General features: G+C 50.2%; 46 protein-coding genes (1 of these 46 only partly in view). 22 read left to right on the forward strand and 24 right to left on the reverse strand.

Going from position 1 to position 57671, the window contains the following annotated elements; translation table 11 throughout:
• Window positions 1–83 precede the first annotated feature (83 nt).
• Genes V8247_RS00520 through recG form a run of 4 tightly spaced genes read left to right on the forward strand, consistent with a single transcriptional unit; the run spans window position 84 to window position 5987 of the window.
• Complete coding sequence (locus V8247_RS00520; RefSeq protein ID WP_338737686.1) at window positions 84–1715, forward strand: DAK2 domain-containing protein; 1632 nt, start codon at window positions 84–86, stop codon at window positions 1713–1715.
• Window positions 1716–1745: 30 nt separating this feature from the next.
• Window positions 1746–2594 carry a DegV family protein gene (locus V8247_RS00525; protein ID WP_338737688.1) on the forward strand — a complete coding sequence of 283 codons (849 nt, stop codon included), beginning with the start codon at window positions 1746–1748 and terminating at the stop codon, window positions 2592–2594.
• A gap of 26 nt (window positions 2595–2620) precedes the next feature.
• The gene (locus tag V8247_RS00530; protein ID WP_338737690.1) at window positions 2621–3472 is read left to right on the forward strand and encodes a DegV family protein; all 852 of its coding nucleotides are present in this window, start codon (window positions 2621–2623) and stop codon (window positions 3470–3472) included.
• Window positions 3473–3518: 46 nt separating this feature from the next.
• On the forward strand, window positions 3519–5987 hold the full coding sequence (gene recG / locus V8247_RS00535) for an ATP-dependent DNA helicase RecG (RefSeq protein ID WP_338739384.1): 2469 nt from the start codon (window positions 3519–3521) through the stop codon (window positions 5985–5987).
• Here the strand turns inward: recG and V8247_RS00540 are convergent.
• Window positions 5984–6190, reverse strand: coding sequence for a hypothetical protein (locus V8247_RS00540; RefSeq protein WP_338737692.1), 207 nt, complete (start codon window positions 6188–6190; stop codon window positions 5984–5986). The genes recG and V8247_RS00540 overlap by 4 nt on opposite strands.
• 149 nt (window positions 6191–6339) lie before the next feature.
• Here V8247_RS00540 and uvrC point away from each other — a divergent pair, with 149 nt between their 5' ends.
• Both uvrC and V8247_RS00550 read left to right on the forward strand, forming a co-directional pair.
• Entirely contained in the window at window positions 6340–8154 is a 1815-nt protein-coding gene (gene uvrC / locus V8247_RS00545) for an excinuclease ABC subunit UvrC (protein WP_338737694.1), read from the forward strand.
• 40 nt (window positions 8155–8194) lie between these two features.
• The gene (locus tag V8247_RS00550; RefSeq protein WP_338737696.1) at window positions 8195–9034 is read left to right on the forward strand and encodes a DUF6544 family protein; all 840 of its coding nucleotides are present in this window, start codon (window positions 8195–8197) and stop codon (window positions 9032–9034) included.
• On the opposite strand, the gene V8247_RS00555 is transcribed toward V8247_RS00550, so the two are convergent.
• Window positions 9031–9849, reverse strand: coding sequence for a Cof-type HAD-IIB family hydrolase (locus tag V8247_RS00555; RefSeq protein WP_338737698.1), 819 nt, complete (start codon window positions 9847–9849; stop codon window positions 9031–9033). The genes V8247_RS00550 and V8247_RS00555 overlap by 4 nt on opposite strands.
• Window positions 9850–9938: 89 nt before the next feature.
• Between V8247_RS00555 and mutS the strand changes: the two genes are divergently transcribed.
• Window positions 9939–12491 carry a DNA mismatch repair protein MutS gene (mutS, locus tag V8247_RS00560; protein WP_338737700.1) on the forward strand — a complete coding sequence of 851 codons (2553 nt, stop codon included), beginning with the start codon at window positions 9939–9941 and terminating at the stop codon, window positions 12489–12491.
• Between the two features lie 193 nt (window positions 12492–12684).
• On the opposite strand, the gene V8247_RS00565 is transcribed toward mutS, so the two are convergent.
• The 6 genes from V8247_RS00565 to pyk form a co-directional block, all read right to left on the reverse strand.
• Complete coding sequence (locus tag V8247_RS00565; RefSeq protein WP_338737702.1) at window positions 12685–13959, reverse strand: ABC transporter permease; 1275 nt, start codon at window positions 13957–13959, stop codon at window positions 12685–12687.
• Window positions 13949–14632, reverse strand: a complete 684-nt coding sequence (locus V8247_RS00570) for an ABC transporter ATP-binding protein (RefSeq protein WP_338737704.1) — start codon at window positions 14630–14632, stop codon at window positions 13949–13951. The genes V8247_RS00565 and V8247_RS00570 overlap by 11 nt, the downstream gene beginning before the upstream one ends.
• 11 nt (window positions 14633–14643) lie before the next feature.
• The gene (locus V8247_RS00575; protein ID WP_338737706.1) at window positions 14644–15438 is read right to left on the reverse strand and encodes an ABC transporter permease; all 795 of its coding nucleotides are present in this window, start codon (window positions 15436–15438) and stop codon (window positions 14644–14646) included.
• Window positions 15438–16433: an ATP-binding cassette domain-containing protein gene (locus V8247_RS00580; protein ID WP_338737708.1), complete on the reverse strand. Its 996-nt coding sequence runs from the start codon at window positions 16431–16433 to the stop codon at window positions 15438–15440. Before V8247_RS00580 ends, V8247_RS00575 begins: the two co-directional genes overlap by 1 nt.
• A gap of 17 nt (window positions 16434–16450) precedes the next feature.
• Window positions 16451–16999, reverse strand: coding sequence for a PadR family transcriptional regulator (locus V8247_RS00585; RefSeq protein ID WP_338737710.1), 549 nt, complete (start codon window positions 16997–16999; stop codon window positions 16451–16453).
• 106 nt (window positions 17000–17105) lie between these two features.
• Window positions 17106–18536 carry a pyruvate kinase gene (gene pyk / locus V8247_RS00590; RefSeq protein WP_338737712.1) on the reverse strand — a complete coding sequence of 477 codons (1431 nt, stop codon included), beginning with the start codon at window positions 18534–18536 and terminating at the stop codon, window positions 17106–17108.
• Window positions 18537–18722: 186 nt separating this feature from the next.
• On the opposite strand from pyk, the gene V8247_RS00595 reads away from it, so the two are divergent.
• Both V8247_RS00595 and dnaN read left to right on the forward strand, forming a co-directional pair.
• On the forward strand, window positions 18723–18953 hold the full coding sequence (locus V8247_RS00595) for a hypothetical protein (protein WP_338737714.1): 231 nt from the start codon (window positions 18723–18725) through the stop codon (window positions 18951–18953).
• A 138-nt stretch (window positions 18954–19091) separates the two neighbouring features.
• Window positions 19092–20222: a DNA polymerase III subunit beta gene (gene dnaN / locus V8247_RS00600; RefSeq protein ID WP_338737716.1), complete on the forward strand. Its 1131-nt coding sequence runs from the start codon at window positions 19092–19094 to the stop codon at window positions 20220–20222.
• On the opposite strand, the gene V8247_RS00605 is transcribed toward dnaN, so the two are convergent.
• A complete protein-coding gene (locus V8247_RS00605; RefSeq protein WP_338737718.1) occupies window positions 20134–21849 on the reverse strand; it encodes a recombinase family protein in 1716 nt (571 codons plus the stop codon). The two genes, dnaN and V8247_RS00605, sit on opposite strands and share 89 nt — an antisense overlap.
• 131 nt (window positions 21850–21980) lie before the next feature.
• On the opposite strand from V8247_RS00605, the gene V8247_RS00610 reads away from it, so the two are divergent.
• The 7 genes from V8247_RS00610 to V8247_RS00640 all read left to right on the forward strand — a co-directional run bounded on the left by V8247_RS00610 (window position 21981) and on the right by V8247_RS00640 (window position 29707).
• Entirely contained in the window at window positions 21981–22181 is a 201-nt protein-coding gene (locus V8247_RS00610; RefSeq protein WP_338737720.1) for a helix-turn-helix transcriptional regulator, read from the forward strand.
• A 722-nt stretch (window positions 22182–22903) separates the two neighbouring features.
• Window positions 22904–23647, forward strand: coding sequence for an ABC transporter ATP-binding protein (locus V8247_RS00615; RefSeq protein ID WP_338737723.1), 744 nt, complete (start codon window positions 22904–22906; stop codon window positions 23645–23647).
• Entirely contained in the window at window positions 23640–24374 is a 735-nt protein-coding gene (locus V8247_RS00620; protein ID WP_338737725.1) for an ABC transporter permease, read from the forward strand. The genes V8247_RS00615 and V8247_RS00620 overlap by 8 nt, the downstream gene beginning before the upstream one ends.
• Before the next feature lie 128 nt (window positions 24375–24502).
• Entirely contained in the window at window positions 24503–25255 is a 753-nt protein-coding gene (locus V8247_RS00625; protein ID WP_338737727.1) for an ABC transporter ATP-binding protein, read from the forward strand.
• Between the two features lie 4 nt (window positions 25256–25259).
• Window positions 25260–26438, forward strand: coding sequence for an ABC transporter permease (locus tag V8247_RS00630; RefSeq protein ID WP_338737729.1), 1179 nt, complete (start codon window positions 25260–25262; stop codon window positions 26436–26438).
• A gap of 6 nt (window positions 26439–26444) precedes the next feature.
• Window positions 26445–27692: an ABC transporter permease gene (locus V8247_RS00635; RefSeq protein ID WP_338737731.1), complete on the forward strand. Its 1248-nt coding sequence runs from the start codon at window positions 26445–26447 to the stop codon at window positions 27690–27692.
• Between the two features lie 407 nt (window positions 27693–28099).
• Window positions 28100–29707, forward strand: a complete 1608-nt coding sequence (locus V8247_RS00640) for a hypothetical protein (protein ID WP_338737733.1) — start codon at window positions 28100–28102, stop codon at window positions 29705–29707.
• Between the two features lie 267 nt (window positions 29708–29974).
• Here V8247_RS00640 and V8247_RS00645 read toward each other — a convergent pair whose 3' ends face one another.
• Window positions 29975–30709, reverse strand: coding sequence for a Crp/Fnr family transcriptional regulator (locus V8247_RS00645; RefSeq protein ID WP_338737735.1), 735 nt, complete (start codon window positions 30707–30709; stop codon window positions 29975–29977).
• Between the two features lie 118 nt (window positions 30710–30827).
• Between V8247_RS00645 and V8247_RS00650 the strand changes: the two genes are divergently transcribed.
• On the forward strand, window positions 30828–30995 hold the full coding sequence (locus V8247_RS00650; protein WP_338737737.1) for a hypothetical protein: 168 nt from the start codon (window positions 30828–30830) through the stop codon (window positions 30993–30995).
• Window positions 30996–31047: 52 nt separating this feature from the next.
• Entirely contained in the window at window positions 31048–31467 is a 420-nt protein-coding gene (locus V8247_RS00655) for a pyridoxamine 5'-phosphate oxidase family protein (protein ID WP_338737739.1), read from the forward strand.
• A 223-nt stretch (window positions 31468–31690) separates the two neighbouring features.
• Here the strand turns inward: V8247_RS00655 and V8247_RS00660 are convergent, their stop codons facing one another.
• The 12 genes from V8247_RS00660 to V8247_RS00715 all read right to left on the reverse strand — a co-directional run bounded on the left by V8247_RS00660 (window position 31691) and on the right by V8247_RS00715 (window position 51896).
• Window positions 31691–32314 carry a DUF6498-containing protein gene (locus V8247_RS00660; protein WP_338737741.1) on the reverse strand — a complete coding sequence of 208 codons (624 nt, stop codon included), beginning with the start codon at window positions 32312–32314 and terminating at the stop codon, window positions 31691–31693.
• A gap of 510 nt (window positions 32315–32824) precedes the next feature.
• A complete protein-coding gene (locus V8247_RS00665; RefSeq protein ID WP_338737743.1) occupies window positions 32825–34027 on the reverse strand; it encodes a DUF2130 domain-containing protein in 1203 nt (400 codons plus the stop codon).
• A gap of 464 nt (window positions 34028–34491) precedes the next feature.
• Window positions 34492–34860 (reverse strand): hypothetical protein, encoded by a 369-nt coding sequence (locus V8247_RS00670; protein ID WP_338737745.1) that lies wholly within the window; start codon window positions 34858–34860, stop codon window positions 34492–34494.
• 403 nt (window positions 34861–35263) lie between these two features.
• Window positions 35264–38203, reverse strand: coding sequence for a TrlF family AAA-like ATPase (locus V8247_RS00675; RefSeq protein ID WP_338737747.1), 2940 nt, complete (start codon window positions 38201–38203; stop codon window positions 35264–35266).
• Window positions 38204–38325: 122 nt separating this feature from the next.
• Window positions 38326–41406: a DEAD/DEAH box helicase family protein gene (locus V8247_RS00680; protein WP_338737749.1), complete on the reverse strand. Its 3081-nt coding sequence runs from the start codon at window positions 41404–41406 to the stop codon at window positions 38326–38328.
• A 12-nt stretch (window positions 41407–41418) separates the two neighbouring features.
• Window positions 41419–43275, reverse strand: a complete 1857-nt coding sequence (locus tag V8247_RS00685; RefSeq protein WP_338737751.1) for a site-specific DNA-methyltransferase — start codon at window positions 43273–43275, stop codon at window positions 41419–41421.
• The gene (locus V8247_RS00690; RefSeq protein ID WP_338737753.1) at window positions 43275–43988 is read right to left on the reverse strand and encodes a DUF4391 domain-containing protein; all 714 of its coding nucleotides are present in this window, start codon (window positions 43986–43988) and stop codon (window positions 43275–43277) included. The genes V8247_RS00685 and V8247_RS00690 overlap by 1 nt, the downstream gene beginning before the upstream one ends.
• Window positions 43985–47251 (reverse strand): helicase-related protein, encoded by a 3267-nt coding sequence (locus V8247_RS00695; RefSeq protein WP_338737755.1) that lies wholly within the window; start codon window positions 47249–47251, stop codon window positions 43985–43987. Before V8247_RS00695 ends, V8247_RS00690 begins: the two co-directional genes overlap by 4 nt.
• Window positions 47248–47457, reverse strand: a complete 210-nt coding sequence (locus tag V8247_RS00700; RefSeq protein ID WP_338737757.1) for a helix-turn-helix domain-containing protein — start codon at window positions 47455–47457, stop codon at window positions 47248–47250. The genes V8247_RS00695 and V8247_RS00700 overlap by 4 nt, the downstream gene beginning before the upstream one ends.
• 1044 nt (window positions 47458–48501) lie before the next feature.
• Window positions 48502–50373, reverse strand: a complete 1872-nt coding sequence (locus V8247_RS00705) for a hypothetical protein (RefSeq protein WP_338737759.1) — start codon at window positions 50371–50373, stop codon at window positions 48502–48504.
• 107 nt (window positions 50374–50480) lie between these two features.
• On the reverse strand, window positions 50481–51203 hold the full coding sequence (locus V8247_RS00710; protein WP_338737761.1) for a hypothetical protein: 723 nt from the start codon (window positions 51201–51203) through the stop codon (window positions 50481–50483).
• A gap of 12 nt (window positions 51204–51215) precedes the next feature.
• Window positions 51216–51896, reverse strand: a complete 681-nt coding sequence (locus V8247_RS00715; protein ID WP_338737763.1) for a response regulator transcription factor — start codon at window positions 51894–51896, stop codon at window positions 51216–51218.
• Between the two features lie 499 nt (window positions 51897–52395).
• Between V8247_RS00715 and V8247_RS00720 the strand changes: the two genes are divergently transcribed.
• The 3 genes from V8247_RS00720 (at window position 52396) to V8247_RS00730 (ending at window position 54650) form a co-directional block, all read left to right on the forward strand.
• Window positions 52396–52971 carry an archaellin/type IV pilin N-terminal domain-containing protein gene (locus V8247_RS00720; protein WP_338737765.1) on the forward strand — a complete coding sequence of 192 codons (576 nt, stop codon included), beginning with the start codon at window positions 52396–52398 and terminating at the stop codon, window positions 52969–52971.
• Between the two features lie 90 nt (window positions 52972–53061).
• Window positions 53062–53514, forward strand: coding sequence for a hypothetical protein (locus V8247_RS00725; RefSeq protein WP_338737768.1), 453 nt, complete (start codon window positions 53062–53064; stop codon window positions 53512–53514).
• 21 nt (window positions 53515–53535) lie between these two features.
• A protein-coding gene (locus V8247_RS00730; RefSeq protein ID WP_338737770.1) for an IS3 family transposase occupies window positions 53536–54650 on the forward strand; the annotation gives its coding sequence in 2 pieces (ribosomal slippage) (window positions 53536–53800 and window positions 53800–54650; 1116 coding nt in all).
• Between the two features lie 263 nt (window positions 54651–54913).
• On the opposite strand, the gene V8247_RS00735 is transcribed toward V8247_RS00730, so the two are convergent.
• Window positions 54914–55600: a M23 family metallopeptidase gene (locus V8247_RS00735; protein ID WP_338737772.1), complete on the reverse strand. Its 687-nt coding sequence runs from the start codon at window positions 55598–55600 to the stop codon at window positions 54914–54916.
• A gap of 337 nt (window positions 55601–55937) precedes the next feature.
• Entirely contained in the window at window positions 55938–57137 is a 1200-nt protein-coding gene (locus V8247_RS00740) for a M28 family peptidase (RefSeq protein ID WP_338737774.1), read from the reverse strand.
• A gap of 115 nt (window positions 57138–57252) precedes the next feature.
• Between V8247_RS00740 and V8247_RS00745 the strand changes: the two genes are divergently transcribed.
• Window positions 57253–57671, forward strand: the 5' portion of a protein-coding gene (locus V8247_RS00745) for a MerR family transcriptional regulator (RefSeq protein ID WP_338737776.1). The gene runs 358 nt beyond the window's last position; only the first 419 of its 777 coding nucleotides appear in the window; its start codon is at window positions 57253–57255; its stop codon lies beyond the right edge, outside the window.

The following is a 57671-nucleotide window of genomic DNA, read 5'->3' on the forward strand; positions in this document are numbered from 1 at the left end:
ACAGTAAATATAGCATAGACACCGATTGGTGACAAATCCGTAATGACACCACCGTTTCCCGGTGCTCTCTTGAGGTGTGATATATGTCAGTTCAAAATACTATGTCCGGTTACGAAATGCGCGATATGCTGGCCGCTGCCGCAGCCTGGCTGGAGAAAAGTTCGGCCGATATTGATGCTTTGAATGTTTTCCCGGTACCCGACGGAGATTGCGGCACCAACATGCTTCTCACGCTGCGGTCGGCCGTGGAAGAATCCGCCAAAGTCACCGCCGATAATATCGGTGCCATCTCCGCCGCCGTGTCCAAAGGCGCACTGATGGGCGCCCGGGGCAACAGCGGCGTCATCTCATCCCAGATATGGCGGGGCGTGGCTTCAGTATTCAAGGACAAGGAAACCGCAACCTCCGTTGACTGGGCCAACGCCTGGACTCAGGCCGTGGAGACCGCCTACAAGGGGCTTTCCAATCCTGTGGAAGGGACCATTCTAACTGTTCTCACCGATGTAGCCGCCGCTGCCCGGACTTCCGCGGCTGACGATGAGTCCATTCCCAAACTGATTGAAAACGCCATGGCGGCGGCATCTGATTCAGTCGCCAGAACGCCATCCCTGTTACCAACCCTCCGGGACGCGGGAGTGGTTGATGCCGGTGGGCAGGGACTCTTCACCATTCTTGAAGGCATGCTGCATTATCTCCGCGGAGAAACCGAGCAAATGCAGTTTAAAAAATCCCGCGTCATCGCCAGTTCCGGTCCGGTCGGCGCCCGAACTATTCAACTGTCTTCGGCAGACGAAGACCCTTTCGGTTACTGCACCGAATTTTTACTGAAAGGTGAAAATCTGGATACCGAAAAGATCCGCGCCCGCCTGAAACGCAAGGGGGAATCACTGATTGTGGTCGGAGATGACACCACCGTACGGGTTCATATCCACGCCGTGGCGCCTGGCCGGGTACTTAATTTTGCTACCAAGCTGGGTACAGTTCACAAAGTCAGCATCCGCAACATGGATGAACAATACGAAGACTTTCTAGCCCTCCAGAAAGACCGCCAGCCGACTATGGATATCGCCATCGTCGCTATCGTGGCCGGTGACGGCTTCGCTGACGTATTCTCTTCGCTGGGAGCCGCGGCCATCGTCCCTGGTGGTCAAACCATGAACCCGTCCACTAAGGATATTCTTCAGGCGGTGGAACGTGTCGGCTCCCATAAGGTGGTCATCCTGCCAAATAATAAAAATATCGTGCCCGCCGCCGAACAGGTCAGACACCTGACCGGTAAAACTATTTCGGTAATCGCCACTGAAACACTGCCCCAGGGCGTGGCGGCCTTGCTGGCTTTTGACTACGAAGCCGATTTTGAGACTAATGTACGGCGGATGACCGAGGCCTCAACCCACGCCCGGACCATAGAAATCACCCATGCGGTTCGTGATACCAAAATCAACGGTCTGGTCATCAAAAAAAACCAGGCCATCGGTTTGCTTGACGGTTGTCTGGCGGCCGTCAATGACACTTCCGATAAAGTTCTGGCTGACCTGCTGGCCAAGAGCGATCTGTCTCATGTAGAAGTGATGACTCTGTACTACGGCGGTGATGCCAGCGAAGAAGCCGCCAATGCTCTGGCGGCCGATTTGATGGCCCGGTATCCCGCTGTTCAGGTGGAAGTGGTCTCCGGCGGTCAACCGCACTACGATTATGTTGTCTCTCTGGAATAATCTCACCCGACACGGCTCAGGAGGTCCACTATGACGGTTCGCATTGTTACCGATTCCACCTCAGATCTTACGCCGGCTCTGGCCGGACAGTTCGGAATAGCTGTTGTACCGCTGACCGTATCTTTCGGCAAGGAATCATTCACTGACCGGGTGGATATTTCTACTGACGAGTTTTACCACCGTTTAGCTACTCAGGATACCTTTCCAACGACCACCCAACCGTCGCCTGCGGCTTTTCTCAACGCCTATAAAAAGCTGTCCAAAGAAACAGATGAGATTCTGGTCGTCACCATTTCCAGAAAACTGTCGGGTACCTTTGATTCGGCCAACGCGGCCATTCAACTACTGGAAAAGCCTGATTGCCGGGTCGCCGTGGTTAACTCCGGCGTCACTGCGGCGGCTCTGGGCATCCTGACCATCTGGGCGGCCAAGCAGGCTGCAGCCGGCATGGGACTGGCTGAATTGAAACAAGCTGTAGAACTGAAGTCAGCCGAAACCAAGCCGGTAATGGCCTTTGACACGCTCAAATACCTAGCCAAAGGCGGCCGGGTCGGCCGGGCACAGGGACTGGTCGGTTCACTACTGTCCATTAAACCGGTTTTGACTATGCGTGACGGTGAAGTCGCGCCTCTAACCCGGGTACGTTCCATGGCCGCCGGGATTGATGTGTTATACAACTTCGTCGCCGAACACCAAAATATTGATGAAATGGCCGTTGAATACGCCACTACTCCAGAGGTGGCTGAGACCTTAATTAATAAACTGGGTGCTCTTTATCCGATTGAAAATATTTATCGAACCACTGTCAGTCCGGTGCTTGGGGCGTACATGGGGCCGAACGTCATCTCAGTTTCCGTCCTGGGAACCGGCCGGCAATAACAAGTAGCGGGGTTAGAGGGAACGCTATGCCCGTCAAGATCGTAACCGATTCCACCGCAGATCTCCCGCCGGAACTTATTGAACAATTCGGCATCACCGTGGTACCGGTGTACGTCCTTTTCGGCCAGGAAGTCTTCCGCGACGGTGTTGATATCTCACAAGATGAAGTCTACCGGCGAATCCTGTCTGAAAATACCCCGGCGACCACTTCTCAGCCTTCCCCAAATGACTTTATGGAAGTTTATGACAGGCTGCTGGCGGGAACAACTGAAAAAATAGTATCCCTTCACCTCTCCAGCAAATTATCCGGCACCTACGACGCCGCAGTCGCCGGCCGGGAACTTTCCGCTGAGAAAGCCCGCATCACCGTTATTGACACTCTTTCTCTTTCCATGGGCTTGGGTTTCTGCGTTTTAGCGGCAGCACGCCTGGCTCAGGCCCAGGCCGAACTCCACGATATAATCCAGGCTGCCAAAGAAACGGCATCGCTGACTCGAATTAGCGCCACCTTTGACACTCTGAAATACGTCTTGAAAAGCGGTCGTCTGGGTGCGGCCAAAGCACTCATCGGCGGCATTCTGAATGTTAAACCGCTCCTGACCTTGAAAGACGGCGTACTCTGGCCTTGCGGTATTGCCCGTACCCGCCACCGGGCGCTGGACAGCCTGGTGGACTTCGTTAAAAAGACATCGGGGTCCGAAGAAGCTGCTATCGTCTATTCCACCACACCTGATGAGGCACTTGCCTTGAAAGAAAAACTAAGCGAATTCATGGATCAGAGTAAGGTCTATATTTCCCGTTTGGGTCCCGCTTTGGGGGCGCACGGCGGCCCCGGGACCATCATCCTGGCTGTAAAACGCAACCTGGCAAACGGTTAAACAAGGTATTCGTGAACAAAGCCGGCTCATGGGTTATAATCTACCCATGCCTCTGAGTACCGAAAAGTTACGCGCTGTTGTTGCGTTGGAACGCACTAAAGGCTTTGAGAACACCGCCGTTATCGGCGGACTGGACCGGTTTCTGGCTGTCTGGGTTGATGAAGCCGCCCAATCCCTCACCGACCGAACCAAACTGACCCAGCTCAAGGTTCGTCTGACCGGTTTCAATTATGCCGGAATCCCCGCTGCCGATCGGGAAGCCTCACTGGACACCCTGCTGGGCTTCATTGAAGAGCTTAATCAGCCGCAAAATCCCGGTGTGGCTGAATCAGTTGAAAGCGCCAGGCTTGTTTTTGAAACCCCGGCGGTTCCAAAGCCAAAAGCCGGTGCCGCGATCCACCCTCCGGCAGCACTGGACATTCCGGTAACAGCTTTCAAGGGCGTCAACCAGTCAACCGCTGCCAAATTCAAAAAATTGGGCATTGAGACCGTCCGGGATATGCTGTATCACTTCCCCAGCCGGCATTTGGACTATTCCCGGACGACCCGCATCGCTGAACTATCGCCCGGACCGGAACAAACCATCGTGGCTACGGTATGGGAGGTCAGGCTGACCACCCCGGGCGGCCGCCGCTCTACCGAGGCTATCGTGGGCGACGATACCGGCAATATCAGGGCTTTGTGGTTCAACAACCCCTACCTGTTACGACAGATTCACGCCAATGACCGGCTGGTTCTCTCCGGAAAAATCACCGTTTTTAAAGGCACGCTGGTCTTTGAATCTCCGGAATGGGAAAAACTGGAAAACAAGGAACTGGTGCATACCGGACGTCTGGCACCGGTTTACCCGCTGACCGCCGGGCTGTATCCCCGCATGGTGCGCCGGCTGATGAAGGAAACGGTTGACGGTTTTGCCCCTTCGCTGGTTGATTATCTGCCGGAGTCCATCAGGACCCGCCGGGGATTGTTGTCGCTGCCGGAAGCCGTGGCCCAGGCGCATTTCCCGGACAGTGAAACCGCCAAGGATGAAGCCCGCAGGCGTTTAGCCTTTGATGAACTGTTGGTGCTACAATTAGGCGTAATGGCCAGAAAACGGGCCTGGCGGGTTTCCCAACCCGGCATACCGATACCGGGCGACCAATCATTACTGGAAAGATTCCTTAGTACGCTTGAATTCCAATTGACCGGGGCGCAACGCCGTTCATTAAACGAAATCCTTGCTGACCTGAAACGGAAGGAAGCCATGAGCCGCCTGCTTCAGGGCGATGTCGGCTCCGGCAAAACCGTGGTGGCGACTATCGCGATTCTGATGACGGTCGCCTCAGGTTACCAGACGGCTTTCATGGCGCCGACCGAAATACTGGCAGATCAACATTTCAAGTCCGTTAACGGCATGCTGGCGCGGCTGGCAACCGCTAAACAGGATAACGGGGATACAGTCAGCTACCTGGGTATTCTGCCGGACCGACCACTGACAGTCGCCCTGCTCCTGGGGGACGCCAAAGAATCCGGCAAGACGGTCATCCGCAACCGCATAAAATCCGGCGAGATTGACCTGGTCATCGGCACTCACTCCCTGATTCAGAAGTCCATGAAATTCAAGCAATTAGGTCTGGCAGTGATTGATGAGCAGCACCGTTTCGGCGTGGAGCAACGGCAGAGTCTGCGGCAGAAAGGTACCAACCCCCATCTGCTGGTGATGACCGCCACCCCCATTCCCCGAACGCTGGCCCTGACTCTTTACGGCGACCTTGACCTCTCCGTCATTGACGAACTACCGCCAGGCCGCCAGCCCATCAGGACGCGGTGGCTCAAACCGGAGCAACGGGCCAGTGCTTATGCCTTTATCAGGAAACAGGTCAATCTGAAGCAGCAGTCCTTCATTATCTGCCCTTTGGTGGAGGAATCAGAGGCCGTTCAGGCCAAGGCGGCGACGGCGGAATATGAAACACTGAAAATGGAGATATTCCCGGAATTCCGGCTCGGTCTGATACACGGGCGGATGTCCGCCGCGGAGAAGGACTCCGTGATGAGTGCTTTTAGTGCCGGCAGATTGGATATTCTGGTATCCACTCCGGTCATTGAAGTGGGTATAGATGTACCTAACGCTACCGTAATGCTGATTGAATCCGCCGACCGCTTCGGTTTGTCGCAATTACACCAGTTCCGTGGCCGTGTCGGCCGCGGCAAGGAGCAAAGCTATTGCATGCTGCTGGCAGAAAATCCTTCAGACGTAGCCAATGCCCGCCTGTCGGTGATTGAAAAAAACCAGGACGGCTTTGTCCTGGCCGAGGAAGATTTGAAATTGCGCGGACCGGGCGAATTCTTCGGCACCCGCCAGTCCGGTCTGCCGGACCTCAAGATGGCCCGTCTCTCCGACGTTCCGATACTGGAGGCCGCCCGCGCCGAAGCCACCCGTTTATTTGAGGAAGACCCCCGGTTGCAACAGCCGGAACACCTGCGCCTGTATGAGGAGCTGACTCGGGTCTGGCCGCAGACTGGTGAATGGAGCTAGGGGCTGACCATGGTGAGCCGTCGGCTCAAAGTTTCGGGCTGCAACGGCTTATCCAGCGCCGCCTCCGGATTACACAGATACTGACCGCATCGCCGGCAAACATGAAGCAGCCGGGTAACTCCTCCGGCTCCGTCGCTTATTAGTGGGTCCGTAAAAACAAAGGGCTGTTCACACCTGGGGCAGCGATAGATTGTGCTGTTCATCATTCCTCCTGCGCCGGCAGCCACCAGAACCGTTCCGCTAATTGTTAAATAATAATGCCTGGTTGGGTATCCCCCGAAAGGGCTAATTTATCGGTTACTTAGGTACTGTCCGGAAAGTCTTCCGGCAAATGTTATGTTAAAATAATAAAGTGACCACCCCATATATAGACGAACAAGTCCGGCAAATGCCGTCGGGCCCGGGCGTGTATCTGATGAAAGATGAACGCGGCCAGATCATCTATGTCGGTAAAGCGGTGAACCTCAAGAGCCGTGTCCGCTCATACTTTCGTAACCTTTCAAAACTGGACGGCAAAACCGCGATGCTGGTGGCCGACATCCGTGATTTGGAATATTTTGTTACCGGCTCGGAGCAGGAAGCGCTGATTCTGGAACTAAACCTGATCAAGCGTCATCGCCCCCGCTATAACATCATGCTCAAGGATGACAAAAGCTACCCCTATCTGCATATCACCGCCGGCGAATGGCCTCGGCTGGAAGTGACCCGCCGATATATTGAGGGAGACGGCCGTTATTTCGGACCTTTTACCGACAGCCGAAGCGTCCGTGAGGTTCTGGAGCTGCTGCGTCGTATTTTTCCTTTCCGTTCCTGTACCAAAAATCTGAAGACAGTCAAACGCCCGTGCCTGGAATATGACATGGGTCGCTGTCCGGCCCCTTGCTCCGGCAGGGTGGCAGCAGAAGATTACCACCGATCCATTGACCAGATAACCTTATTTCTTGAGGGACGTCAGGAAACTGTGGTGCGCCGTCTGCGGCAGGAGATAACGGCAGCCGCCGCTAAAATGGAGTTTGAACGCGCCGCTCAGATTCGGGACCGGGTGCGTGATATTGAACAGGTCATTGCCGCGCAGCGCATTGCCATTAAGGCCAGGGTTGAACTGGATACTATCGCGTATACACAAGATGGCGATGAAAGTTTTGTCATGGTGTTTTTCATCCGCGGCGGCAAACTCATCGGCCGGGAACATTTTCTGCTCAAAGGCACCCGGGAACAACCGCCGTCAACGGTGCTGTCCAGCTTTATCGGGCAATTTTACAGTAACGCCGCTCATCTGCCCCCGCTGATTCTGCTGGAAACACCGCCCGGCGACCAGACAGTGCTGGAAGAGTGGTTGTCTCACCGCCGGGGCAGTCGGGTGAAGCTGGTGGTGCCTCAACGGGGGCCGCGGGTGGAACTGCTGAATATGGTCAAAGACAATGCCCGGCAGGGACTGGAACACCACAAGCTCAAACGGTTGTTGACCGGCGCGGACGATGCCCGCGCCGCCCTGGACGAGTTGGCTGACGTTTTGAAACTGGCCGCGCCGCCTCAACGCATTGAGGGCTACGATATCTCCAACATTCAGGGCCGGCTGGCGGTCGGCAGCATGGTGGTTTTCAATGACGGCAAACCGGATTCCAGGCATTACCGCCGCTTCCGTATCAAGACTGTTGAAGGCGCTGACGATTTCAGCATGATAAGAGAAGTTATCGGCAGACGCTTCAACCACGCCAAAGATGACAGCGAAGGTAAATGGGTCTTGCCGGACCTGATCCTCATTGACGGCGGCAAGGGCCAGCTGTCAGCGGCTGTGGAAGCCCTTATAGATAAGGACGCCGGTAAGACGCCCGTCATCGGGTTAGCCAAGGAGCGTGAGGAAATATTCCTGCCGCGGCAGTCCCACCCGATACTGCTGGACGAGCGTTCTGCCGCCCGGCGGCTGTTGCAGCGGATTAGAGACGAAGCCCACCGCTTCGCCCTCGGCTACCACACTAATCTGCGTCAGAAAGCAGCCGTTGGTTCCGCGTTGGACGCTATTCCCGGTATCGGCCCGGCTAAAAGGCGGGCTTTGATTAAGCAATTTATCTCGGCGTCGGGCGTCAGAGCTGCTTCCACTGAAGAACTGGCTGCAGTCAAAGGCATCACCCCGCAGCTTGCCCGGCTGATTAAGGAGAGTCTATAATCTTCAGGTACCTAAGCAATAATGACCACGGGAGCAATAAGTGGACTGGATAATCGGTTTTTTTGTCGTTGATTTTCTATTGGCCGTCCTGATCGGCATCTTTATCGCCAAACGGATTAAGGAATGGAGTACCGCCAGACAGCAGGAAATAAATAAGCTGTTGAACGCTGCAACACCGCTGAACAAGACGTTCAACCGCGCCGACGCGGACAAATTGCCGCCTCCGGTACGCCGTTTCATGCTGAAAGCGGTCAAGGAAGGCGCCGCCTGTATCAGCACCGCCCGTCTCAAACAAAACGGCAGAATGCGTTTTAATGACCGCTGGATCAAACTGGACGCCCGCCAGTATTATTCGGTTCAACCGGCCGGATTTATCTGGGACGCCAAAATGAAGCTGGGCCCGGCCTGGATTACCGCCCGCGACCGATATCAGAACCACAAAGGCAACATGCTGATTAAGATACTCTCCGCTCTCCCCCTCTTTGACGTTAAGAGCCGGGAAATGGATCACGCCTCAATTCTGCGCCATCTATCCGAACTGCCGTGGCTGCCGACAGCCCTGCTGGCCGACAACATCCACTGGGACAATATTGATGACCGTTCCGCCAAAGCTACCATTACCGACGGCGATTTGAGCGCATCCGGCACTTTTTATTTCAACGAACAAGATGAAATTACCGGTTTCGCTGCGCCGGAGCGCTTTCGCTCCGACAGCGGAAAAATGGAGCCGTGGTCAGGAAATTTCAGTAATTATCAGGAGTTCGGCGGTTACCGGATACCCACCGCGGCCAGAGCCGTTTGGAACGCCCCGGACGGTGATTTTGAGTATATCCAGCTTGCCATCAGCGAGGCCGCGTTTAACCTGCCGCCAGGCGATTAAATCAGGTAACGCTCTATCGCTGCCGCTACGCCGGACTCCTCCACTCCGAGGGTAATATGGTCGGCAACAGCCTTTAGTTCGTCACGGGCATTACCCATCGCCACCTTCAGTCCGGCTCTCGCCAAGAGTGGCAGGTCGTTGGTGCCGTCACCGATAGCCATAACCCGATCCAGTCCGATGCCAAAATGTTCCGCCAGCCGGTCCAAAGCCGCACCCTTGGAAACACCGGGGTCTACTACATTAATAAATTTCATCTCCGGATAGGCCGGCGTCCGGGCTTCGGAACCATGCAACCGGCCGTTGAAGTGTTCCATAAATAACCGGGCTTTGGCTTCTTCAAGGTCATTATGAACCATGAGTTCACACTTGATAATCGTTTGCTGCCCGATTATGTCATCAAAATCAGCCAGTGTACTCCGCAGGCCAAAGAACTCACGATGAATTTTATCCGCCCAGGTTATCTCCTCCACAAAGTAGCGGTCAATGGCGTAAAGCTCCAGATAAACATCATTAGCCCGGGCAAAGGCCACTCCGGACTGAAGTGTCGCTGAGTTGATCGGCTGCATATGCACCGTCTCCCGGCGGCTCAGGTCATATACCAGGGCCCCGTCAAAGAAAATATGGACGCCGTTCAAACCAAGCTCAGCGATAACCCCCCGGCTGGCTTCAATGACCCTTCCGGTTGAAAGCGCCACTTTGACGCCGGCGGCCTGTGCCCCGGCGATAGCGGTCTTATCAGCCTCGGAAATACCGCCGCGGGCGTTCACCAGTGTTCCGTCAATATCCACAACCAGTAATTCGTATTTCAGCTTCAATCAATCCCCCCAGTCAAGACTTCAAATAATACCAGAAATTCCGTCTTAAATGCTGACAGCCGCCGCCGCCATCAGGTACAATAACCGCCATGAGCCAATCAAGCCTCACGCCGTTACGCGCCCAGTACCTGAGCATCAAAAAACGTTACCCGGAAGCCATTGTTTTCTTCCGGCTGGGGGACTTTTACGAGACCTTTGACACCGATGCCGAAATTACCGCCCGGGAACTGGAAATCGTCCTGACCGGGCGCGAAATGGGGAAAGGCGTCAAGGTGCCCATGGCCGGCATACCGTACCATGCGGTGGACAATTACCTGGCGCGGCTCATCAGCCGCGGCCACAAGGTAGCAATCTGTGAGCAGACCACCCGCCCGGATGATAATAAAGGCTTGATGGAACGGGAGGTGGTGCGGTTGGTCACGCCGGGTACTGTCGTGGAACCGGGTCTATTGGACGGCCGGCGGAACAATTATCTGACCGCAGTGGCCCCCGGAGACAGTGAAGCCGGGATCGCCTTTATTGATATTTCCACCGGCGAATTTGCGGCCGCCCAGATGCCGCTGGCAAGAATAGAATCAGAACTGGAACGGTTGCGTCCGGCCGAGATAATTCTGCCGCAGGACAGCCTTTTCCAACCGATTTTTAAAACTCCTCTGACCCGGGCTGACGCCCGGGATTTTGAACCGGAATCAGCCGCCGAATTGCTCAAAGAGACGTTCAGCGTCAATACCCTTGAAGGATATGGGGTCGCCGCCTTGCCGCTGGCCACTGCGGCCGCCGGTGCCGTCATCAGCTATTTGCGGGAAACCCACCAGGGAGCAGTTAACGGCATCAGTCATCTGTCGGCTTACTCCGTCAGTGATTATATGGCGCTGGATGAAAACACCGTCGTCAATCTGGAAATCTTTCAGAACGCCACCACTCGGAATACGGCCGGCTCCCTCCTGGGTATCCTGGACGTTACCCGCACTCCAATGGGCGCCCGCCTGCTGCGGCGGTGGCTGGGACAACCTTTGTTAAGTATCCCGTCCATCAGGGAACGTCAGGACGCGGTGGACTGGCTGTTCAGCCAGCACCAAGTGCTGGCTGAACTGGAGCGGTGGCTGAAGTCATTCACTGATCTGGAACGCCTGGCCAACCGGGTCCGCGCCGGTTCCGCCCTGCCACGGGAAATCATCGCTCTCAAACGATCCCTGGAGGCGGCTCCGGAATTGGGGCGTGCCCTGAACGATAAGTCAGTTGCCGAACTTAAAGCCAATCTCAAGGAACACACCGACCTGATTGCCTTAATTGAACAAGGTCTTGAAGCCGAACCATCAGGCACGGTGGGCGAAGGCGGCACAATCCGTGCTGGTTTTTCCGCAGAACTGGATGAATTGCGCGATATGGCTACCGGCGCCAAAGGATATATCACCCGGCTGGAAACCGAAGAAAGAGCCGCCACCGGCATCAAAAATCTCAAAGTGGGCTACAATCAGGTTTTCGGTTACTATCTGGAGGTATCCGCCGCTAATCTGGCCCAGGTTCCGGAACGCTTCATACGCAAGCAGACACTGGCCAATGCTGAACGTTACATTACACCGGAACTGAAGGAATATGAAGCCCAAATCCTTAGCTCCCGCGAACGGCTGGCCGATATGGAAACAGCCATCTACCGCCGCATACTGGGTCAAATCACCGAATTTCATCAGTCCTTGCTGGCGCTGGCCGACGCCGTCGCCAGATTAGACACACTGACCGCCTTTGCCTCAGTGGCAGCAGCCAATAGTTATGTTAAGCCTGCCATCACTGACAGTTCCGACCTGCTCGTTGTCGGCGGCCGGCACCCGGTGGTTGAAGCCGGCCTGCCGCCCGGTCAATTTATCGCCAACGACTCCACGCTGTCGGTAGACAAAGGGCTGCTGGTGATTCTTACCGGTCCCAATATGGCTGGTAAATCCACTTATCTCAAGCAAACGGCGCTGATTGTGCTCATGGCCCAGATAGGTTGCTTTGTACCGGCGGCCGCCGCCGAAATCGGCCTGTGCGACCGTATTTTCACCCGTATCGGCGCCCACGAAGATCTGGCTGCCGGTAAATCCACCTTTATGGTGGAAATGGTAGAAACGGCGAATATCCTGACCAATGCCACCGGCAAAAGCCTGCTGATTCTGGATGAAATCGGCCGCGGTACGTCCACTTATGACGGGCTGGCCATTGCCCGCGCTGTAGTGGAATATATCCATACCCATTTGCACGCCAGAACACTCTTCGCCACTCATTATCATGAACTGGTTGCCATGGCCAACCATCTGCCGGGCATTCGCAATTTCAATGTCGCTGTGTCTGAAGACCGGGGAGAAGTGGTCTTCCTGCACCATATCGTGCCGGGCGGTGTGGACAAAAGCTACGGCATCCATGTGGCCAAACTGGCTGGTCTGCCCAAACCGGTCATAAAACGGGCTAATGAAGTCCTGCTGGAATTGGAATCCCTAAAAACAGGAGCCCAACCAGCCCGAAGTAAACAAGCCCCGCCACAGTTGTCCCTGTTCCAGCCGCCACAGCCCCGGGTCGCTGTTGAACTGGCAAAATTAGATGTGGATGCCCTGACGCCGCGTCAGGCATTGGAGAAGTTATACGAGCTGAAGGATATAGTGGAATGAATGACCACGGAGGATAACAGGGCATCCAAGTCTGGCAAAGAAATCACTACGAACATATTATTCGCACCAAACAGGACTTAGCCCAACTCTGCGAATACGTGAATACTAACCATTTGCGGTGGCTGGAAGACAACGAAAATCCAGCCACCGCGTAAATTTGTATCTACTTAAACGGATCTATCGCCACCCTTTGTTATTCGTACCGCAGCGCCTCCACCGGGTCCAGCCTGGCTGCACGCCCGGCGGGATACAACCCGGCCAGCAGACTGACGGCGGTGGTTAATAATATTACCCCAGGAATCAGCCAAACCGGAAAGGCCGTCAACTCAAATCCGGGGAAATCCGACAGGAAGGTTCGTGCTCCAATGAAGTTAAGCGCTTGTCCGGCCAGCAGCGCCAAACCGCCGCCGATGGCCCCGCCCAGAAAGCCTAATGTAGCGCCCTCGGTGGTGAACAGCCAGCGGATGTTGCCGCGAGTGGCTCCCACTGCTTTCATCACGCCAATCTCCCGGGTCCGTTCATGGATGGCCATCAGCAATGTGTTAATGATGCCGATGGCGGCCACAATCAGGGCAATCACCCCGAAAGCCGACAGACCAACCTGAATCACGCCGAAAACGCTGTTTATCTGCGCCAGTATGTCTTCCGGAGTAGTAGCGGAAAAGCCCATATCTTTAACCGCCTGGGCAATGGCCGGTACCTGTTCAGCAGTATCAGCCTTCAGCTGCAGAAAAAATCCCGGCTGGGCTTCGGAATACCGCTGCGGATTGCCCTGGTAATAGCGCGCCATTTCAATAGCATCCGCCTGAGGGATCAGCACTTCGGCACTGGAAACCTGTTTATCTATGACGCCGGCCACCGTAAAGGTATAATCCCGCGACTCCAGCGTATAAGCGTTCTGGGTGCCGACATTGATGGTAATGGTACGCCCCACAGCTGAACCGTCATCCGGCCAGCCGAAAGCCTCCAGATAGTTGTAGGCAATCAGGGCGACACCGGTGTCGCCATCCTTAAACGTGTCACCCTGGAACAGCGGCCTGATGGCGGCTTCATATCCGGCCACTCCGCTCACACTGACGGTATATATTTTGCCGGAGGTCTCAGGTTGAATATATCGTGCGGAAACATTAACCAGATAATCCACCCGCTCCACGCCGGGAATGGCTTTTAAGGCCGTTACATCGTCCGGAGTGAACGGATTGACTACGATGGTCTCCGTCGTCTTGATTTCCTGGGGCCCGCCGCCACCGAAACCGCTGAGTTCCTGCCCGGAGGAAACAATTATGGCCGTGTCAGGAAAATTAAGCCCGAACTGCCCGACCACAAAAGACTGCAAACCCGACCCCAGCGATACCACCAGTGAGATCAACGTTGCACCGATAACCACGGCCAGCACCGTCAGCGAGGTACGCAACTTGCGGCGCCACAGGTTGGAAAAGGCCATACTTAATAATTCGTTAATTTTCATGCTGGGTATCTCCAGTAATCAGTCCGTCTCGTAAATTCACCACCCGGCGCGCCCGGCCGGCCAGTTCGGCATCATGGGTCGCCACCAGCAGCGTAATGCCCTTTTCCTTATTAAGGGCGCCCAGTAAATCCATTATCCGGCCACCGTTGGCGGTATCCAGATTGCCGGTGGGCTCATCCGCCACAATCAGTCCGGGATCGGTCACCAAAGCCCGGGCAATACTCACGCGCTGGCGTTCGCCGCCGGAAAGCTGGTTAGGCCGGTGATCAGCCCGGTGTGCCATGCCCACGGCTTCAAGCGCCTCCCTGGCCTTTTTTAGGCGCTCTGTCTTTCCCAGTCCGGCAAAAATCAGCGGAATAGCCACATTTTCAACGGCCGAATAGGTCGGATGAAGATGAAATGCCTGGAAAACAAACCCGATATTGTGGTTGCGATAAGCCGCAAGTTGCCCATCGGAAGCCCGGCTCAAATCCTTGCCGTCAACCACGATACTGCCGGAGGAAGGGGTATCCAGCCCGCCGATAAGGTGCAGCAGCGTACTCTTGCCGGAGCCGGAAGGCCCGACAAAGGCGGCAAATTCGCCCTTTTCAATCTCCAAACTCACCCCGGCCAATGCATGCACCGTTTCCTCGCCCAGCCGGTAGTCTTTTTTCAAATTTTCTACTTGTATCATTTACTCCTCAATCAGTCGCGTCGGCTGAATGCCGCCGCCGCCGTTAATAGAAATACCAGACCGAACGCCACCACCACCATCATATCATCCATCACGCTCATCGTATGATTAAATACCGTTACCCCGATGACCGACCCATCGGCCGGTGCGCCCAGAAACAGCTGCCTTACCGCATCGGCACCGTAAGTCAGCGGATTTACCTTGGACAGCGCTCCCAGCCAGGCCGGCACATTGCCCAGTGGAAAAAATACCCCGGAGGCAAACATCAAGGGCAACAACAATACCTGCATCACCATCTGGAAACCCTGCTGACTTTTCATCCGGGAACCCAGCAAAAGCCCCATGCCGGAGAATGAGAGTGAAATCAGCACCAGCACCGGTATCAGTTGCAATACCAGAGCCACATCCAGCGGCACATCAAGAAAAGGTGCCAGTACCAGCATGATCAGCCCCTGGAACAAAGCAACAATGGCCGTGCCGATAGCTTTGCCGGCAATAATGCCGCTGCGCGGCAGCGGTGCCACCAACACTTCTTTCAGGAAGCCGAACTCCCGGTCCCAGACGATGGATAAACCGCTCATCAGCGAAATCTGAAAGGCCGTCATAGCGATAATACCGGGATACATGAACTGGGTAAAATTGACACCGGGCAACAGTGCGCCGATAGTATTGGTGAAACCGGCACCAAAAACGATGAGCAACAGCACCGGCATGGTAAACGAGGATATCAACCTGGTCTTGTTGTTGAAAAACCGCAGCAACTCCCGATACGCGGTAACCCAGACCGCACGATATACCATAGTCATTAGTGCATTCCCCCCTGAATCCGTCGTTGCCGTTTGATCATGGCCAGCGGATCGGCGGCTTCCGCCCGAATCTCACGACCGGTATGCTTGAGGAAAACGTCATCCAGTGTCGGCCGCCGAATGCCGACCGACAACAAACTGCCGGTAAATTGCCTGACGAATTCCGGCAAAAACTGCTCGCCGTGCTGCACGCTGAAGACCACATTGTCGTCCTTGAGGCCGGCTTCAATACCGAACTGCTGCCGGATTTCGGCTATAGCGGCATTATTGTCGGCGGTCTTGATGGTCACCAGATCCCCGCCGACACTGTCCTTGAGCTTCTCCGGAGTGCCCAGCGCCACAATTTTGCCATAATCAATAATAGCGATGCGGTCACAGTTCTCGGCTTCTTCCATATAGTGGGTGGTCATGAAAATGGTCAGACCGGTTTGCTCTTGCAGCCGTTTGATATGATCCCATATATTACGGCGGGTCTGCGGGTCCAGGCCAATCGTCGGCTCATCCAGAAACAGTACTTTGGGCTGATGGATCAGGCCCCGAGCAATTTCCAGCCGCCGCTTCATCCCGCCGGAAAAAGTATTGATCTGGTCTTTACGACGGTCCCACAGTTCCACCATCTCCATGAGTTCCCGGATCCGGGTCTCCCGCTCCGCCGGCGGCACTCCATAAGCATAGGCATGAAACCGCAGGTTTTGTTCCGCGTTCAGGTAGTCATCCAGCGTCGGTTCTTGAAAAACCAGACCAATAGAACGTCGGACGTCATCAGTCTGCATAATGACATCGTAACCGTTGACTTTGGCGTTGCCGCTGGTCGGCAGAAGCAGCGTACACAGGATGTTGATGGTGGTTGTTTTCCCGGCCCCGTTAGGTCCCAGAAAACCGAATATCTCCCCCTCACCAACGGTGAAACTGACATCTTTGACCGCTTCCAGTTTTCCGAAGGAGCGATGCAGCCCGGATACTTCAATTATGGGTGACTTGCTGTTATCAGCCATGCAACCCCCTGGCTCTTTTAATTTTCATCATTTGGCTCTTCCAGAATTTTCTCAATGTCGCGGCAAGCCTCGGCGATGCTCTTCTTGATGCCGGATATCTGCCGCTGGGATAAATTACCCATCTTTTTGCCGAACAACTGACGCAGACGCTGCAAGTCGCCGATAGTGTCCTGCCACTCGGCCTTGTTGAACTGTTGCATCCGGTGTTCCGAGATATGCTTGAGATGGTCAATAACCAGGTGGCGTTCCTTGAGTAATTTCAGGCCGGCCTCGGTGATGGTATAGGTCTTGCGCCCTTCCTGATCCTCGGAACTGACCATACCGTTGTCCTGGAGTTTTTGCAGCACCGGATAAATACTGCCCGGACTGGGAGTATAAAAGCCGTGAGACCGTTCCTCCATTTCCCGGATTAAATCATATCCATGGCTGGGCTTTTCCCGCAGCATGTCCAGTAAAATAAACTTGAGGACACCCTTTTCAAAAAAGCGGTGCGCCCGCCCCGGACCGAACGACGGCCAGCCGGGGGCCATGTGCCGCCGAATGCATAATCTATGTAAAATATTCATTACGATATATCGTAACATATCGTTTTGATTTGGTCAAAATCAGACCTGCATAAACTACGTCAAAGCTGATTTACCGAATCGCCTGATCCTGTGGTCGGGATCCTGCCTAATCTACTTCCTGCACCTTCAGCAGATTAGTCGTGCCGGCAATACCTATGGGAACACCGCCGGTGACAATAATCTTATCACCTGGTTTGGCCAGTTTAAGTTTCTTGACCAGCCTTACGGCGGTCACAAACAAATCATCAACTGTTTTGGGAGTCGGTATCTGGCTGGCCTGAACTCCCCAGTTCAGAATAAGACGGCGGCAGATGTCACCGTTGGGGGAAATGGCCAGTATCGGCGCGCTGGGCCGGTACTTGGACACCCGGCCGGCTGTGGAGCCGGATGAGGTGAAGGCCACAATAGCCGCCGCCTCCAGCCGGCGCGCGGTCAGAATGGCATTGTAACTGATTAATTCCTCTGTCTGCCCGGTCAGCCAGGAATCGCGCTCCGTTATCCATAAGTCATACGGCAAAGTTTTTTCGGTTTCCAGGGCCACAGCAGCCATCATTGCTACCGCCTGAACCGGATACTTGCCGATAGAGGTCTCCGCCGAAAGCATCACCGCGTCACTGCCATCAAGAATGGCGTTGGCGACGTCGGTGACTTCAGCCCGGGTCGGCCGGGCGGCGGAGATCATGGATTCCAGCATCTGAGTGGCGGTGATCACCGGCTTACCGGCCTTGTTGGACTTATGAATAATTTCTTTCTGCACCAGCGGCAGACGCTCCAGCGGTATATCCACCCCCAGGTCACCCCGTGCCACCATGACGCCATCGGCCTCAGCCAGGATAGCGTCAAAAACCGTTACCGCCGCCCCTCGTTCAATTTTGGCGATAATGGGAATATCGGCCTTTAATTTTTTTAAAATCTGACGCACGTGCCGGATTTCCGAAGCCCGGCTGACAAACGAAAGGGCCAAATAATCCGGCCGCTGGTTCACGGCAAAGTCAAGATACTTTTTAAGCGCCTCTGTCATAAACGGTACACTGGATTTGCGACCGGGAATGGCGATGCCCCGGCCGCCGGTCAGCGCGCCGCCCACCAAAATGGTGCAAAACACATCTTCACCCTTGATTTCCCGGCATTTTAGCTGGATTGCCCCGTCGTCCAGTAGGACCAGGTCACCCGGCCTGACATCTTTGGGCAGCGCGGTCAGATTAACGGATACTTCCTTTTCAGATCCGGCGACCGTTCTGGTAGTCAAAATGATCTCTTCACCCTTTACCAGCCAGACACTGCCAGCCGCCAGCGCACCGGTACGGTACTTGGGGCCGGGTATATCTATCAGCACAGCCACCGCCGCCTTTAAACATTTTGCCTCGGCGCGTACCCGCCTGACCTGCTCTTCATGCTCATCCAGTGAACCGTGAGACAGGTTAAACCGGGCCACATTCATCCCGGCCGTTATCAGCTCCGCCAGCACTTCCGGTGCGGCGGAAGCCGGCCCGATGGTGGCAATTATCTTGGTTCGGCGGTCAATTTTCTGTTTCATATTAAAATTATCACACATGAACCGCCTTCACTCAAGATATAAAATAATATCAAGCCCCGGCATGCATTTCATGACCAAAATCAGACGGCATTGTCAGCCGTGATTCAAAGTATTAATCCAGATTGGCACTCTTGAATCGCATGCTATAATATATGTGTCAAATAGTCACTTCTGAAAAGGCAGGTCATGCTTAAAAAAGGCGATCGCATTTCCATTTCCTACCGCACCGGCAAGGATGCCAAAGGCAATTACATCATTGATACCCTGACTGACGCTGAAGTTGAAGAATATACCGGCAGTATTTTACGGGTTCGCACCTTTGAACAGGTGCCCGGGGCCCACGGTGATGAGGTGGAAATCAAGCATTTTACTTTTGACGTCAACTCTCCGGAGTTCGTTGGCGCGATACCGGAGTAAATCGCTCAATATAAACTAAAGTTTTCCCCGGCATACTGGCCGGCTAACCTGAAACAACTGAAAAATAATGATTGCCTCCCCGCCCCTCCCGTTATATAATCATATACCATTTGATTTAGAACCGGAGGAACCACCAACATGCGCTTATCTTGTCTTCAGGAAAACCTGGCTAAAGGCCTTAATATTGTCGGCCGTGCCGCGGCCAGCCGCTCAACATTGCCGATAACCACTAACGTGTTACTGGCTACCGATGAAGGCCGGCTGAAACTTTCCGCCACTAACCTGGAAATGGCCGTAACCTGCTGGCTGGGTGCCAAGGTTGAGGAAGACGGGGCCACTACCGTACCCGCCAAGCTGATGACTGAGTTTGTCGGTTCCCTGCCCAGCGACAAAGTTGACATGATTCTGACCGCCAACAAAACCCTCACCCTTAAATGCGGCCGCTTTGAAGCCCGGATGACCGGTGTAGACGCCAAAGATTTCCCGCCGGTACCGCGGGTTGAGGGCGGCGTCACCGCCAAAGTGGACGTCAGCGAATTCAAAAAAGGTGTGTCCCGCGTCGTCTTCGCCGCCGCTACCGACGAATCACGCCCGGTACTTACCGGTATTGATGCCCAGTTTGAAGGCTCCGTGCTGACACTGGCCGCCGCTGACGGTTTCCGTCTGGCGGTCTACAAAATGGCCCTTGCTGAACCGGTTGCCCAGAAGGTTAAAGCCATCATCCCGTCCAAGACTCTGGCCGAGGTGTCCCGCCTTATCGCTGACGCAGACGAAGCCATCAGCATTACCGTTGATACCCAGAAGAGCCAGATTCTCTTCAAACTTAAGAACGTTGAACTGGTTTCCCAACTTTTACAGGGTTCATTCCCGCAGTATTCCCAGATTATCCCGCAGTCTCACACCACCCGGGTGGTGCTTGACGTGCCCCAGTTCCTGCGCGCCGCCCGTGCCGCCCAGATTTTCGCCCGCGACGGCGGCGGTATCGTCCGGCTGATTATGACCCCGGGCAGCGGCAAAACGCCCGGCCGTCTTTCCATCACCGCCCGCTCTGAGGAGATCGGCGATGATCAGGCAGAACTGGACGCCGCAGTTTCCGGTGAGGAAGCCAAGATTGCCTTCAACGGCAAGTATCTGCTGGATGTACTAAGCGTGTTGACCGAGGACCAGGTCGCCTTGGAAGTTACGGGACCATCAAGCCCCGGTGTAATCCGGCCGGTGGGCACTGATAATTATATTCACGTTGTGATGCCGATGTTTGTTCAGTGGTAGGTGAAGTTAATTCCAGTGGAATGACTCCTTGAATTCTAATGTCGTTGGTACCTTTAGCATAGACCTTCACGTCCAACGCATCCAGTGCCAAGGCTTTTAATTCCGGAGTGCTCTGCTCAAGTTCATCCAGTACCCTCTGATGGAGTACAGATACTTTGATATGAGCTGTGGCTAGGCTCTCCGCATATTTTTTTGTTTTTACTAATTCTTTTAATTTAACCTCGTCATCACTACGCAGTCGTTTAAGGATATTCAATCGGTCTAAGATTTCATCTTTTTCGAATTCGCCCCATTCTATAGCTTCGAGTAGTTTATTCCTCCTCTGTTCGTAATTATTCAGAGTCCCGCCAAGTTCTTGTATCTCAGCTTCAAGCGCATCTTGATTGATTCGATCACCCAATTTGGCTAATTCATTGAGCAGAATTTTCGGATTTTTAAAGATCTCTAGCGTCTTATCCCACACTATTTTTTCCAGATCATCAGCCCGTATATATGTGGCATTACATTTTTTACCGCTATTCTCATACGGTCTGGCACTACTGCACTGGTAATAACGATACTTCTTGTTCAAACAGTGGCCGACTAAAGGCCGATTACATATTGCACAAAAAGCATGGTTTTTCAGCGGATACGGATTTTGAGGTCGACCGGTACGAATTTTTGGTTTTTCCAGCTGAGCATTAGCTTCATTGAATATTTCGTCAGTGACAATCGCTGGTGTCACATCGGGCAATAAAACCCATTTTTCCTCTGGATGGGCCACAGTATGCCCACGATCCACTCTGGTGGTCATACCAAAGTAGGTTTTACCCACAAAAGCTGGATTACGGATCATCCGCCGGATGGTTAAACTGTGCCAATGCTTGATCTGGTCGGGTGGAGAATCAGCTTTCGTGCATTTCGTTCGAATGTGACGGTTATTGAGATCACGGGCGATCGAGATTGGTGAATCTCCTGATGCAATCCTTTGGAAGATCTCCTGGACTATTCCCGCCTCAAACGGTTCAATAACCCTCTTCTTAGTCATGCGGTCGTAGGTGGTGCCATACAAGCCAACTCCTGTACCTTGCGGCAATTTCCCTTCCCGAAGCAGCTTTTTCTTAGCCCGTCCGGTATTTAATTTCATGGTTTGAACGTAAGCCTGGGCTTGAGTAGCTTTGCTTAAATATCGCTCGATACTCTCAGGATCATCTGGGTCGAGTGCCAATTTTTCCCTAGCAAAGTACACTTTAAGTCCTGATTTCACTACTTCCGCTAGTAGCGGTATGCTACCAAATATAAACCTCGTTTCACGATCAACCCTAGGAAATAGAAGGGCTTTTATAACCCCTTGCTGATACAGGGCTAAGGCTTCTCTCACAGCGGCTTCAAACTTGGTGCGCTCCCATTTAGTAGCAGATTCTTGAATCACACGCCGGTATTCGTCGGTCACTAATAACCCGAGGCCTGGCGCATTGGGGAGAATATCATCCTCCCATTGTACGTCGGGGCCATAACCCTTTAATTGATCTTCAGCACTAACCCTGACAATGACAAAAGCAGTCAAAGCCTTCTTGGCTACAAGACTAGGAGTTTCTGCTCCCTGATCCAGTTTATCATAGACGGATGGACAAGAAAGTTTATACATTTTTTCAACCCTCCCGATCTTAGTTAACTAAATTATCTTATCGTTATTTTTACATTATCTTATTTTTACTTTATTGTCAATAACTTATTTAAATGTTGACGCTGTGTCTAAATTATGATGCAATAACTATCATGGCAACATTGAAAGAGCTAAGGATCCAACGGGTTATGAGCCAGGCCGACTTATCCCGAGCCTCCGGAGTCACGGTGGCCGCTATCTGCCGGTTGGAAAGAGGCCAACGTAAACCACAATTCGTTACTATCAGGAAATTAGCCAAAGGATTGAACGTCGATCCGAATGAAATTGAATTCAACTTTGCTCAAAGAATCTAGATAATTGCCAACGGTTTTGTAATCTTCAGGGTTCCTCTTTTCCGATCTCCATTCCTGCGATTTGTTTTTGATGCTGGGGTTCATCATTGCGAGCATTTACCAGTAATTGACTCCATAGCTTCCTCCATGCCACTATTTGAGACCGGGAAACCGAGCCTGCTTGGATATTGACCTGTACCGTTATTGGCGACTTTTTTGCCTGTCCCACTTGGCATTCCTTTGTTCGCAAACAAAAGGGCACCAGAGAAATCTCTGGCGCCCTTCCTTACGTCTATCAAAGGACCAACTTGGGCTTTGCCTTCAGTTCGGATATTTATTTTATTGGGAATATCGTACCTCCGTTTTGAATGCCTGTCAACCTATAAGTAACGTCCTGGTCAATGATTATCGCATTCTATCAAATCTCATAAGTTTATGTTAACTGCCTCGTGTGCTGTCAATGCATAATGCATAGTGAAGAAATCCGGCAATCTTGCTCATCTCGTCATCAGATTTTGCTTTGTCAGGTGTGTCGGGGCATACTACACGGCAGAAAGCCGCTATCTGCAGATTCCACCGAAAAATCAGGCTATAGCTAATTGGATATATCGAAAACACTATTCCAGTACTGTAATTCACCTTATCATCAGCCCCTCACCATATCTATCTTCTATACCTATGGGATGAGACTAACCTATTGACATCCCATCCATTGGGATATAGATTGGTATTTGAGTATTTTAATGACCGACAAAAATGCCGTTGCCGTTTCCCGGCTTACCTTCAATTATGGACACTTGCGTGTCATCGATAATTTGTCGATTGACATCCCCTGTGGACAATCATTCGGATTTTTGGGGCCTAACGGTTCCGGCAAAACAACATTAATTAGATTAATGATCGGATTGCTTAAACCGAACAATGGCCGTATTGAGGTATTCAATCAACCACTTTCCAGACATCACTCGTCCTTCATTGGCTATATGCCACAATTGACATCGCTGTATCAAGAACTCTCAGTACGTCAAAATATCGAATTTTTTGCTCATATTTATGGCATGGCCGACAGATTGGCGCGTAAGAATAGGGTAGACGAAGTCATCAATTTGGTGGAACTATGGCCAAAGCGCGACACATCGGTACATCAGCTTTCAGGTGGCATGCGCCAGCGGCTATCTCTGGCTTGCGCCATTGTCCACGATCCGTCCCTCATTTTCCTTGACGAACCTACTGTGGGTCTCGATCCGGACTTGAGGGCTCATTTTTGGGAATATTTCAAAAACCTAACCGCCTTAGGGCGAACACTGATCATTTCTTCTCACACAATGGACGACGCTGCGCATTGCGACTGTCTGGCCTTCCTACGCGAAGGCAAGATTATTGCCAGCGGCCCTCCAAGCATACTGGTAGCTGCCACCGGCAACGATCGAGCCACATTAGAGGATGCTTTCCTTTATTACATCCGCAAGGGTACCGGCCATGCCTAAGTACGCCATAGCTATAGCGAGTAGAGTCATTAAACAAATTTGGCGTGATCACCGCACGCTGGGTTTAATCTTTATTGTACCAGTCGTTGTCATGACTCTTATTGGATACAGCCTTCCGGATCGTACCCTCCTCAATTCGGTGGCGCCAGCCCTCATCGCCATGATGGCCTTATTTATGAGTTTTCTACTCACAGGCATAAGTTTTCTGCGGGAACGCTCCCAGGGTACCATGGAACGCCTGATGGCCTCGCCAGTTTCACAGCTCGATATCGTCCTCGGGTATCTCCTCGGTTTCATGGTATTCGCACTTATTCAAACGCTGATCATCTTCTTTTTCACCGTGCAGGTATTTGAAGTGCCTTATCGCGGTGAGTTGTGGCAGATTCTCATCTTCCAAATCGCCATCGTTGTTGGATCAGTGACACTTGGTATTTTCACCTCTACCTTTGCCCGCAACGAGTTCCAGATGGTTCAGTTTATTCCGTTAGTTATTATGCCGCAGGTATTCCTAGGTGGTGTCCTCTGGCCAGTTGACCAGATGAACGGATTTCTCCAGAGTGTGTCCCAATTACTACCAATGACCTATGCTGTTGAGGGCCTTAGAAATATTATGCTTGCCGGTCAGTCTCTGGGCGATGTAGCCCAAGACCTGCTATACCTGATTGGATTCGCTGCATTCATGTCTGTATTGGCCGCGCTAACTATTAGACGCGGCGTGAATGCCTAACTGGCTGGAAGGTCAAAGGCGTTAAAATCTTAAACGATAGTTATTGCTAACTGCTCGTTGTTTGTACAGTGTGCCTGACAGCGGATATAATTAGCTTAACCTGCAACCGTTCTAACAAGGAGACGTTTATGGCCAAAGCATACCTGGACGTCAAAGATTTACACAAGAGCTTTGGTGATTTCAAGGCCGTCAACGGCGTCTCATTCACCATTGAAAAAGGCGAGATTTTTGGACTGCTCGGCCCCAATGGCGCGGGCAAAACCACCACCATCCGCATGCTGACTACCGTCCTGGCTGCCGACGCAGGGGAGATTCTCATCGGCGGTCATTCAGTTAAGAAGGATTCCGAGAAAGTCCGCAGCCTCATCGGAGTCTGCCCGCAGGACTTAGCCCTCTACGAAGACCTCAACGCCATCGACAACTTGGTGTTTTTCGGCCGGATGGCCGGCCTCAGCGGCCTGGCCGCCAAGTCTCAGGCAATGACCAACTTGGAACTCATGGGCTTGCAGGAACGGGCTAAAGGCAAGGTAGCCAAGTTCTCCGGCGGTATGAAGCGCCGCATCAACCTGGCTATCACCCTGATGGGTGATCCACAGATCCTCTTTCTTGACGAGCCGACCGTCGGTATCGACCCGCAGTCCCGCAATCACATCTATGAAAGCATCCTCAATCTGCAGAAACAGGGCAAGACCATTCTCTACACAACCCACTACATGGAAGAAGCCGAGCGCCTCTGCCAGCGGGTGGCCATCATGGACGGCGGTGTTATTATCGCCATAGATACGCCGCGGCACCTCAAGGCACAGATAGGAGATCCAGACAAGGTGACGCTGGAAGACGTCTTTCTTCACCTGACCGGCCGGAGTCTGAGAGACTCATAAGAATATGAAACGGGCGCTGGCGATTCTTCTCAACGAAATCAAACTGTATGTACAGGACAGGGGCGACCTTGCCTTCGGTCTGCTCCTACCAATCGTTACCTTCGCCCTCATGTATGGAGCGTTCGGCGGACAAACCACCTTCACCGGCATCTGCCGTATCGTTAATGAAGACGGCGGCGTCTATGCCCAACGACTCATCAATGATATCGATAGCGCTGACGGCGTCAGTATTTCGCTGCTGACTCGCCAGGACGCCGATGACAAGCTCGACCGTTCCGACATAACCTTCGCTCTGTACATCCCCGCCGGTTTTTCCACCGCCCTTGAGGCCGGCAATAACACCGGGCTTGTTTTTAAACAGAGAGGCAACGGTGGCACGGAAGGCCAGATACTGGCCAGTATCATCCGCGGCGCGGTGGCCGATATTGAGCAGCAATTCCTCGTCCAGCGGCAGACAACTGCCGCCCTGGCTGAGTACAATCTGTCTGGGGATCTCGTCGAACTAAGCGTGTCAGAAGTCATCGCTTTACGGGAAGCCAAGCCGGTGGTCACCGTCAACGAAACCACCACCGGCGGCAAGCCTGATTTCATCTACCAATTCCTGCCGGGGATTGTTACCATGTACGTGCTGTTCGCCCTTTCACTCAGTGCCAGGACCATCGTGGAGGAACGGCGGCGTGGCACTCTAGAACGGCTGCTGACTACCCAACTTACCGTCGGCGAGATGTTTTTCGGAAAGTATATTTCCTTTGTGGCACGCGGTTTTATCCAGACACTGCTTCTTCTGCTGCTGTCCTACGCGGTTTTCCAGATGTTCACCCCGCTTTCCTTTGTTACCGCACTGCTCATCGCTCTCATTTTTAGTGCTGCAGCCACCGCCGTGGGCATGATAATCGCCTCTATGGCGAGAACTGAAGACGGGGCAACGTGGTTCGGGGTGGTCTTCACTATGGCTATGGTCATGCTAGGCGGTACGTTCTTTGAAGTAAGCCAGGGCACCATCTTCGCCACTATAAGCAAGTTTTCCATCAATACCTACGCCAACGATGCCTTCCGCGCCGTCATTGCTGAGGGTGGTTCACTGGTGGACACCGGCTATAACCTGGTGGTATTGGCCATAGTGGCTGTGGCCGGCCTGGTACTCAGCCGGTGGCTGTTCAGAGCCGTGGGCGGGAGGAAATAGGACGGGATGAAAGCGCTCAGGCACATCTGGTTCATTGCCCTTAAGGACCTTAAAATATTCGCCAGCGACCGCGGCGCGGTGTTCTTTTTCATCATCTTCCCGCTGCTGTTCATCACGTTCTTCAATTTTCTGATGGCGGGAGTTGGTTCGGAAGACTCACGGTTAAACCTCAGGTTTGTGACCCTTGAAAAACCTGACGGCATCAGCCACCAGATACTCGTATCCATGGAAACCACCGACGAAACGACGCTGGCGCCGGGAGAACCGGTAATTATCTGGGAACGGGATTTTGAAGCTGCACAGCAGGCCGTCGATGATGGAGATATTGCTGGGTTCATCTACTTCCCAGCGGATTTCACGGCCAGGCTGCTGGCTGAAGCACCTACCAACCTGGAAATCTACGTCAACGCAGAGAACACTAACATGCGAGCCGCCCTCCACGGTATCGCCGGGGCTATCGCATCGCAGATAAATACACACCAAACAGTCATTCAGGCCAGTGTTACAGCGCTTATTAGCAGCGGCGTCCTCGCCAATGATCCAGCCGCCATCGGCATGGTGGTAGAAGAGATCATGGCTGGAATGGCTGGGAGCGCGACGACCGATACCGCGGTCATCGCCATCGAAACAGATAAAGTCGGCGAGGTGGGTACTGAAAACCCGGCCAACTGGGTGATTCCCGGCTACCTGGTGATGTTCGTCTTTTTTGCCGCCGCCCTTGCTGCCGAGATGATTGTGAAGGAACGCACCAATCATACACTTGAGCGGTTGCTTTCAACCTCGGTAAGAAAAGAGGCAATTCTTGGCGGCATCTATACCGGTACGGTCATCCGAGGTATTATCCAGATAATCATTTTCTGGACAGTCGGCATACTGGTATTCAAGGTCGACCTCGGTCTGTCACCGGGTGGAGTGATTATGCTGTCCCTATTGATGGTTGTCATGTCCTCAGCCTTTGCCGTGATGCTGGCGACGCTGGCGAAAACACAGCGCTCTGCAGGTTCGCTGGCGGTCATAACCGCGTTGGTATTGGCTCCCCTCGGCGGGTGCTGGTGGCCGTCGTTCCTCTACCCCCAATGGCTGCAAACAGTAGCGAAAATCACACCTCATGCCTGGGCGACGTCCGGCTTTAACAAGCTGATGGTCTTCGGGGCTGATTTCGGGGCGGCAGTGCCGGAAATGCTGGCATTGGTGGTATTTACCGTCATCTTTGCAGGAGTCGCCATCACCCGGTTCCGCATTAGTTCAAATTGAGTGACCACTAAGCCTGCTGCCTGGTTTGTTCGCTGATTCAATAATCTCTGTTGCTTGCATCAATCGGTGACTGACATCTTCCCACAAAAATAGCAGCCCTTGAGTTAGCATTTCATGGTAGTCTCTTTCTTGGGCAATACGACATATTCGGACTTCCTGTTTTAGATCGTGGGAATTCGCCTATTTTTTCAACAATTATTCTCCCAGAGACTTTCATTTGCAGGCATATAAAATAGGGCAAGTCTATGATATAATTTATGATATATATTACATAGCCCTTGGCAGTAACGGCTCTTTAGCAACAGTAACAGCAACGGGCGATAACCCCCAAGTTTATTGTATACGTTACCTCCCCCTTTTTGCACCAAGGGTTATCTGGCAAATATTATTGTAACGGAGTTTATGAAATGCCACCTAAACTATCACCCAAAACGGTAAAAAGAATGTTTGCCCTCCTTGCCAGCGGTCACACTCAGGCCGAGATCGCAAAGATACTAGAGATAGACCAGACTACCATCTCCAAATACCTGAAGGAGTATAAAAAACTGGTATCAGAAAAAGGCATAATCGCCGCCTCTGAAGAGTACAACATTGAGGATACGGTGGAAGACTTGTTCGAACTCAGTGCTCAGCTGAAGAAACATGACTTGACTGTGGCGGAGTCCAAGGCCGGAGTGAAGGCCACCCAGGTTTTAAAGAAACTGGGTTTCAATCCATCGGAATATCCCAAGGTTATCAATACCTGCAAATGGATGGCAAAAGAAGGCTTTGCCAGCGCCGCAATCAAATTGGCAGACATGGAAGACACAACCGGCGTAACTTATGAGCAGGTACTAACTCAATTCAGTGGAATCCAGGAAAATCTGGGGAAAACGGATGCCCTGCTCAAAACTAAGACCGCTGAGCTGGAAACGATTAAAAATGAACTGGCAGTCCTCGCATCAAAGAAAGCCGCCGCTGACGATCAGTTCGAGATCGATATGCAACAACTTGGCGTCAATATGGACCGTCTGAAGCTCGTAGAACACCTAGCAAAAGAACTCAAAGCTGCAGCCATTCCCGATAAAGACATCAAAACTGCTATCGAGCATCTTACGGCTCTCAACAAGACAGGCTTCGATCTGAACTTTTTATCGGCCATTCTGAATAAGGCGAAAGCCATCACTTTTCTCGATCACGGTAAAGGCTTACTGAAGGATCTGACAGATTACGGAGGATTACTTGAAACCCGCGCAGGGTTTAACGCTGAGATTAAAGCCATCAAAACACAACTAAGTGGCCTGGAACAACAGGCGGCATTGAAGTCAAGCTTAGAGCTTGCGGTTACCAAATTAAAGGCGGAAAAAGCCGGCCTGGAACCTCTTGTCACAGATCTGGAGGAGAAACATAAAACCTCTATCCAGCTAAAGAAGGATATTAGTGTTCTGGCGCCTGTAAAAAAGGCGTTGGAACAGCACATTGAGATGTTAAAAACGCAGTTCAATAAACTCGCGTCCGATATTCAAGACAAAGAAAGCAAGGTCGCCCACCTCTCAGAGCTCAAGAGCGAGCAAGAGAGCCTGCTTGGGGAAATCCAGAGGTTAAAAGACGCCGTTCAGCATGATCAGCATAGGTGGCAAGTTTACCAGTGGTTTCTGGGTCTGGTTCATTCAGTATCCAAAGAGGACTTGCAGAAATCCAGCAAAGAACTTCCAGCATTGGTTGAACAAATGCCGGAGAATACTTCCGCAAAAAATATTGAGGTGGGCGCCGAATATATACTTGAAACGATAACTGGTAAGCATCTGCCGGTTCTCCTCAGATGCCAAACTTGCGGAGCAGGATTTGGGGTAGAGAAACCAAATCCAAGCGGAAAATATCAATGCCCATTTGCTAAACCAATCGAGGATAACCCTCATAATGTCGTTGTTGAAAAGAACTCAATTGCCGTGCTCAAGCAGGCATTAAAGGAAACGCCGATCCCGGGAACACTGCCTCCTGGAGTAATTTGTACAAACCCCGACGAGCATAAATGACGGATATGTAAAGCGTATATAAACGTTTCCCGCAATGGAACGTTGCTATTTGGAACAGGACTGAGTGGTCAAAACCACCGAGGAAACCAGATCCAGAACACACTATAAGGATTGTGTATCGAGGGAAAAACTCTTAGCTGCAAATCTTAATCGATAAGTGATGCACTTTGTAACAAAAAGTTCAGGCCTAAGGTCTTTAAGGTTCGAGTCCCATACGGTGGCGTCAGCAGCCAAGACACCGAACATTGGATCGGATCAACAGCTGAGTTATCTTTGGTAACAATCGCAATCCGCTGATCTGGCGGCTGGCGATGCAGGTTCCTCTATGAAGGGCTCGTTCAGGAACCACCGGCTGATAACCATTTTGTGATCGAGGTCATCCCTCACTATTCCAGCGATTTTAAGAGACTTCATGACGTTCGTAATCATGACCCGGGAGGACCCAACCAGCGCACCGAGATCATCATGGGTCAACCGGAAATTCAATTTCATTCCATCCGCGGTTTCTTGCCCATGCTCTCGAGCCAGTCTGACAAGTGTGCGGGATAAGCTGGAGCGTGTATCGTAAATTGCAACATCCGCAAACTGCTCGGTGATACGCCGGATTTTTTCACCTAATCCTTTTATCACCTTCAGGGAAAGTTGACTATTCTGCGCAAGCAAGCTCTCAAAATCACTCTTGTAACAAGCGCACAACCGTGTATCCTCCACTGCCACGGCTGCAAAAGAATGCACTGAATCATCGAATAACACTTCTTCGCCAAACAGTTGATTGGGGGTAATATATCCGAGGGCGATTTCTTTGCCACCTTCCGAGGTTTTTAATAGCTTGACCCTGCCCTGGGTGACCAGGAAAATCGAGCTCGCCGGCTCGCCTTCGTTAAATAGGTATTCGCCCTTCAGGTATTCCGGGCGGTGAAAAAGCTTTCGAATGTCTCCTTTTTCTGTTTCGTTCAAGGAGTCGAAGAGCCACAAGTCAGCCATACAGTTCAAATACGTCATATCATTCCTCCAGACGATTCGATAGTCATTGTACACTAACTCACGACATAAACTGTGTATACTTTTTTACAGACTTCACCTTCATTTAGTGCCAGAATGGTAAAAAAGGAGGTAATTCATGGAAACTTTAGCAGCCATCTTCATCCTTGCGGCCGGTATCTGCGGTTTCACGCTGAAAACAAGCAATAATCCTTTGAAGGGATTCATTACGGTCAAATTGTTCTGGGTTCATCTCTTGCTGGGAGTTACAGCGATGGTTTTGGCTGTATTGGCTCTTATCGGTTAGTCTTTAAAAATAGGTCTCGACCAAATCTAAAAGGGAATAAGGAGAAAATAACATGGCTAAAATGCCCAAGGAAGTAATCGCTCTCTTTCAAGACGCCTCGGTTCCAAAGATGGTTGCCACCGTAGGTAGAAATGGCGAACTCAATGTCACCCCCAAAACGAGTATGACTGCCATTGACGACGAGACTTTAGCCTTCGCTGACCTCTACGGTCGTACTACGCGGACGTTCAAGAACTTGGAGGAAACCAAAAAGGTCGCCATTGTCGCGATGAAAATCCCGGTTGCACCTCCCTTCACAACCTATCAGGTCAAAGGTACCTTTTCGAGTTACCTGACTTCTGGCCCGGTCTTCGAACAGTTCGCCAAGGCGCTCAAAGACGCTATGGGTGTGACCATCAGTGGTGTGGGCACCGTGAAGGTAGAATCCATCTACTCTCAAGCCCCCCAAGACAAAGGCAAACTCTTGGCTTAGTCGCGGAGACTCAAATCAGAAGAAGAGGGCTTAATGCCCTCTTCTTTGTTGTGAAAAAATGTGTCGATATTCACTGCACGATATAACAAAAGGTTCAATTCTAACAAATAATGGGGTTGCCCTTTTCGAACTTCAGGTCACCAATTCAGGTCAGATCTGAAGCGTGATAAACTTGCTTTCCTGAGTTATCAATATATCTAGCCCGAATTCATTCTTGGAACACCTATGGAGACCCCCTATGAGCCTTCAAGTGGGCAAATAAATCAACAACGATCTTCACAACGATAAGAAATACTAATCCCATGGTTGCGGTGTTGAATGCCATCACCAGAAATCCCCCAAAGATGATTGTCACATGCAGAATGACAATTCGGGCATACGGTTGTGCCATGAGTTCTGAAACTGATACTTGTCTGTACTCTCCCCGCTGAATGTAATTGCTGACAAAAGAAAAACCATGGCTCAGGGCCAGGGCTAATACTCCCCATTCCAAGTGCAGCCCTGTGAATGAGTTAAAATCGAAACTGGCGCCGTTTTCACTCAACATGCCCCCAAATATGACGAAGATGAAGATGCCATGGACTAATGTGAAGATCCCATAATGAATAAGGAAAAAAGGGATCATGAACAGTTTTGCAGACGTCGGTGAGTTCTTTTTGGCCATTGCCATTTTGAATGCATTTAGAATACCAATAACCACGTTTTCCATCCAAAATAGAAACATGATCGGAAAAACTTGCCAATGAAAGAATACAACGCCCAAGAGTGGCACCATGTTGGCGATGATCAATACCAATGCCGACGGGCTTTTCCAATTGAAATGATTCAAGTCATTCGCGTTAGTCATGTCGTATTCATGTCTTGATGTGTGAGTTAGACAGCCTGTTCCATATTGTCGGCGAACTCTGTGAGGTAAGTATATCACGTGGTAGAAAAAGAGACGCTCTTAAAGTCGCAGATATCAAACAATCATAGGGATCACAAAAGTCAGCATTGCTGGATGTCATTCTTTGAACGGTCCTTGGTACCAGGTTTGACTCGAACCGGTGACGCGTAGTTTAGGAATGCGCGCGTCCAAGTGCTTTTAGCTTTAATTTAGCGCCTTTTGTCACCAGGCCTGATAATCAAATTACGTTTAATGGTGACTAATGGTTGTAAAAAAAGAGTAGCAAGTGGAATAGCAAACCTCAAGGTAAGAACCAACTCGAATCCTCTCAACTGGAGCTGAGGGTGGAATCCATCTTCGCTTCCTTACAGCGTTTCCACCGCGTGGGAGCGAGCCCCTTTCGGATGGATAATTTCCTCTCACGTCAGCTGAGACTGGTTGGCCATGTCTAACTCGCTCCGGCACCGCAACTCACACCGCACTCTTTGGGTCTTCGGGCTTCAGCTCTTTAAACTTTGCGGCCATCGTCGGGTTTCCCCTGGTTAGCTTTTTAATTGTTAAGTCGTCCGCCTTATTATTCGCTAGCCGGAGATTGTTCTCTGAGCCCAGCAGAGCGTCCTTTGTCTTTTGAAGGTGGTCGATTGTCTTGTCGATCTCGTCGATTGCCGTCTTGAACTTCATCGATGCCAGGTCATAATTCCGAGCGAAGCCAACCTTGAACGCGTCGAGCTCGCTCTCGAACTTAGTAATGTCGATGTTTTGCTCCCGGACACGTGCGAGTTCCGTCTTGTGCACCAACGTAGCTTTTGCCGCATTCCGCAGAAGCGTAACAATCGGAATGAAAAACTGAGGACGAACGACATACATCTTCGGATAGCGGTGGGATACGTCGACGATGCCCGCGTTGTACAACTCACTATCCGGCTCGAGTAACGACACCAGCACGGCGTATTCACAGCCCTTTTCATTGCGGTCCTTGTCGAGCTCTTTGATGAAATCCTCGTTTTTCTTCTTCGTTGCTGTCGTGTCGCACTCGTTCTTCATCTCGAATATGATGGAAATAAATTCGGTGTTATTTTCATCCGAGTCACGGAAAATATAATCACCTTTGCTACCGGCTCGGACATCAGAGTCCTTCTCGAAGTAGGCGAGCGAGAATCCGGTGGCTCGCAGGCGGTTAAACTCAATCTCGCAGTGTTGCTCAAGAGTTTCTCCGACCATCTTTGTCGAAAGCTTGGCCTTGAGGTCCTTATAATAGGCGATCTGTTCGTCCTTCGACTTGAGTTCAACCGAGTGCGTCTCCTTTAAGGCCGACTCGCACAACTTCCGTTCTATTTCCTTCACCTCCAAGTTCCGAGCAAAGTCGTCCCGTTCCTTCTCAACGGCGCTGACCGCCTCCTTCACAGCCAGTTGCCTCGCTACTTCGGTCAACTTGAGTTCGGCCTTTAGCCGCTCGATTTCTGCGTCGCTCTTGGCTGCCGCCTTTTCTAGTTTGCTAGTCACTTTGGACTCGGCAAGCTCGATTGCCGTCTTCTTCTCCTTCTCGGCGAGTTCAAGTTGCTCATGGAGAGCCTTGTCAAATTCGCGATCGCGGATCTGTTTCAGGATGTCTGCATATCCAGCCTCATCGATCTTAAATGCCTTTCCGCAATGCGGGCAGATAATCTCATTCATATGGATGTTTCCTCTCAAGCCGAAGTTCATTGCTATGTTTTTTTGCCGCCATTATACACCTTGGGAATGGCTATCTAAATGAAATTGACACTATAAAACCAGGCTGCTTGTTTCGGTCCGGTTGGTTGACTGATGGTCAAATCCTCGGCATGTTCATAAATGCGTTAATTATAAACGTATCAAATCGAGGGGATTCCCTAGGGGTTACACCATTTACTGGTATTGAGATAAATCAGTTGATCAGACGGTCTTTGATAACACATTAAAAGCAAGAAGATCGATTTAATCAAGGCGAAATTCAACGACGGTATAAATACCGTCGTGTGGTAGAGTTCGCTTTGGCGGAGCCGGGGTACCAATGGGTAGAACTCCGATAGATTTTGACCATCACTTTTGTACTTCGTCTGGCCTAGATTATTAGATTCGATCCCTTGAATGTGGGGCATTTGTGGACTTATCCCCGTCTAGGAATCGTCAGCCTCGTTAACGGGATCCTCTAATTGAGACCTTATTTTTTCGAAGAGATCGTCATTGGTTACTCCGTTATTTAGCGTCGCCAGTTCATCTTTCATATACTTTTTCGCAGTAATGGCAGGTGCTCCCTCAAGAAGGCTCGCACGCATCAGGCCGAATCCTCCCCGATGCAACTCAATTAAGATTAGGCCGATGTCCTCCAGACAGCCCTTGAGATCCTCTAGAAATTTATTCCGCAGAAGCGTTCTTCCTGAAAGACGACGGATCGTGGCCTCACTGACACGGCCTCGCTTCTGGTTGGAGTTCTCTAGTAGCTGGTAAAGTAGTAGGGCCGTTTCCTCGGCAGTTTGGTAGCTCATCATTTATCTCCTATAATAGGGTGTTATAAATCCTATTTTAGGATTTTCCCGTAGTAGATGTCAAATCTTCAAAAGTGTTGTGGGGTGCAACGCGTGAGGTATGCGTTACTGTTTTGAACGGCTGAACTCTTGAATCTTTATATCGTCACTTCACCCCCACCAAAGGGGACGATACCGAGAACTATTCAGCAGTGTAGTGTAGGGTCTTTTCAACAACCTTTCTTTGGCTGACTCAAGCCGATGCCCAACGGCAACAAAGTTCGAATCCAGTCTGCTAGCCCAATCTGTTTAAAATCTAGGACTTTTAGGGATGAGTTAGCTTTAATCGTTTAGATTCGAATGCAGCGTCTTTGAGATAAATTCCCATGCGCCGGGAGAAAACTTCTAACTGTCTCGCTATATTTTATTTGGTTTTTGTTACGCGTGAATACCTTTGACTTCTCTTCTCAAATGCAATATTCCCACCGTCCAGTTCCAACAGGTGCTCTACAATATCTACATCCTCGAGAGAACCGCAGCACCCCTTTTCGGATTTCTTCTGGCTCTCTCTGATTTTCTGCTCCATGTATAGCACCTGCTCGCTGTCGGCTAACACTGGTATGTTAGGAACATGTGTTACGAATATTAGTTGTCTCTCCGACTTAACCTTACGTATTTGCTCGACCAATTCATGAGTTATCAAGCCGGGACCCAATTCGTCCTCAGGTTGATCTATGATTAGCGGCAATCCCTTTGGCACCATAGCCACAGATATTAGTGCAAGCGCCTGTTCTCCTCCAGATAGCCCCGAATCGACTGGGGTATATTCCGTATCTCCTTCTCTTTGGTAACTTATGACAAATCTGTCATCCAGTAGGCACTCCTCCAACTGCAATATGTCTGCATCATTCATGCAAAACAGCACGGTCTCTGTATTAGGAGTAACTCCTACGCATTTGTCTGTCACCCCTTTGCTAACACGCCCCCTCACGAGGTCAGCTAATTCTTTGGGGGACAGGCCGTCGGTCACAAGAGTCAACTGGTCTTCTTTGTGCGAAATCCTTACAGCCACGCTCGTCAGGCGGTCTACGATTTCTGTCAGTTTGCCCCTGTATCCTGTTCTTTCTACATTGATTATCAATTCAGCTTTAATAGTGGATGCTGAGCCTCTTGAGATCATCTCGACCACCATTTGCCGCTTTTTCTTAATCTCGCTCCACCTGTCACCAAATCTTTGCAGAAGCGCTTTGCGTTGTTTGAAAAGTCCCGCAATCTCTTTCTCCGCTTGCTCAAATTCCCTTTTTTGGTCCAGCAATCCTGCAAGAGTTTTGCGTCTTTCCGTAATGTGATCTATTAGCCCGTCACCTACAGCTCTCGCATCCCCAGGTTTCACCGCTTTCTTGATCTTTTCATCCAATTCATCAGATCGTGCTTTTCTCAGATTTTCTAGCCCTGACAAACCCTCAATGCCCTTGGTGATAGCAGTACTCCCATACAAAGTACTTTCTTTCAGCTTCTTGACTGTTGTCTCGAATATCTCTGATGCCCGCATTGAGTAATCCGACGGCGATGCAGACTCCGGCTTGAATTCAGTGCCCTTCATCGCATTTTCCCCTACTACCACTTCAACAGGCTTGTCCTCCGCAAACTCAATCTGCGGCACCAAATTACCTGGTTTCCACCTGGGCTCAAGACGTAGCAACTCCTTCTTACACCCATCTATCTTCAGTTCCTCCTCAGCCCAGAGTTTCTTTTCAACGACTGCTGGAGATGTACTCAACTGCTCAAGTTCTTCTATCTCTTTCTGCAACTGGTCAATCCCCGAAGCTGCTTCCTTCAACTCATCCCTTCTTTTCAGTTTGCCTACAATGCTTTCACGGTTATCCTTAAGCTCACCCTTGACGGTTTTAGCCCCATTCAGCTCTAACAATTCCACGTCCCGCTTTGCCAGGTCGATTCCGCCAAGTGAGTCAACAATATTCATCTGTTGGTCAGCATTTTCCTTGATTTTCGTCACTTCGCCTTGGGGGTAGACTTCAATGGGGAACACTTCACGCACGTCCCGACCACTATCGCGCTTGAATTCAGATCCATTCCATAGCAGATACACTTCGGGGGTGCCAGTTATCTGAAATGCCGGCTTCGCACTTTTGCCAAGCTTAGTCCAGGTAAATACTCTTGTGACGGCATAGAACTTCTCTCTGATAGACAGATACAAGGTCACGTCTCCGCCATCTCCAATAAATGCCTTCATCCTATCCGTAAACTTGGCTAGTTTATCCGGGTCGCTCGGAACTGCATTCAAAGCAAATCTGATACAATCCAATAACGCAGATTTTCCAGCATAATTACGCCCAATGATGCTGTTTTGATTTGGGCTTAACGCCACCTTTAATCCGTCCAACATAGCTCCATTAACAGAAATCCCGATGATGTGTGGATGTGAGTAAGCCGTTCGGCTGGGATCCGTAAAGAAGAAGCCCTCCCGGAATTCTAGCCTACCCTCCTTGTCGTGGATTTCGGTGATCTCGTGGCACACACGTAATTCAGGCTCATAAATGACTTGCTGAACGCCCTCAAGGCTCGGCTTCGTCATCTTAATCCACGTCACCTTTTCTTCGAAGTCATCCAAACGGTGACAATCTGATACGTTTACGAATCCGAAAGAATTTGTAATGACACTCGTGTCCATGTTCTTATACAGCAACCGCACTGAACCCCCAGCCTCGCTCACCTTCTTTATACTTCCAGAAGGTGCTGCTAATATCCGGATGAGTCGGTTATTCAAGACTTCGTTGCGCGACCTGAATCCCTTAAATCCCCAAAGCCCATCTGAATTATCTACGTGCGGTCCTACAACTATTCCGCCCAACGAGTCGATCTCCTCGAATACCTCTTGAATAGTGTGCGGTGATTTGGCACTTAGAAACCGACCGACCTTGTCTTCCTTTTCACCTTTGCCAGACATTCCGAGCCGGCTCAACATAAGCTCAATCTTCCCCAAGTCCGCAGACTCGTCGAAAATCCCAACTACGTGCGGCCCTTCATAGGTTGTTATTTCAACACCGGGGAGAATATGAATCCTGCTTGTGCCCGCTTTACGCGCCGCAGCCGCTAATTCAATCAGCCGTCCGCACCAAGAGACGCAATTGTGGTCTGTAATCGCTACTAAATCAAGAGAGGTTTTGCTCAACGCTTCGAAGTAGTCCGCTACGCTCACACTTCTGGCTTTCCTAGTCTGCCCCTCAACCGCATCCCAGTCCCATGGCGTCGCGGGAGTGTGAAGATGCAGATTCGTCTTCACGAATCTAGCCCCACCCGGAGAATCCAAGAATATTTTCAGTTCTGATATTGAGACAGGCATCTCTCCCCCCGTTCGTCGAACTTTATACTAACCAACCGTGCTCGGTTCCGATTCATTTATAACAGGCTTGCGACCCAGTCGGTGCTTTCCAAACAATAGATCCAATGTGGCAGCTTGGGCCTTCAATTGTTTGCCCCTCCCATGCCGACAATCTCCATCAGCTTCCCGTAGCTGGTTACCACGTCGTATTTCACGTGCTCCGGATCAACCTTGCGGTTGACCTCTGCGAAAAACTTGCGGGCGCATTCGATTTTCGTATCCTCAATTGCACGCAGCTGCATGCTGGACATGGAGCCTTTGGTCTCGGCGACGAAATAGATGTGTTTAACCGAGCCTTCCTTAAAGGAAATGGCCCAGTCCGGGTTATAGTCGCCAACTGGGGTAGGAATCAGGAACCCCCTTGGAAGCTTTGCGTAGACAACCACCTCGGCGCTGGAATCTAGCTCTTTCACAAACTCTCGTTCAACCTTGGAGTCGGTAATCACGTAGTCGTAAATGTGATGCTTCAGCTTCTCGCTGGCTTTGGTGAAGTCTTGCTTGCTTTGACCGGCAGTGAAAATATCGGTATCGTGGGTCTCGGCGATGCTGTCGTAGCTCAGCTTTTCAATAATGATTGTGGCCTTCTGCTCGTTGATAAGCCGTGAGCTTTCAGCAATGAAATGCTCCGGGTTCTGTTTGAATTGCTTGAACACCACCGCCTGAACGCCGCTCAATACCTCTGCGATAGTCTTTCTTGTCAGTTGGGTGTTTTCGGCAATTTTGCCGAGTAGGTCATAGGTAACCATGGAATGGATTGACGCTTTATGGGTTTCGACCGAAGTATTGGTCAGAGCAAATCCATCGCCGTTTCTGAGTTGGGCATCAGTAATCTGCTCACCCTGAACGCCACTTTGGATGGTGTACTGCAGTGGAGTTACCCTCAGTTCTTTGTCCAGAGCCCAGATGCTGTTTCGGATGAGTTCACTGGAATCGAATTCCACACGGTAGACCGCCTTCTGATTGATGCGGCTCCAGAGCGCCTTGAACTCTTTCTTCTCAAAGTTGGCATTCAGTGGATTGGTTTTCGGCTTGCGGTCATCGCCCAAGTCAGGTAGCTGGGATTCGCTGAAGACGCTATCAATAAGGGCGTATATCTGCTTTGTATGAGGGGCCAGATCAGGAGGAAGGGTTGCCAGGGTACCGTTGGCTTTTGCCTCGTGGTAAGCCTCGGCAACTTGGTCCACGTCATCGGTATAGTCGTTCTTGAGCAAGTACTTGTAAATTTGCTTGGCCATGACCGGAGTAATTTCCACTGTCCCAGTTTCCGTAGTGATGACTTTCGAAGTGAAGTAGGCCTCATCCGCCTTGCGGGGGCGCGCAGAGAGTGAGTCGGCGATCTCGCGCTGAAGGTTTCCGACAAAGTCCTTATAGCTCTCGCTGGCAACAACGGTCAGGATATTCACATCATGAACCGTCGCCGGGTTGTCCATGCGGTCTCCAAGCTGGTTGACGCTAATCCGCAATCCCCGGCCAACTTCCTGGCGGCGCGAGATCGTGTTGTCGCTATGTTTCAGCATGCACATAACGAAGACATTGGGATTGTCCCAGCCTTCACGCAAGGCTGAATGCGAGAAGATGAACCGGACCGGTTCCGCGAAAGAAAGCAGCCGTTCTTTATTTTTCAAGATCAAATCATAGGCATCGACGTCATCGGAAAGCCCGGCATCCTCTCCGCGCGTTTTAAAGGTCGGGTCGGCGAGCTTCTTCGTTTTCTTGTCGATGGAAAAATACCCATCATGGGTGCGGCTAACCTGAATACCGTCAAGATATTTCTGGTATCTGCCACCGTCCAAAGGGAGTTGACTCAAGAATTCAGATTTGAGTTGTTCGTACTCTTCTTCAAATATCCGCGCATACTCTCCTTTTTCATCGGCTTGGTCGTAGTCTCGGTATTTAGCGACCTCATCGATGAAGAAAAGGGACAGCACCTTGATCTCCTGAGCAAAGAGACCCCGCTCTTTCTCAAGATGTGCCTTAATCGCTTCCCTGATCTGAATCCGACGGATGGTTTTCTCCGTAATGTCGCCGGCCGCATCGCCCGCATTCAGAACCTGGCCATTGGTGAACTCGACCATGTCCCTGCTGGCGTCGATCTGGGCGATGACAAAGCCGCGATATTGATCCAGCTCGTTTGATTCAACGAATAGATCCTTGCCTCGCTCCAGCCGCTTGATGACTCGTTTGATTCCATCTCCCTGGCGCATTTCCATCTCAATCCGCGCAACCGGTGCTTTCTTGGAGATTTCGATGGACTCCAGATAAAGATAGGCGTTAGTGCCCGCCAGACCTTTTACGGCGATGCCGCGTACCGCGATCTTCTTCACCAGCTTCTGGTTAAAGGCGTCTAGGGCGTCAAGGCGATGAATTTTGTTGTACGTAGTCCGGTGGGTGGCCGAGTAACGCAGGATCACTAGAGGTTTAAACTTGGCCAGTGCCTCCAGCGTCTTTTGGCCTTCCATCTTCTGAGGTTCATCCAGGATCAGGATGGGTCGGTTGCTACTGATCACATCAATAGGCTTACGCGACTGGAAATCGTCCAACTCGTCGTAGATGCGGCGGTTATCCGCTCCCGTGGCATTGAACGCCTGGATATTGATGACCATGACGTTGATGCCTGCATCGGAGGAGAAGCCTTCCAGGTGGTGCAGCTGCTTGGAGTTGTAAGCGAAAAAACGGACCTTCTTGCCGTAGCTCTCGGTAAAATGCTCGGCGGTGATTTCCAGTGACTTGAGCACCCCTTCGCGGATGGCGATACTGGGCACCACCACAATGAACTTGGTCCAGCCGTACCGCTTGTTCATCTCAAAAACGGTCTTGATGTAGCAGTAAGTCTTGCCGGTACCGGTTTCCATTTCCACATCAAGATTGACCTTGCATCCGGCGCTGGATGTAAGCTTGTCGGACAGAGTCAGGTTCTGCCGCCGCTGTACGGCCCGGATATTGGTAAGCAACCGAGCATCGGTCAGCTGAAGATCGGAGTTCTTAAAGCCGGTCTGTTCAACATCCATGCCCGGCAATACTGGCCTGTGTGCCAGTAGCTTGTTGTTCATGCCGGGATCAATTCGGTACGCGATACCCGAGGTATTCACCTGTCCCGCAAAACAGTCAACTACAGATTCAACCGCGCTGGTCTGGTAGGGCTGGACTTTGAACTTAAGTTTCATGCCAAGCCCTCCTTATATCGATTTCACTTCGGTGCTCGGAGACATCTGCTTGAAGATCTGCTCCACGTTGATCTTTACAGCGTCGGAAACAAAGCCGCTATCACGGAACACAACCCGCAACGGCTCAAACTTAGCCAGTTCCTTGACCAAGTCCTCGTTCACGCCGGTATCAAAGCAGGCGATGAGGTCGTATGGCGGTTGGTTTACGAAGAGGACGGTTTTGTCCTGGATGGTCTCTCTTCGGATAGGTAAAGAAAGATCCACGCCCCAGTCCAATAACACCTGGAAGAGCAGGTCTTCAGGATTGCGATCAGGCTTGATATTACCGGTAAAGATTTTCAGCTGAGCTTGCTCTATTGAGTCTGGAGTGTAGTAGACGTCGGCCATGTTAGATGAATCCACCTTGAGTACGCGGAAGCCGATATCCTTGTTCCACGCTTCATGGCATTCGCCTTCTAGAATCTTCTCGCCAGCCCGGCGGATACGATCCTTACTTATCTCGGTAATGGTGTTGTATCCAGCCTTGAAGGACTCAGACTTTTCATCGCAAGGTTCAGGGATCTGTACCAAGATGAATTTGCGTTTGGCTCCGTCTATCGCATTGAGTTGCATTACAGCATCGGCAGTGGTTGCAGAACCTGCGAAAAAGTCGAGAACGATGTCGTCTGTCGTGCAACCACATAAATAACAAAGAGCCCTTATTAACAAGGTTGGCTTAGGATTTTCGAAAAATTTATCGAATCCGAAATATGATTTAATTTCTTTTGCCGAATCGCTATTCGTTACTTCAGAATAAATTGATCTAAAAACTCTTCCTTCTGGTTGATACACCTTATGTTGAACTGTCCATTGGTCATCTTTTCCGTGTATAATTCTAATCTGCCCTGAATCCTTTTTTTCTCGAAAAGATCTTTCTGAAACTTGCCATGTGCCATTTTTTATTATACTACCGTCAGGGCACTCAACATCATAGATAATTGGACTTTGTAAACCACCTCTATGCAAAGTGTCCCAGTAGAATATTCCTTGATAATCCTCCTCCTTGTATCTTTTCAAATAATCTTCATCATATGGGACTCGCCATTTTTTATCTTGGTGAACAACCGATTTTCCATAAATCATAATAAATTCATGGTCGACGGCGATAAATTTAGAGTCGTTTCCTCCCCCCTTCCTTTTTTGCCAGATCAAATCGCTAATGAAGTTATCAGACCCAAATATTTCATCACCAACTTTACGAACATTGTGAACCTCATTCTCATCAATGCTTATAAAAATAACTCCATCATCCCGCAGTAGATTTCTAGCCAGTTTCAAACGCGGATATATCATGGAAAGCCAATCAGAATGGAACCGCCCATTGGCTTCGGTGTTTGCCACCAGCCGATTGCCTTCCTCATCCTTCTGATTCGACCGCTTCAGGAATTCACCTGAAGTTTCGGCAAAGTCGTCTTCGTATATGAAGTCATTCCCCGTGTTATAGGGAGGGTCAATGTAGATCATTTTGACCTTGCCGAGGTAGGTCTCTTGGATAAGTTTGAGCGCATCGAGGTTGTCACCCTCGATAAACAGGTTCTTCGTGGTGTCAAATCCCACGCTCTCTTCCCGACAGGGGCGCAGGGTCTTGGCAATTGGCGCGTTGGCGGTAATTAGTGCCTCGCGTTTGCCAGGCCAGTTGAGGTGGTAGCGCTCCTGCGGACCTTCTACGATGGATTCGGAAAGCTCCTGCCGTAACAAATCAAAATCCACACCCAGCTTCAACCGGCCGGCTTCATCTTTGGCCTCGGTCACACAGCCGGGGAACAATTCGCGAATACGAGCGATGTTCTCCTGGGTCAGGTTCGGGGAGTGCATTTTCATCTTATCCATCATGTCCGTCCTTTAAGCGTGACTAGCGCTCCGTGTAAACTAAGCGGATGGGTTAGCTTTTTAAGTTCTTGTTTCAGGTCACGCAGTTCTGCGTTGATCGCGACTTTGCGGTTGAATTGTTTTTCTTTACGTAGCCTTATCTTGCATCGTTCCAGCTCTCGTTGTTTGAGTCGAATAAGTTCTATTCTTTCCACCCACGCCGGAAAACCTTCAGCCGGCCGTTGCGGAAATGGCATCAGGGGTGTTAGCAAATGGCCGTAAAGGGCCTCGAGGTCGAAAACCAACGGCAGGGACTTGCGTGGCGTATCGCTGGGTGCCCAGTCACCATCGAAATATTCGCTGATGACCCACCCCGCAGAATTCGCTTCACTCGGCCGCTTAAAGGCAGCAACAGCTTTTACTTTGCCGTCGAACCGAAGCTCAAAGAGGATCGGAAAGGGAATGGCATAGTCAATGCAGCGCAACACTTCGGGTTTGAGTTCGCCATCTTTAAGGGCAATGCTGAAAACCTGAATCTCTGGAACAGACAGAGTGCCTTTGATATTGATGGTTTCCGGGGCGAGCTTATATTGCCAGGCGATCTGCTCCACCTGCCGGACAAAAAGCTCCTTTATCGCCGAGCTTGGGTGGGCATGCTCATAGATCTTGTTCTTGGGCAGCACACGACCAAAGGCGGCATTCCTCGGGTATTCGAAAAGCGTTGTCGTCGTCATCCTTCCCCCTGTACCACTAGGAAGGCGATGAGTTCGAAGTCGTCAAGACCTGAAATTGTGTTGAGCAGCGCTGTTGTTTGGCCATCGGTAAAGAGGCTGTCCAGATCCTTCTCCTCTTTCACTTCAATCATGGAGCGGATAGAGGAGCCCAGCAGGTCGGAATAGACCTTCATGTTACGACCGTCGTCTGTCTGCTGATTGAAAAAACGACAGACATTGGCGATGGGTGCGCTTTGTTCCTTGCAACTGGTACGTACTAAGTCGAGCAGTTTTTTCACTTCGGTGTGGTTGGCGATGATCTCGCCATCCCTCCCGATATAGACCAGATAGTATGGATGCAGTCGATTGTGTTGGTTGATATTCACGCTGTCATTGCGGTTGCGCAATGCAAAGATGAGCCCGGGTTTGAGGCCTAGTTCCAGCTGAGCTGGGACCACGGCGTGCATCCCCTTGGGGGCAAGCTCAAGGTCACCGTGTGCTTTAACGTAGTTGAGCAGGTCCATTCGGAAGTCATTCAATCCCAGATCCGTGATCGAAACACCGGTTTTCAGGTCCTCGAGTTCAATAACCTCATCCTGAAGACGGCGGAGCTGCTCCTTACGGTAGCTTACTTCGCTACTCTGGGCGGTGAGCACATTATCGTCGCCAGTTGCTGTGACGTCGGCAATCATCATCCGGTTTTCGACACGTTCCTTGAGGTTGATATACTCATCAAGGCTTATATCAGGCCAATAATTGACCAGTTGAATAACTTTGTTCCGGGATCCTATACGGTCGATTCGCCCAAATCGCTGAATGATTCGAACCGGGTTCCAATGAATGTCATAGTTAATCAAATAGTCGCAATCTTGAAGGTTCTGACCTTCGGAAATACAGTCAGTACCAATGAGCAGATCAATATCATCTGGCTCGTTCGGCATCACCAGTGCTTTTTCCTTGGCGATTGGTGAGAACAACGTCAACAGCGACTGGAAATCATATGGCTTTTTCAACGTGGACTTGGGCGCGTCCCGGCCGGTTACTTTTCCGACGTGCAGCCCCTTGGACTTTAAAAGCTCCGCCAGGTTGTCATAGAGGTAGTTGGCCGTGTCTGCGAATGCAGTGAATAAAAGGGTTTTTTTATTGTTGCCGTTGATGGGATTCTCGATCTTCTCCAGAATCAGCTTCTGGAGGTGTTGCAGCTTGGCGTCGTGCTCGGGTTTGATTTTGTCCATCGAGGACAGCAAGCCGTCAATAATTGCAAGATCCGCATAGAGGTCGTTCTCCCACGACGGAAGATCCATATCGGCAAGGCTGATCTTCACCTTGCCTCCAATCTCATCTCCGCCAAGAATCGGAAGTTCGTCATCCTCGGCTTCCATAGTTTCCAGCCGTTCGGTCCAGTCCGTGACAATACCGCAACCCGACTGCTTGAATGTCTGGATTCGAGACAGCATCTGGACATGCTTTTCATGTAAACTTCTCAGAGTAAGTCGGAATGCCTCCACAGAGCTTTCGAGACGCTTGAGAAGATTCGTGATCATCAAGGCCTGCAGGCTGCGTTCGCGGTCGGCCTGTTTCAGTTTTCCTTTCCCACCCTCCACCTGAGTATCGTAAAGCTCCTCATATTTACGGAGGCGGCTGGGAAGGATGTAGCTGATAGGGGCGTAAACAGGCAGTTTGAGCAAAGACAGTTCGGTGAAGATGATATTGAAGCCAGGTACATCATCCCGTTTGGTCAGAGGACAACGGAACGACAGAGGTTTGAGGCGTTCCGGAAATTGCCCTATGTCCCGCGTGTCGTAAAATGTCTGGATATGTTTTCTGGATCTGGCGATTGTCACGCTGTCCAATAACTCGTAAAAGTCGAAATCCAATGAGTCAAGGATGGCTTTCGCGGTGCGCTTCTCCACCGGGAGTCTGGCCCACTGGTTGAAGGCGATCTGAGCCTGCCGAAAGACCTCTTCCACACTGCGTTTTCCGTTCAGTTTTTTACTGAGACTCTCTGAATCCCCTTCATAAGCCAGGGCAAGCTGGTTGCGTAAATCGCTGAACCGGTTGTTGACTGGGGTTGCGGAAAGCATCAGGACTTTGGTTTTTACGCCGTCTCGGATAACTTTGTTCATCAATTTCTGGTATCGCGTTTCCCGGTCCTTGAAGGCATCGTTGTTCCGAAAATTATGGGATTCGTCGATGACGACCAGGTCGTAGTTGCCCCAATTGATCCGGTTAAGCGGGATGCCAAGAGATTCGCCCGATGTTCGGGAAAGATCCGTGTGGCAAAGGACATCGTAATTTAAACGATCTTTCGCAAAGATATTGGTTTTGAGGTTGGTATTGTAGTTCAGCCAGTTATCCGCAAGCTTCTTCGGACATAAGACCAAAACTGCACGGTTTCTCAGTTCGTAATATTTGATGACAGCCAAGGCAGTGAACGTTTTTCCCAGGCCTACACTGTCTGCGAGAATGCAACCATTATAGGTTTCAAGCTTGTTGATTATGCCAACGGCAGCATCTTTTTGAAAGTTGAAGAGCTTTTTCCAGACCTGGGTGTCCTGATAACCGGTTCTGTCATTGGGTAATACATCTTCGTCAATATCACTGAGGAACTCGCTAAAGATGTTGTAGAGCATCAGAAAATAGATGCGTTCGGGTGAGTTCTCCTGATACACTGATGCTATGTGGTCGCAAATGACCGCCGTGACATCCTCTAGCTTCTCGGAGTCGTTCCAGATCTGCTCGAAGAGTTGGAGATAGGTGGCCGTGAAGATAGACTCGTCAAACCTGTTGACGATATTGGAAATGGCATCACCGCGCTGATATCCAAGATCCACTGCCGTGAAGCCGTGCAATGGCATATAGGCAATATCCTGTTGCCCCTGCTTGACACAGGCAAACTGCTGCATCGGCGCCTTGGTCTTATTGGAGCGAAACGTTGCTTTATGCTGCATCCATTCGGCGCACTCACGCGCAATCGCTCGTTGAGTGAGTTTGTTTCTAAGTTGTATCTCAAATTCGGAACCGTAAAGGCTTCGCTCTCGATCCACTTTTGGAATAAAAAATTCCCTGTGTTCTTTTCTGATTTTGTCCGTCACTTCGTTGGGGATGAAAGTGGGTACTGTGAAGATAAACTCCAGCGACTCAACTTTAGAAAGCTCCGATTTGAGGGCTTGATAGGCATAAATCGAGAAGCAGGATGCCGCTATTTTCAGTTTACTTTTCGAATGCAGAGATACTTTCAGATCATCGCCAAGCAAAGAGTTAATGTTGTCGATGATTTTCATCGGCCAGAGTCCTTTTTGTTGTTTTCCGCCGCACCGCCAGCCTGCACCCAATTGTCGACCTGGTCCTTCTTAAATTTCCAAAGCCGGCCCATTCGATGGGCCGGCATACTGAATCGGTCAATCCAGCGGTACACAGTATCACTGCTAACCCCGAGATATTTGCATATCTCATCTACTGATAACCATCGGTCTCGTATATCGGTCATTTCCTTCCCATTACCCTCAAGTGTCGTCGGGGCTTTCCGCCTCCTATTTGAAGTTAGGTTTTTCAGAAACTACAATCTAGTTTGATAGCTTAAGATACATTCGTCGTAACCGGTTGTCAACCGTTTTTACCCGCAAAAGGACGCATACACTTGCCCGCTTTCTCTCTTGAACCCCGAAACAAATTCTAACCTAACAAAATCAGCCAAAAGATAGTGGTGATAACCCGGGTACTTCTGCTCCCGAACGGCCAACAGGCATCGAAACGACGAAGGACTGTAAGGGGGAGAAGCACTTGCGATATTCGTTGCTCTTATAATGACCGCGAGGAAGGTTGCAGATGCTCCAGATGAAGCCGCCCAATTCTCTGTGAATCTGGCCGTTCACTGATAACCTCGTTCTGGTATAAGTGGGCGATTGCAGAATCGTCAATGCCTTTGCGGCGGAGTATAACCACAAGACCAATAATGAGCGAAGTTAAAAAGGTTCCTTTTTCGATCTTACCACTCAGCTTTGGCTGGATAGCTTTAGAACTGGGCGGACCTTTTTTCTAGATCTACGACACCCTTGAAGCGTAGCGTGCTGTTCCTCACCAACTCACGAGCTCCATTGACAAAGTCGTTGGAAAGGTAGTTATAATCAAGAAGTGTATACAAAGGAGGCGGCTGAGATAATAGAAAAAGACCCACGATCGACCTTGTCCCAAAAAATCAAACCTGCACTGAACAATTACTAAGGCAATTGTATGAGTGAAGGGGCTTAGTACGTGGAAATCTTACCTCTTTGGGCTAGGGTATGTCCTGTATGCGGCATTTCACGACTCAGGTCTGCAGTAACCAAAGTGTTGTGGGAGGCACCTCAATTGACACCTGGTCTGCGATGTGATAATTGCCGTGCTCTTTTTACTCGCCATGGGAATAAATATGAATTGACCTATGTTAAAAATACTACCAGGGAATTCTGGTTAAAATATCACAATAAACCGATGTCATCAGAAGAATGGGATGTTATTGTCCGACGGAAAGAATAAAACAATCAGTATATGGTTATTCGGCTTTGGGATTGCTTTTCGTGACAGAAAAACGGCGGATAATCATCAAGGATAGCCCAACCAGAACCAGTGGCCCCACCGCACCTCCCAAGAACATAGCAGCGGGTGGTATCATATCAAAAACAGACCCGACAATGAAAGTTCTCTGTTCGGCTGCCTGACTGGTATTGCCAGCCCCATCGATCGCCAACACCCGCCAATAATATGGGTTGGCACTTGTGTTGCCAGGCAACTTTTCGGCTTCCTCCATTATGTATATCGTATCATTCATCAGCCTTTTCTCATTAAGAATACTATTAAAATCCTGGTCTTGAGAAATTTGTAACAGATAATATACTTCAGAAGGATCAGAAACCGGACTCCATTCAAATATAAGCGGTTGTTTGACTAAAGCTTGATCCAGCGGTGCCATCAGAGCAGGAGCAAGTGGCGGAGTAGAATCCATAAAATACGAAAAAGTCTTGGTGTTTATTCCATCGCTAAGGGTAATCACATGTTCGCCGGCGCTTGAGCTCTTTGCCTTAAATTTAATTGTAACTGAACCGTTAGAACTTGAAGTAACCGAGGAAACCGTGGCAGTCCCATATTTGACTGTTACTATGGAGTTAGGGATGAATCCCTTTCCTTCAATGATAATTTCTTGCCCGACATAACCGTGTGCTGTAGCGCTGGTGACCGGCACCATATTAGCCGTTAACATAGACACGAAGACCGCGGAAGAAGTATTGATGCCGTCTGAAGCCATTATTATATGGTCTCCGGCAAAGGAACCCGGGATTTTAAAAGTTGAGTTAAATGCCCCGGTCGCGGTTGAAGTGACAGCAACTGTGGTGACAAGCGTACCGTCATAGGTGATTGATATCGGACGAAGGCCGTTGAAACCGCTACCTTTGATTGTAACGGTCTCGCCGGCGAACCCTGTACCGGGGTTTAACTGAAGACTGATTCCAAACATAAAGGTTGCGATTGGAGAAGTATTTTTAGAACTGTCCACTGCAACAACATTATGATTTCCTCGTGAAAGAGCTGGCAAGGTGATAGTGTTGGCAAAACTGCCATCTGCTAACACTGCCGCATTGAATCCCTGCAGGACAAGATTATCAATTTTAAATGTCACCGTACTCCCGGCAGCGAAACCTGTCCCTGCTATTGCTAATTGGTTTCCTTCGGTGAATGTTTTCGTTCCTCCAGCCGAATCCGGTAAAGAGATACTGGGTATGATACTGAACGAAATCGCCGTTGCTGCCATTCTATCATCTGCAGCAACAATTGAATAACTACCCTGGGGGTATTTAGGCACGGTGATTATCTCATAAATAGCCCCGGACTCTGATGAACTGGTAGGCGGTGATTGGATCGGTTCCGGGTTTATACTGCTTGGAGAACTGCCATAACTTGAATTGAAGAAATATATGTCAACAGGCTTACTTGGGGCAAATCCTCTGCCGCTGATGATGAACTGCTCCCCCACCCTCCCGCTGGATATATTAATGGAGATTTTGGGAAGGATCGTTAAAGCCCCATAAGCCACCTCCCCCGTAAGACTACTGCTTACAATAACTGAGGATACGCCTCCGGGGACCTCAAGTCCGATACTAACACTTGCAGTATACTTGCCATTACTTGGGACAATTAAAGAATAGGTGCCGATATTTGATATTTCAATTGTAATAAGATTAGGGGTGGTGGAGTTGTATTCCGCTGTCCCCGAAATATTAATGGTATCTCCCGGATAAGCCGATGCCGGGATTGCAACGGTTAACGCAGCTGCGCTGACCGAAAACACCGTCAGCCAGCAGATCAGGCATAAGCCTGTTATAATACCGCCCAAAAAGCTGGCTGGTTTATGTATAGTTCTGTGATTCATAAATGCTTATTTTCAGGGGGTACCCTTGATCAACGCCACCACTCTCCTCAAAACAAAATGTACAAGCCGCGTGGTGCGATATTTATACGTCAAACTTCTGCCCATTTTCAGACTTTGATGGGTATAGTCAATTGGTCCGGCACCCAATTCGGAGGTAGTGTGATTTTTTCAACATATTTCAGCCAGTAGTACTCATCAAGATATTTGACCACCGATTTTGTCACCCCTTTTTCCTGGTAGCCGAGTTTATTCGACAGGTATTTTTCCAGGGTGTCGCTGGGATGATTAGATTGATGGAAATCATCGATTACCAAATGCGCATCATGCTTAATTTGCTTGAGCCATATTCTATGATCGAAGGTTTGTCCTGTGCTTATTTTCTGGAAGTGCTCGATAACGTCCAATCCGCAGATCGGAAGAAGCCGGTCGTTTAATAAGTGCGCTATCTTTGATGCGCCGGTGATCCAAAGTCCTTGGATTGTTGTCAGCTCAGCATATATACGGCCGATACTATCAATTAACGCTCGATCTTCAATATCGATATCCGTTATTGAAGACGCCAGCAGGACTGTTATGTCTGGTTGTAATCTATCAATCGTCGCCAATACTGTCTCGGCCAGTTTACAACCTACCAATAAGTCATAATTGACCACATTTACATATCCGAATAGTACTTTGTGTTCAAATTCTTTAGGGCTGATTTCTTGGGGGAAAAAACGGAGACGGCTAATAAACTGCCGATCAGCGAGGAGTTTAATATACGGCCGATCTCCGCAAGTACGGTAGTAGTTACAAAATGCTGCCCAAGCCAGAGTATTGAAATTCAACATTTATTCCCCCACTCATATCAGCTCCCACTGGACCGCTTTGGAGACGGCTTGAGCACGATCGCGAGCCTCAAGTACCTGCAGAATCTGCCGTATCTCACGTTTAGTGGTTGATTGACTGGTAAAAATCTGCGTAGCAATATCTTTGCTGCAATAACCCTCGGACATGAGCTTCAATATTTCCAACTGCCTGTTTGTTAGAGCCGTGGTATTCTGATTTACAAGCAACGCCGGAAAGTCTGATATTATATGTTGGATAATCGTAGGGGATATTGGAAAACCACCGCTATTGGTTTGATGCACAGCTTCAATGATTGACTCTGCATCGCTGTCCTTCAATATAAATCCTGAGGCTCCTGCTTCCAAGGCGTCATGGAGAAACTCATTGATAAACAGGCTGAACATCATGATTTTTATGTTCGAATGATTTTCCTTGATTTGTTTGGTCGCGCCTATGCCGTCTAGTTCTGGCATTCGCACGTCCATAATTACTATGTCAGGTAACAATGACCTAGTTAACATCACCGCCTGAACCCCATTGATCGCTTCGCCTACAATTTCGATGGCGCCATCCATAGCCATTATCCGCTTTAGTCCTTCTCTCGCTATCTGATGGTCATCGGCTATTAAAACACGGACGCGCTCCTGTTTCAGTTGAAATTCGTGTCTAGGCACCGGCTTGTCATATACGATCATGTTTCAGTTCTTGCTCGGTTGATACAAAAGATAGCGTCAATATAAACCAAATATTGGCTTCTGAGAAGACCAAAAAGGGTCATCTTTTTAAGCCTTCTAAATTAAAATCCTTTTAATTAAGGCCCTCAGTATTTTGCGATAATAGCCAGTTAACCAGCATTTTTTACTCTTTAATCGTGTTAACTATGACTGAGTCATCAATCATTTTGGAAAACACAAAAAGGCCGGAATTTTTGGTTCGTTAGTGTCATATTAACGATACTCTTATTGATGTAAGTTTAATCTTTTGCACCTTAAGCCGGTTCGTTTTTTCTGTCACAATCATGCCCAAAGATGTTGGGCGTCTTATTTGACAGGTCGCTTGGCTTGATCAGATCCAATACGCCAGAGACACCCGGCAGATTCGCAGCAGGAGGTGAATGGTATGTAATGATGGACCCTGAGGTGACCCTGACATTAAACCAGAAAACAATAATTGAAAATTAAAAAAGGAGTTGTCATGCTTTCAAAACTTATCAATAGAATAATGAAAGGCAAAAAGGGTATTACCGGCCTTGAGACGGCCATTATCCTGATCGCTTTCGTCACCGTAGCTGCCGTGCTGGCCTACACTGTGCTCTCAGCCGGCTTGTTTTCTTCAGAACGCGGCAAGGAAGCCGTCTATGGTGGCTTAGAGAGTGCCCAGAGCACCCTGACCCTTAAGGGCTCGGTTATCGGCGAAGCCGCTACCACCGATCTTGATACCGTTACTTTCACTTTGGCGCTGGCTATTGCCGGGCCTAAGGTGGACATGGGCTCTCTGGTCGTCAACTACCTCGATGTCGATGAAGTTGTTATGGGTACTACCGATTTCACTTTTGCCCTTAGTGATGGTAGCACCGAACGCGGCGCCGCAGACATCCTTGAAGGTGATGAACAGATGGTCATAGTCTTAGACATCGCTACTATCGCTGCTACTACTCCACCCCAAGCCTACGACACCTTCACTGTTCAGATCATTCCGCCCACCGGAGCAAGCCTGACCATTCAGCGCACCCTGCCCGGCGGCCTGACTGCAGTGATGAATCTGAACTAACCGGATACCGGATTTTTAACAGTTAACCAGAGGACAGACGAAGCCCTCGAGTCATCCTCGAGGGCTTCGTCACAAATCAAGGAGAATACTGTGGACGTCAACAACCGAATCACCCAGATGGAAGACGAAATAAAAGTACTCAAGAACGAGGTACTGGCGGTTTTACTGGACATCAAGGAAAACATGCTGGAAACTGAAAATCCGTTTTCCAGACCGTCAGCTTTTGAAATGCCTGCGGTAAATATTACCCAATCCATCCCGTCGGCTCCTCCGTTATCCCAACACCAAGACATTAGCAACGGCAATGGCAATGGGCACAACCGGCATGAGTATTCCAATAACAAACCTAATGAAATCCCGGAGAAAGAGCAGCAGCCGGCTCCTGTTAATCCCCCAGTTATGGAAACCGAGCCAGAGACTGTCAATAACAGGAAAATCAGTGCTGACAAACCTGCGGGTGACATCCCTTCGCCGAATGGATTTATCACAGAAGACACTGACCTGACCCCCTTAAACGAGTCCAGTCTTAATGTTAGACTGTGACCGAAAAAGAAAGGGGGCTAGATGCCTAGAAAAGCTTTTACCGCGGAACAGATCATCAACAAGCTCCGTGAAGCCGAGCTGCTCTTAAATCAGGGCGCGAAAGTACCCGAGGTCTGCCGTAAGATCGGGGTTACTGACCAGACTTACTATCGATGGCGCAAGGAATATGGAGGCTTAAACGTCGACCAGGCCAAGCGACTCAAAGACCTGGAAAAAGAAAACGCCCAGCTGAAGCACCTGGTGGCCAATCTTTCCCTCGATAATGCCATATTGAAGGAAGCATCCCGGGGAAACTCCTAAGCCCGTCCCGGCGCCGTCAGGTGATAGCAAGAGTGCTTATCAGCCTGAAAATCTCCGAGAGACGGGCTTGCCAGGTGCTGGGTCAAGCCAGATCCACCCAGCGCCATAAAGAGTCGATCACCGACGATGAGGCACAGGTGACGGCGCGAATAACTGAATTGGCCAGTCAATACGGCCGATACGGGTACCGGAGAATCACGGCGATGTTGCAAATGGCTGGTTGGAGAGTCAATCACAAGAGGGTGGAACGGATCTGGAGAAAGGAAGGGCTGAAGGTACCCCAGAAGCAACCAAAGCGCGGTAGACTATGGCTGAATGACGGTTCCTGCATCAGGCTGCGTCCCGAGCATAGAGACCATGTCTGGAGCTACGATTTCGTTGCCGAAAGAACCGCTAACGGCCGGGCATTCCGAACTCTGAACATCATCGATGAATTCACGCGCGAGTGTCTGGCAATCAAAGTAGGCCGGCGCATCACCTCCCAGGAGGTCATCGACGCGTTGTTCGAGTTGTTCATCTTACGAGGCATCCCGGAATACATCAGGTCGGATAACGGACCGGAATTCACGGCCAAGCAGATCAGGAAATGGTTGAACCGAATCGGCGTCAAAACCCTGTTCATCGAGCCGGGGAGCCCCTGGGAGAACGGTTACATTGAATCCTTCAACGGGAAAATGAGAGACGAGCTGCTCAACCGGGAGATATTTTTTACCCTGACCGAGGCAAAGGTATTGATTGAACAGTGGAGGAAGGAATACAATCAAATACGCCCGCACAGCGCACTGGGTAACAGACCCCCGGCTCCAGAGGCCGTGATGAGCGCTGCACTAACTTAAAGAGTGGTACAACTAATGGGGGCAGGTCAATCACTGAACTTCAATGCACTGATAGGAGCGTGATATATTCCCTGCAGGTTTTATTGGCTAAATCTGAAGTTATGCGCCATTCAACGTTGATGCCGATATCTGCCATAATTGAGGAAAGAAGTTGGTAAACTACCGCGTGGTTCTACCCTATCCGGATAGGCCCAAACTTGCTATGTTACTCGTCCAGCACCCGGACAAATTCGCGTCTTTTCACAATGCAATATCGTGGCTGATCAGGTTTTTGTTAATCTAATTCGATCTTTATCCGATGGCACGCCGTCGCGGATAGTATTCCACTGAGTGTTACAAAATACTTCGTACTCACGGAAGGCACAGGGAATGCCCTGGGCTTGAATAAGATCGGGGTTGTCCATAAGCTGAAAATGAAGGTGCGGAGCGGTTGAATTACCTGAGTGGCCAACTCTGCCCAACAACTGGCCGTGGGTGACAGTTTGACCGGCGGTGACCACTATGGAACCAGTCTGCATGTGGGCCAGCAGGGAGAAGGCACCGTTGTCACACTTCATGATGATATGGTTACCCACTAAGGGGCGCAGCCCGGATTTGTAAGGGTTGAAAGTGAAAGCATTTTTTATGACGACAAACAGGTCAGAAAATAAATTGACAATTTGCCGTTCTTTAACCCCATCTTCCACCTTGATTACCTTACCGTCACATGGAGAGTAAATCGGCTCGCCCCAACCGTAGCACTTCGTTAAAGGGACACCGAAAATCAGATATCGAAGGGGGCTTGAATTGTAGAACTGCATTCCTTTTTTTTCCCAGTCGAGCCGGATAAAATCGTAGGCATAAGTCTGGCCAAGCTGGTCGGTGCCATGGCTGGGAATCTTCTTGGCAGGGGTGTTGGGCGCCTGCCACTCACCGCGGAGGGGAAAGTCGACAATTATCAGGTTTTGCATAATCTGAATTATTAGCCGGACCTAAAATATAAGCAAATGCAAGAAGAATTAACAAAGGATTTATTCCGATACTTCAACGTAAGCATGAAATGGCAGACATCCCAATGTTTAAATGATGGTAAAACTGAATTCAGAGGTTCTAGCTATTGTCACTTCAGCTCTACCAAAGGGGACGATACCAAGAACTACCCGGAATTCTAAAGACTGTCCGGGCAGTGTATTTTCGATAACCTTACTATGGCCCCATAGACAAGACTAGGCCGCGTAATTGGCTTTTCGGTTATACTCCAACCCTTGCTCTAGTCTATTTGCGAATTAATTATGTTAATATCGGAAATTAAAAAGCTTGAATAAAATCTTTCAATGCATGTGCTAACTCAACAAGTTTTCTACAATCAACTACATCAGGCGTATCCTTCGGGGAATGGGTTATGGTAGCCATCAACTCTGCTACATTTTCCGATGTAAATGCGATCGCCGGCTTCTTGTTCTGTACAAAAATCATATGATCGCCTTGGTACCACGGTTCTCCCACGACGATACCATCATATTTACCAAAAATATTATGTGCTTTCTGCTTGATCTCATCCGGACAATCATACAAAGAATAAGCGGTTTTCCCCTGCTTATAGCCCACATCATCCACGTTGATGGCAACTGACATTCCGGCTAAGTCTTTCCCAAAGCGACGTAAATAATCCATCTGCCCGCCGGCACTATAGTAATCCTCCCCGTTAAACGCCACTATCTCGATGCCCAAATTACCCTTATAATCCTGGAGCATTTCGGCGAGCAGCAGCAGAACGACAGTGCCTGAAGCATCATCCAGTGCGCCGGGGGTGCTCCAATAAGCGTCGATATGAGCGCTGACAACGATTTTCTGTGGTGCCGCCTGATTTTTAAGGGCAATGACATTACAAGCCGTTGCAGTGATGCGATTGGCTTCAATTACCAGCCGGAATACTTCTCCCGTTTTAGCCGAGATTTCCTGTCCGACAACATCGGTGCAATACACTGACGGTATATCAAAATCACCGTCTTCTATTAACGGAAACGGGTAGAGAGCGCCGACCAATTCCGGATTTTTTGCCGTAGCCGTGATAATGGCTGCCGGCTGTTTCTCCTCCAGTAGTGAATATATTCTCTTGTGCTGATCTGGATTATAAAAGACAAAGTTTTTCGGCATCAACTGCTCGGCACAAATACTGCCTCTCATCAATAGAATTTCACCCTTGCACTGGCAGCTTTCGAGTTCTTCGATTGTCGACACTGTTACCAGTTTGGCGGTCACGTCACATCCTGGAGAAAACTGGCTGACGTATACCTCATAGACCTGATTGTTACAGGCTAGTGATATCTCTCCACTTTTATAGTCCAGACAGAGAAAAGGAGTTGTATCCACCGTGTAACCCCACTTCTTAACCATAGCCGCGAAGAAGTCTGTCGCCGCGCGGTTCCCCGGCGAGCCGGTGCGCCGGTTTGGTTTTACGCTACACAATGTGTTCAAATACTCTTCTGCTTTTTCTAATTCTTGCATCATAACCTCCATTCATATCCATTATACAGGCTAACTATAACCATGGTGTTCTAATGGAGGGTTTTAGCGTAATAGGATATAATGAAACTCCCAATATTAGGAGACAAACATCCCGATGGCCGAGTTGAAGTACTACAAGACTTCTGAGGTTGCTAAAGCCGCAGGTGTTCATCCTAACACTGTGCGTCTCTACGAAGCTTTGGGTTTGCTGCAACCCGTCCGGCGCAGTTACAACAACTACCGGCTTTATACTTTGGCACATATGGAACAGATGCGCCTGTCTAGAATTGCGTTAAAAAGTGCATGCGTAGAAGGTGATATCCGCAAAAAGGCTATTTCAATCATTAAAACAGCCGCCAAAGGCAATCTCAAACTTGCGCTCGAAGAAGCCTATGAGTATCTGGCCCATATAAATAATGAGCAGAGTAAAGCTGACGAGGCTTTAATTATAATGCAAAAATGGCTGAACCAAACGAATGAACCTAGTGTTGTGGATATCTTTCTGGGGAGAAAAGAGACCTCCAGACTACTGGG

Source organism: Dehalogenimonas sp. W, assembly GCF_037094495.1.
Classification (GTDB): Bacteria; Chloroflexota; Dehalococcoidia; order Dehalococcoidales; family Dehalococcoidaceae; genus Dehalogenimonas; species Dehalogenimonas loeffleri.

Coding starts and splice junctions, on each gene's coding strand:
- V8247_RS00520 (WP_338737686.1), top strand. CDS start 84: ATGTCAGTTCAAAATACTATGTCCGGTTACGAAATGCGCGATATGCTG.
- V8247_RS00525 (WP_338737688.1), top strand. CDS start 1,746: ATGACGGTTCGCATTGTTACCGATTCCACCTCAGATCTTACGCCGGCT.
- V8247_RS00530 (WP_338737690.1), top strand. CDS start 2,621: ATGCCCGTCAAGATCGTAACCGATTCCACCGCAGATCTCCCGCCGGAA.
- recG (WP_338739384.1), top strand. CDS start 3,519: ATGCCTCTGAGTACCGAAAAGTTACGCGCTGTTGTTGCGTTGGAACGC.
- V8247_RS00540 (WP_338737692.1), bottom strand. CDS start 6,190: ATGAACAGCACAATCTATCGCTGCCCCAGGTGTGAACAGCCCTTTGTT.
- mutS (WP_338737700.1), top strand. CDS start 9,939: ATGAGCCAATCAAGCCTCACGCCGTTACGCGCCCAGTACCTGAGCATC.
- V8247_RS00565 (WP_338737702.1), bottom strand. CDS start 13,959: ATGAAAATTAACGAATTATTAAGTATGGCCTTTTCCAACCTGTGGCGC.
- V8247_RS00570 (WP_338737704.1), bottom strand. CDS start 14,632: ATGATACAAGTAGAAAATTTGAAAAAAGACTACCGGCTGGGCGAGGAA.
- V8247_RS00575 (WP_338737706.1), bottom strand. CDS start 15,438: ATGACTATGGTATATCGTGCGGTCTGGGTTACCGCGTATCGGGAGTTG.
- V8247_RS00580 (WP_338737708.1), bottom strand. CDS start 16,433: ATGGCTGATAACAGCAAGTCACCCATAATTGAAGTATCCGGGCTGCAT.
- V8247_RS00585 (WP_338737710.1), bottom strand. CDS start 16,999: ATGAATATTTTACATAGATTATGCATTCGGCGGCACATGGCCCCCGGC.
- pyk (WP_338737712.1), bottom strand. CDS start 18,536: ATGAAACAGAAAATTGACCGCCGAACCAAGATAATTGCCACCATCGGG.
- V8247_RS00595 (WP_338737714.1), top strand. CDS start 18,723: ATGCTTAAAAAAGGCGATCGCATTTCCATTTCCTACCGCACCGGCAAG.
- dnaN (WP_338737716.1), top strand. CDS start 19,092: ATGCGCTTATCTTGTCTTCAGGAAAACCTGGCTAAAGGCCTTAATATT.
- V8247_RS00605 (WP_338737718.1), bottom strand. CDS start 21,849: ATGTATAAACTTTCTTGTCCATCCGTCTATGATAAACTGGATCAGGGA.
- V8247_RS00610 (WP_338737720.1), top strand. CDS start 21,981: ATGGCAACATTGAAAGAGCTAAGGATCCAACGGGTTATGAGCCAGGCC.
- V8247_RS00615 (WP_338737723.1), top strand. CDS start 22,904: ATGACCGACAAAAATGCCGTTGCCGTTTCCCGGCTTACCTTCAATTAT.
- V8247_RS00620 (WP_338737725.1), top strand. CDS start 23,640: ATGCCTAAGTACGCCATAGCTATAGCGAGTAGAGTCATTAAACAAATT.
- V8247_RS00625 (WP_338737727.1), top strand. CDS start 24,503: ATGGCCAAAGCATACCTGGACGTCAAAGATTTACACAAGAGCTTTGGT.
- V8247_RS00630 (WP_338737729.1), top strand. CDS start 25,260: ATGAAACGGGCGCTGGCGATTCTTCTCAACGAAATCAAACTGTATGTA.
- V8247_RS00635 (WP_338737731.1), top strand. CDS start 26,445: ATGAAAGCGCTCAGGCACATCTGGTTCATTGCCCTTAAGGACCTTAAA.
- V8247_RS00640 (WP_338737733.1), top strand. CDS start 28,100: ATGCCACCTAAACTATCACCCAAAACGGTAAAAAGAATGTTTGCCCTC.
- V8247_RS00645 (WP_338737735.1), bottom strand. CDS start 30,709: ATGACGTATTTGAACTGTATGGCTGACTTGTGGCTCTTCGACTCCTTG.
- V8247_RS00650 (WP_338737737.1), top strand. CDS start 30,828: ATGGAAACTTTAGCAGCCATCTTCATCCTTGCGGCCGGTATCTGCGGT.
- V8247_RS00655 (WP_338737739.1), top strand. CDS start 31,048: ATGGCTAAAATGCCCAAGGAAGTAATCGCTCTCTTTCAAGACGCCTCG.
- V8247_RS00660 (WP_338737741.1), bottom strand. CDS start 32,314: ATGACTAACGCGAATGACTTGAATCATTTCAATTGGAAAAGCCCGTCG.
- V8247_RS00665 (WP_338737743.1), bottom strand. CDS start 34,027: ATGAATGAGATTATCTGCCCGCATTGCGGAAAGGCATTTAAGATCGAT.
- V8247_RS00670 (WP_338737745.1), bottom strand. CDS start 34,860: ATGAGCTACCAAACTGCCGAGGAAACGGCCCTACTACTTTACCAGCTA.
- V8247_RS00675 (WP_338737747.1), bottom strand. CDS start 38,203: ATGCCTGTCTCAATATCAGAACTGAAAATATTCTTGGATTCTCCGGGT.
- V8247_RS00680 (WP_338737749.1), bottom strand. CDS start 41,406: ATGAAACTTAAGTTCAAAGTCCAGCCCTACCAGACCAGCGCGGTTGAA.
- V8247_RS00685 (WP_338737751.1), bottom strand. CDS start 43,275: ATGGATAAGATGAAAATGCACTCCCCGAACCTGACCCAGGAGAACATC.
- V8247_RS00690 (WP_338737753.1), bottom strand. CDS start 43,988: ATGACGACGACAACGCTTTTCGAATACCCGAGGAATGCCGCCTTTGGT.
- V8247_RS00695 (WP_338737755.1), bottom strand. CDS start 47,251: ATGAAAATCATCGACAACATTAACTCTTTGCTTGGCGATGATCTGAAA.
- V8247_RS00700 (WP_338737757.1), bottom strand. CDS start 47,457: ATGACCGATATACGAGACCGATGGTTATCAGTAGATGAGATATGCAAA.
- V8247_RS00705 (WP_338737759.1), bottom strand. CDS start 50,373: ATGAATCACAGAACTATACATAAACCAGCCAGCTTTTTGGGCGGTATT.
- V8247_RS00710 (WP_338737761.1), bottom strand. CDS start 51,203: ATGTTGAATTTCAATACTCTGGCTTGGGCAGCATTTTGTAACTACTAC.
- V8247_RS00715 (WP_338737763.1), bottom strand. CDS start 51,896: ATGATCGTATATGACAAGCCGGTGCCTAGACACGAATTTCAACTGAAA.
- V8247_RS00720 (WP_338737765.1), top strand. CDS start 52,396: ATGCTTTCAAAACTTATCAATAGAATAATGAAAGGCAAAAAGGGTATT.
- V8247_RS00735 (WP_338737772.1), bottom strand. CDS start 55,600: ATGCAAAACCTGATAATTGTCGACTTTCCCCTCCGCGGTGAGTGGCAG.
- V8247_RS00740 (WP_338737774.1), bottom strand. CDS start 57,137: ATGCAAGAATTAGAAAAAGCAGAAGAGTATTTGAACACATTGTGTAGC.